Source organism: Streptomyces griseoruber (assembly GCF_001514205.1).
Classification (GTDB): domain Bacteria; phylum Actinomycetota; class Actinomycetes; order Streptomycetales; family Streptomycetaceae; genus Streptomyces; species Streptomyces griseoruber.
The window spans coordinates 1-52,319 of the sequence record NZ_KQ948783.1 but is presented as its reverse complement, the minus strand read 5'-3'; the positions used below and the strand labels follow the sequence as shown (position 1 = coordinate 52,319).

At 69.3% G+C, this 52,319-nt stretch carries 64 protein-coding genes and 1 pseudogene; 54 read left to right on the top strand and 11 right to left on the bottom strand.

Annotation, left to right across the window (positions count from 1 at the left end; all coding sequences use genetic code 11):
* The first annotated feature begins 548 nt into the window (after window positions 1-548).
* The 3 genes from AQJ64_RS38900 (at window position 549) to AQJ64_RS38890 (ending at window position 1,985) form a co-directional block, all read left to right on the top strand.
* Complete coding sequence (locus tag AQJ64_RS38900; protein WP_398687763.1) at window positions 549-1,151, top strand: hypothetical protein; 603 nt, start codon at window positions 549-551, stop codon at window positions 1,149-1,151.
* Window positions 1,148-1,372 (top strand): MerR family transcriptional regulator, encoded by a 225-nt coding sequence (locus tag AQJ64_RS38895; protein ID WP_055632338.1) that lies wholly within the window; start codon window positions 1,148-1,150, stop codon window positions 1,370-1,372. The genes AQJ64_RS38900 and AQJ64_RS38895 overlap by 4 nt, the downstream gene beginning before the upstream one ends.
* A gap of 127 nt (window positions 1,373-1,499) precedes the next feature.
* A complete protein-coding gene (locus tag AQJ64_RS38890) occupies window positions 1,500-1,985 on the top strand; it encodes a DUF1707 and DUF4190 domain-containing protein (RefSeq protein WP_055632372.1) in 486 nt (161 codons plus the stop codon).
* 61 nt (window positions 1,986-2,046) lie between these two features.
* On the opposite strand, the gene AQJ64_RS38885 is transcribed toward AQJ64_RS38890, so the two are convergent.
* Window positions 2,047-3,324, bottom strand: coding sequence for a glycosyltransferase family protein (locus AQJ64_RS38885; RefSeq protein WP_055632339.1), 1,278 nt, complete (start codon window positions 3,322-3,324; stop codon window positions 2,047-2,049).
* A gap of 184 nt (window positions 3,325-3,508) precedes the next feature.
* Between AQJ64_RS38885 and AQJ64_RS38880 the strand changes: the two genes are divergently transcribed.
* The 38 genes from AQJ64_RS38880 (at window position 3,509) to truA (ending at window position 29,157) form a co-directional block, all read left to right on the top strand.
* Entirely contained in the window at window positions 3,509-4,489 is a 981-nt protein-coding gene (locus AQJ64_RS38880) for a glycosyltransferase family 2 protein (RefSeq protein WP_240512498.1), read from the top strand.
* Window positions 4,490-4,742: 253 nt separating this feature from the next.
* A complete protein-coding gene (gene rpsL / locus AQJ64_RS38875) occupies window positions 4,743-5,114 on the top strand; it encodes a 30S ribosomal protein S12 (protein ID WP_003948652.1) in 372 nt (123 codons plus the stop codon).
* A gap of 3 nt (window positions 5,115-5,117) precedes the next feature.
* Entirely contained in the window at window positions 5,118-5,588 is a 471-nt protein-coding gene (gene rpsG, locus AQJ64_RS38870; protein ID WP_030788318.1) for a 30S ribosomal protein S7, read from the top strand.
* 39 nt (window positions 5,589-5,627) lie between these two features.
* Window positions 5,628-7,754 carry an elongation factor G gene (gene fusA / locus AQJ64_RS38865; protein WP_055632340.1) on the top strand — a complete coding sequence of 709 codons (2,127 nt, stop codon included), beginning with the start codon at window positions 5,628-5,630 and terminating at the stop codon, window positions 7,752-7,754.
* A gap of 169 nt (window positions 7,755-7,923) precedes the next feature.
* Window positions 7,924-9,117, top strand: coding sequence for an elongation factor Tu (gene tuf, locus AQJ64_RS38860; protein ID WP_055632341.1), 1,194 nt, complete (start codon window positions 7,924-7,926; stop codon window positions 9,115-9,117).
* Window positions 9,118-9,304: 187 nt separating this feature from the next.
* Window positions 9,305-10,441: an acyltransferase family protein gene (locus AQJ64_RS38855; RefSeq protein ID WP_055632342.1), complete on the top strand. Its 1,137-nt coding sequence runs from the start codon at window positions 9,305-9,307 to the stop codon at window positions 10,439-10,441.
* Window positions 10,442-10,493: 52 nt separating this feature from the next.
* Entirely contained in the window at window positions 10,494-11,321 is an 828-nt protein-coding gene (locus AQJ64_RS38850) for a hypothetical protein (protein ID WP_055632343.1), read from the top strand.
* Between the two features lie 462 nt (window positions 11,322-11,783).
* Window positions 11,784-12,092 (top strand): 30S ribosomal protein S10, encoded by a 309-nt coding sequence (gene rpsJ, locus AQJ64_RS38845; protein ID WP_003948644.1) that lies wholly within the window; start codon window positions 11,784-11,786, stop codon window positions 12,090-12,092.
* A 17-nt stretch (window positions 12,093-12,109) separates the two neighbouring features.
* Window positions 12,110-12,754, top strand: a complete 645-nt coding sequence (rplC, locus tag AQJ64_RS38840; protein WP_007384065.1) for a 50S ribosomal protein L3 — start codon at window positions 12,110-12,112, stop codon at window positions 12,752-12,754.
* An 8-nt stretch (window positions 12,755-12,762) separates the two neighbouring features.
* Entirely contained in the window at window positions 12,763-13,416 is a 654-nt protein-coding gene (gene rplD / locus AQJ64_RS38835) for a 50S ribosomal protein L4 (protein ID WP_055632344.1), read from the top strand.
* Window positions 13,416-13,835, top strand: a complete 420-nt coding sequence (gene rplW / locus AQJ64_RS38830; RefSeq protein ID WP_055632345.1) for a 50S ribosomal protein L23 — start codon at window positions 13,416-13,418, stop codon at window positions 13,833-13,835. The genes rplD and rplW overlap by 1 nt, the downstream gene beginning before the upstream one ends.
* A gap of 40 nt (window positions 13,836-13,875) precedes the next feature.
* Window positions 13,876-14,712, top strand: coding sequence for a 50S ribosomal protein L2 (gene rplB / locus AQJ64_RS38825; RefSeq protein ID WP_030788280.1), 837 nt, complete (start codon window positions 13,876-13,878; stop codon window positions 14,710-14,712).
* 12 nt (window positions 14,713-14,724) lie between these two features.
* Entirely contained in the window at window positions 14,725-15,006 is a 282-nt protein-coding gene (gene rpsS, locus AQJ64_RS38820; RefSeq protein ID WP_023547380.1) for a 30S ribosomal protein S19, read from the top strand.
* A gap of 45 nt (window positions 15,007-15,051) precedes the next feature.
* Window positions 15,052-15,399, top strand: coding sequence for a 50S ribosomal protein L22 (rplV, locus tag AQJ64_RS38815; protein ID WP_004571827.1), 348 nt, complete (start codon window positions 15,052-15,054; stop codon window positions 15,397-15,399).
* On the top strand, window positions 15,399-16,223 hold the full coding sequence (gene rpsC, locus AQJ64_RS38810; RefSeq protein ID WP_055632346.1) for a 30S ribosomal protein S3: 825 nt from the start codon (window positions 15,399-15,401) through the stop codon (window positions 16,221-16,223). The genes rplV and rpsC overlap by 1 nt, the downstream gene beginning before the upstream one ends.
* Before the next feature lie 5 nt (window positions 16,224-16,228).
* Window positions 16,229-16,648: a 50S ribosomal protein L16 gene (rplP, locus tag AQJ64_RS38805; RefSeq protein WP_030788270.1), complete on the top strand. Its 420-nt coding sequence runs from the start codon at window positions 16,229-16,231 to the stop codon at window positions 16,646-16,648.
* Window positions 16,648-16,872 carry a 50S ribosomal protein L29 gene (gene rpmC, locus AQJ64_RS38800; RefSeq protein WP_055632347.1) on the top strand — a complete coding sequence of 75 codons (225 nt, stop codon included), beginning with the start codon at window positions 16,648-16,650 and terminating at the stop codon, window positions 16,870-16,872. Before rplP ends, rpmC begins: the two co-directional genes overlap by 1 nt.
* The gene (gene rpsQ, locus AQJ64_RS38795; RefSeq protein WP_004984524.1) at window positions 16,872-17,156 is read left to right on the top strand and encodes a 30S ribosomal protein S17; all 285 of its coding nucleotides are present in this window, start codon (window positions 16,872-16,874) and stop codon (window positions 17,154-17,156) included. The genes rpmC and rpsQ overlap by 1 nt, the downstream gene beginning before the upstream one ends.
* Window positions 17,157-17,256: 100 nt before the next feature.
* Window positions 17,257-17,625 (top strand): 50S ribosomal protein L14, encoded by a 369-nt coding sequence (gene rplN / locus AQJ64_RS38790; RefSeq protein WP_003998823.1) that lies wholly within the window; start codon window positions 17,257-17,259, stop codon window positions 17,623-17,625.
* 2 nt (window positions 17,626-17,627) lie between these two features.
* Window positions 17,628-17,951, top strand: coding sequence for a 50S ribosomal protein L24 (rplX, locus tag AQJ64_RS38785; RefSeq protein WP_055632348.1), 324 nt, complete (start codon window positions 17,628-17,630; stop codon window positions 17,949-17,951).
* Window positions 17,951-18,508: a 50S ribosomal protein L5 gene (rplE, locus tag AQJ64_RS38780; protein ID WP_055632349.1), complete on the top strand. Its 558-nt coding sequence runs from the start codon at window positions 17,951-17,953 to the stop codon at window positions 18,506-18,508. Before rplX ends, rplE begins: the two co-directional genes overlap by 1 nt.
* 5 nt (window positions 18,509-18,513) lie before the next feature.
* Window positions 18,514-18,699 (top strand): type Z 30S ribosomal protein S14, encoded by a 186-nt coding sequence (locus AQJ64_RS38775; RefSeq protein ID WP_003956452.1) that lies wholly within the window; start codon window positions 18,514-18,516, stop codon window positions 18,697-18,699.
* A gap of 214 nt (window positions 18,700-18,913) precedes the next feature.
* The gene (gene rpsH, locus AQJ64_RS38770) at window positions 18,914-19,312 is read left to right on the top strand and encodes a 30S ribosomal protein S8 (protein WP_055632350.1); all 399 of its coding nucleotides are present in this window, start codon (window positions 18,914-18,916) and stop codon (window positions 19,310-19,312) included.
* 24 nt (window positions 19,313-19,336) lie between these two features.
* Window positions 19,337-19,876, top strand: coding sequence for a 50S ribosomal protein L6 (rplF, locus tag AQJ64_RS38765; protein ID WP_055632351.1), 540 nt, complete (start codon window positions 19,337-19,339; stop codon window positions 19,874-19,876).
* A gap of 3 nt (window positions 19,877-19,879) precedes the next feature.
* A complete protein-coding gene (gene rplR / locus AQJ64_RS38760; protein WP_055632352.1) occupies window positions 19,880-20,263 on the top strand; it encodes a 50S ribosomal protein L18 in 384 nt (127 codons plus the stop codon).
* Between the two features lie 39 nt (window positions 20,264-20,302).
* Entirely contained in the window at window positions 20,303-20,908 is a 606-nt protein-coding gene (gene rpsE / locus AQJ64_RS38755; protein ID WP_009190144.1) for a 30S ribosomal protein S5, read from the top strand.
* Window positions 20,908-21,090: a 50S ribosomal protein L30 gene (rpmD, locus tag AQJ64_RS38750; RefSeq protein WP_055632353.1), complete on the top strand. Its 183-nt coding sequence runs from the start codon at window positions 20,908-20,910 to the stop codon at window positions 21,088-21,090. The genes rpsE and rpmD overlap by 1 nt, the downstream gene beginning before the upstream one ends.
* A 2-nt stretch (window positions 21,091-21,092) precedes the next feature.
* Window positions 21,093-21,548 carry a 50S ribosomal protein L15 gene (gene rplO, locus AQJ64_RS38745; RefSeq protein WP_003974249.1) on the top strand — a complete coding sequence of 152 codons (456 nt, stop codon included), beginning with the start codon at window positions 21,093-21,095 and terminating at the stop codon, window positions 21,546-21,548.
* Between the two features lie 259 nt (window positions 21,549-21,807).
* Window positions 21,808-23,121 carry a preprotein translocase subunit SecY gene (gene secY, locus AQJ64_RS38740; protein WP_055632354.1) on the top strand — a complete coding sequence of 438 codons (1,314 nt, stop codon included), beginning with the start codon at window positions 21,808-21,810 and terminating at the stop codon, window positions 23,119-23,121.
* Entirely contained in the window at window positions 23,121-23,783 is a 663-nt protein-coding gene (locus tag AQJ64_RS38735) for an adenylate kinase (RefSeq protein WP_055632355.1), read from the top strand. Before secY ends, AQJ64_RS38735 begins: the two co-directional genes overlap by 1 nt.
* Before the next feature lie 103 nt (window positions 23,784-23,886).
* Window positions 23,887-24,723 (top strand): type I methionyl aminopeptidase, encoded by an 837-nt coding sequence (gene map, locus AQJ64_RS38730; protein WP_055632356.1) that lies wholly within the window; start codon window positions 23,887-23,889, stop codon window positions 24,721-24,723.
* Between the two features lie 208 nt (window positions 24,724-24,931).
* Entirely contained in the window at window positions 24,932-25,153 is a 222-nt protein-coding gene (gene infA / locus AQJ64_RS38725; RefSeq protein ID WP_003948620.1) for a translation initiation factor IF-1, read from the top strand.
* Window positions 25,154-25,228: 75 nt separating this feature from the next.
* Complete coding sequence (gene rpmJ, locus AQJ64_RS38720; protein ID WP_004984509.1) at window positions 25,229-25,342, top strand: 50S ribosomal protein L36; 114 nt, start codon at window positions 25,229-25,231, stop codon at window positions 25,340-25,342.
* 217 nt (window positions 25,343-25,559) lie between these two features.
* Window positions 25,560-25,940, top strand: a complete 381-nt coding sequence (rpsM, locus tag AQJ64_RS38715; protein WP_055632357.1) for a 30S ribosomal protein S13 — start codon at window positions 25,560-25,562, stop codon at window positions 25,938-25,940.
* A 66-nt stretch (window positions 25,941-26,006) separates the two neighbouring features.
* Window positions 26,007-26,411, top strand: a complete 405-nt coding sequence (gene rpsK / locus AQJ64_RS38710; RefSeq protein ID WP_010354218.1) for a 30S ribosomal protein S11 — start codon at window positions 26,007-26,009, stop codon at window positions 26,409-26,411.
* A 118-nt stretch (window positions 26,412-26,529) separates the two neighbouring features.
* Entirely contained in the window at window positions 26,530-27,552 is a 1,023-nt protein-coding gene (locus AQJ64_RS38705) for a DNA-directed RNA polymerase subunit alpha (RefSeq protein WP_003966937.1), read from the top strand.
* Between the two features lie 85 nt (window positions 27,553-27,637).
* Window positions 27,638-28,147 carry a 50S ribosomal protein L17 gene (gene rplQ, locus AQJ64_RS38700; RefSeq protein ID WP_055632358.1) on the top strand — a complete coding sequence of 170 codons (510 nt, stop codon included), beginning with the start codon at window positions 27,638-27,640 and terminating at the stop codon, window positions 28,145-28,147.
* 152 nt (window positions 28,148-28,299) lie between these two features.
* Window positions 28,300-29,157, top strand: a complete 858-nt coding sequence (gene truA / locus AQJ64_RS38695) for a tRNA pseudouridine(38-40) synthase TruA (RefSeq protein ID WP_055632359.1) — start codon at window positions 28,300-28,302, stop codon at window positions 29,155-29,157.
* Between the two features lie 6 nt (window positions 29,158-29,163).
* Here the strand turns inward: truA and AQJ64_RS51895 are convergent, their stop codons facing one another.
* Both AQJ64_RS51895 and AQJ64_RS38685 read right to left on the bottom strand, forming a co-directional pair.
* Window positions 29,164-31,161, bottom strand: a complete 1,998-nt coding sequence (locus AQJ64_RS51895) for a right-handed parallel beta-helix repeat-containing protein (RefSeq protein WP_055632360.1) — start codon at window positions 31,159-31,161, stop codon at window positions 29,164-29,166.
* A gap of 95 nt (window positions 31,162-31,256) precedes the next feature.
* Window positions 31,257-32,132, bottom strand: coding sequence for a hypothetical protein (locus AQJ64_RS38685; protein WP_055632361.1), 876 nt, complete (start codon window positions 32,130-32,132; stop codon window positions 31,257-31,259).
* Window positions 32,133-32,484: 352 nt separating this feature from the next.
* On the opposite strand from AQJ64_RS38685, the gene rplM reads away from it, so the two are divergent.
* The 3 genes from rplM to glmM all read left to right on the top strand — a co-directional run bounded on the left by rplM (window position 32,485) and on the right by glmM (window position 35,027).
* Window positions 32,485-32,928, top strand: a complete 444-nt coding sequence (gene rplM, locus AQJ64_RS38680; protein WP_055632362.1) for a 50S ribosomal protein L13 — start codon at window positions 32,485-32,487, stop codon at window positions 32,926-32,928.
* 45 nt (window positions 32,929-32,973) lie between these two features.
* Window positions 32,974-33,495: a 30S ribosomal protein S9 gene (gene rpsI, locus AQJ64_RS38675; RefSeq protein WP_055632363.1), complete on the top strand. Its 522-nt coding sequence runs from the start codon at window positions 32,974-32,976 to the stop codon at window positions 33,493-33,495.
* 173 nt (window positions 33,496-33,668) lie between these two features.
* A complete protein-coding gene (gene glmM / locus AQJ64_RS38670; protein ID WP_055632364.1) occupies window positions 33,669-35,027 on the top strand; it encodes a phosphoglucosamine mutase in 1,359 nt (452 codons plus the stop codon).
* Window positions 35,028-35,188: 161 nt separating this feature from the next.
* On the opposite strand, the gene AQJ64_RS38665 is transcribed toward glmM, so the two are convergent.
* Both AQJ64_RS38665 and AQJ64_RS38660 read right to left on the bottom strand, forming a co-directional pair.
* Window positions 35,189-35,971 (bottom strand): SAM-dependent methyltransferase, encoded by a 783-nt coding sequence (locus AQJ64_RS38665; RefSeq protein WP_055632365.1) that lies wholly within the window; start codon window positions 35,969-35,971, stop codon window positions 35,189-35,191.
* Window positions 35,972-36,089: 118 nt separating this feature from the next.
* Window positions 36,090-37,028, bottom strand: a complete 939-nt coding sequence (locus AQJ64_RS38660; protein ID WP_055632366.1) for a DUF389 domain-containing protein — start codon at window positions 37,026-37,028, stop codon at window positions 36,090-36,092.
* A 114-nt stretch (window positions 37,029-37,142) separates the two neighbouring features.
* On the opposite strand from AQJ64_RS38660, the gene AQJ64_RS38655 reads away from it, so the two are divergent.
* The 5 genes from AQJ64_RS38655 to AQJ64_RS38635 are packed head-to-tail and all read left to right on the top strand — an operon-like array spanning window position 37,143 to window position 41,338.
* Window positions 37,143-37,703, top strand: coding sequence for an RNA polymerase sigma factor (locus tag AQJ64_RS38655; protein WP_055632367.1), 561 nt, complete (start codon window positions 37,143-37,145; stop codon window positions 37,701-37,703).
* Window positions 37,700-38,545, top strand: coding sequence for a hypothetical protein (locus AQJ64_RS38650; protein WP_055632368.1), 846 nt, complete (start codon window positions 37,700-37,702; stop codon window positions 38,543-38,545). The genes AQJ64_RS38655 and AQJ64_RS38650 overlap by 4 nt, the downstream gene beginning before the upstream one ends.
* Before the next feature lie 20 nt (window positions 38,546-38,565).
* Complete coding sequence (locus AQJ64_RS38645) at window positions 38,566-39,375, top strand: ABC transporter ATP-binding protein (protein ID WP_397807418.1); 810 nt, start codon at window positions 38,566-38,568, stop codon at window positions 39,373-39,375.
* A complete protein-coding gene (locus AQJ64_RS38640; protein ID WP_055632370.1) occupies window positions 39,372-40,766 on the top strand; it encodes a hypothetical protein in 1,395 nt (464 codons plus the stop codon). Before AQJ64_RS38645 ends, AQJ64_RS38640 begins: the two co-directional genes overlap by 4 nt.
* Window positions 40,763-41,338, top strand: a complete 576-nt coding sequence (locus tag AQJ64_RS38635; protein ID WP_059203396.1) for a hypothetical protein — start codon at window positions 40,763-40,765, stop codon at window positions 41,336-41,338. The genes AQJ64_RS38640 and AQJ64_RS38635 overlap by 4 nt, the downstream gene beginning before the upstream one ends.
* Window positions 41,339-41,360: 22 nt before the next feature.
* Here the strand turns inward: AQJ64_RS38635 and coaA are convergent, their stop codons facing one another.
* Both coaA and AQJ64_RS38625 read right to left on the bottom strand, forming a co-directional pair.
* Window positions 41,361-42,329 carry a type I pantothenate kinase gene (coaA, locus tag AQJ64_RS38630; protein WP_169809757.1) on the bottom strand — a complete coding sequence of 323 codons (969 nt, stop codon included), beginning with the start codon at window positions 42,327-42,329 and terminating at the stop codon, window positions 41,361-41,363.
* Between the two features lie 92 nt (window positions 42,330-42,421).
* Window positions 42,422-44,383 (bottom strand): protein kinase domain-containing protein, encoded by a 1,962-nt coding sequence (locus tag AQJ64_RS38625; protein ID WP_059203394.1) that lies wholly within the window; start codon window positions 44,381-44,383, stop codon window positions 42,422-42,424.
* Window positions 44,384-44,549: 166 nt separating this feature from the next.
* Between AQJ64_RS38625 and glmS the strand changes: the two genes are divergently transcribed.
* Window positions 44,550-46,397: a glutamine--fructose-6-phosphate transaminase (isomerizing) gene (glmS, locus tag AQJ64_RS38620; RefSeq protein WP_059203393.1), complete on the top strand. Its 1,848-nt coding sequence runs from the start codon at window positions 44,550-44,552 to the stop codon at window positions 46,395-46,397.
* Window positions 46,398-46,442: 45 nt separating this feature from the next.
* On the opposite strand, the pseudogene AQJ64_RS52125 reads toward glmS, so the two are convergent.
* A pseudogene (locus AQJ64_RS52125) lies at window positions 46,443-46,607 on the bottom strand (hypothetical protein); the annotation flags it as partial.
* A gap of 73 nt (window positions 46,608-46,680) precedes the next feature.
* Between AQJ64_RS52125 and AQJ64_RS38615 the strand changes: the two are divergent.
* From AQJ64_RS38615 to AQJ64_RS38605, 3 genes are all read left to right on the top strand, one after another.
* Window positions 46,681-47,166 (top strand): DUF6232 family protein, encoded by a 486-nt coding sequence (locus AQJ64_RS38615; RefSeq protein WP_055632182.1) that lies wholly within the window; start codon window positions 46,681-46,683, stop codon window positions 47,164-47,166.
* On the top strand, window positions 47,163-47,468 hold the full coding sequence (locus tag AQJ64_RS38610) for a hypothetical protein (RefSeq protein WP_055632181.1): 306 nt from the start codon (window positions 47,163-47,165) through the stop codon (window positions 47,466-47,468). The genes AQJ64_RS38615 and AQJ64_RS38610 overlap by 4 nt, the downstream gene beginning before the upstream one ends.
* 156 nt (window positions 47,469-47,624) lie before the next feature.
* A complete protein-coding gene (locus AQJ64_RS38605) occupies window positions 47,625-48,320 on the top strand; it encodes a PH domain-containing protein (protein WP_059203392.1) in 696 nt (231 codons plus the stop codon).
* A 7-nt stretch (window positions 48,321-48,327) separates the two neighbouring features.
* Here AQJ64_RS38605 and AQJ64_RS38600 read toward each other — a convergent pair whose 3' ends face one another.
* A complete protein-coding gene (locus AQJ64_RS38600; RefSeq protein ID WP_059203391.1) occupies window positions 48,328-50,046 on the bottom strand; it encodes a M16 family metallopeptidase in 1,719 nt (572 codons plus the stop codon).
* A gap of 6 nt (window positions 50,047-50,052) precedes the next feature.
* Window positions 50,053-51,009 (bottom strand): hypothetical protein, encoded by a 957-nt coding sequence (locus AQJ64_RS38595; RefSeq protein ID WP_059203390.1) that lies wholly within the window; start codon window positions 51,007-51,009, stop codon window positions 50,053-50,055.
* A 93-nt stretch (window positions 51,010-51,102) separates the two neighbouring features.
* On the opposite strand from AQJ64_RS38595, the gene AQJ64_RS38590 reads away from it, so the two are divergent.
* Window positions 51,103-51,474 (top strand): holo-ACP synthase, encoded by a 372-nt coding sequence (locus AQJ64_RS38590; RefSeq protein ID WP_059203420.1) that lies wholly within the window; start codon window positions 51,103-51,105, stop codon window positions 51,472-51,474.
* A gap of 140 nt (window positions 51,475-51,614) precedes the next feature.
* Here the strand turns inward: AQJ64_RS38590 and AQJ64_RS38585 are convergent.
* The coding region (locus AQJ64_RS38585; RefSeq protein ID WP_059203389.1) for an ABC transporter permease at window positions 51,615-52,319 on the bottom strand (705 nt) is incomplete at its 5' end.

The following is a 52,319-nucleotide window of genomic DNA, read 5'->3' as shown; positions in this document are numbered from 1 at the left end:
GCCCCCCGGCACCGTCCGCGCGCCCCGCATCTCGGGCGGCTCGCCCGACCCCGGCCGCACCTGACGGTTGGCCCGCGTCCGACCGCCCCACCGCCCCGCCTGCCCGATCGACCCCCTTACCCCCGACTCACGCCCGCGTCCCGCAGCCGGCCTCACCTCAGGTCCGTCCCCTGGAGTCGGCCTCACATCAGGCCCGTTCCCCGCAGTCGGCCCCACCGCAAGCCCGCCCCCCGGAGCCGGTCCCTTCCCACGTCCGTCCCCCGGAGTCGAGCCCCTCCCGCTCCCGCACCCGCGCCCCGGAACCGCCCGCATCTCACACCCACCCTCCGGAACCGCCCCCCTCCCGCACCCGCTCCACCGGGCGAGCCCCCGCTCCCTCCACCGAGCCGACGCCGGCTCCCGCCCCCGCCCCCGCTCCCTCCACCGAGCCGCCGCCGCCCCCCGCTCCCGCCCACGCCCGTTCCGCCCCGGACACCCCGGACGGTGCCCGGCCGCGCGCCTCCGCCGTGTCGCGCCCCGTCGCCCAAGCCGCCCTCTGGATCGCCACCTTGCTCCAACAGTTCCCGGAGTTGGCCAGGGAGCTGGTGCCCGGGCGGGCCGCACCCGTCGGCCGGACCCGGGCCGCGCCGCCCCCCGCTCTCGCCGAGCGGTTGCGCGAGGAGCGGGAGGACGCGCTGCTGCTCCAGCAGCGGCACGGGCTCGTCGCCCCCGGACACAGCGCGGCCCCGCTGCGCCTGCACATCTCGGACACCATCCGGGACCTCACCGACGGCGTCGTGGAGCTGGAGGAGGCCGTACGGGAGCGGCTCGGTCTGCCCCGTGCCCGCCGCGCCCCCGTGCCCGAGCGGCTGCGCCGGATCGCCGCGCTGCTCGACGCCGTCGCCGCCGACCCGGTGCTGGCCGCGCACGTACGGGACGAGACCCGCCGGATGGCCCGGCGCTGCGCCCGTGCGCTGGGGGACACCGAGACCGTCGTACGGATCTCCGGCCGCTGCCCCTGGTGCGACTCGGTCTCCCTGCGCGCCTTCCCCGACCGCCACGCCGTCCTGTGCGTCAACCCGGCCTGCCGCTGCGCGGACCCCGACTGCGGCTGCCACGACGACCCGGCCTACCGGCACACCTGGGACGAAGGGGAGTGGAGGCGCACATGAGCCGAGCCGCGGGCCGGGGTGGGCGCCCCGAGCGGCCGACCCTCCTCCCGGGAACGCTCGCCGCCCAGGAGGTCGGTGTCGCCCCCGCCACCATCCGCAAGTGGGTCCAGCTAGGCCGGCTGAAACCGGCCGGCAAGGCGGGGCGGGCGCAGCTCTTCCGGCTGGAGGACGTCTTCGCGGCCGAGCGCGCGGCGCGTGGGCCGAACCGTGACCCGCGCTGAGCCGGGGAACCGTGGGCGGCCCGGGCGCGTTGAGGGATGATGGAGGCATTCAGCCGTCCGGGGGGAGGTGCCCGTGTCGTATCCGTCGCCATGGCAGCCGCAGGGACAGGTGCCGAACGGCGCTTCGATGCTCGCGTCGCACGCCGATCGCGAGCGCGCGGTGGACGTGCTCAGGGCGGGCTTCGGAGAAGGCCGTCTGCAGCAGGACGAGTTCGAGAAGCGGGTGCAGCGCGCCTACCAGGCCCGCACCGTCGGTGAGCTGCAACTCGTCATCTCCGACCTCCCGCAGGGACCGATGGCCGTCCCGCCGGCGCTCGCCGCGCCGACCGCCTTCGGCCCGCCCGTCCCGCGCACGTTCCTGCCCGCCCCGCCCCCGCCCACCAACGGCAAGGCGGTCGGCTCCCTGGTCTGCGGTGTCCTCACCACCATGTCCATGGGGCTCACCGGCATCCCCGCGGTGATCCTCGGTCACAAGGCCCGCGCCGAGATGCGCCGCTCCGGCGAGGGCGGCGAGGGGTTCGCCCTGGCCGGCCTGATCCTGGGCTACCTGTCGGTGGCCGGCTGGGCGTTCTTCATGATGATCATCATGATGGCGGCGGTCTCGTCCCCCTGACGGCGACCACCGCCCCGGGCGTCCGGGCGTCCGGGTGTCCGGGTGCCCGGGGCCGGACGCCCTACGGGATGCCCAACTCGAAGATCACATAGTGCGCGTACCACCCGGACGCCAGCGAAGCCGTCGCGAAGAACACCGCCAGGCTCGGCCACTTCAGCCGGCTCAGCGCCGCCGCCGGGGCCAGCAGCAGCGGGAACACGGGCAGCAGATACCTGCCCGTGTTGCCGAACATCTGCTGGGTGCCCAGGACCGTCACGATCGACGCCAGCGCGTAGGCGACCAGCACCAGCGGCGGCCTCTTCCGCAGCATCAGCGCGATCAGGAAGGGCAGCGCCAGCACGATCTGGACACCGAGCAGGTCGGGCACCGAGAAGGCGAACAGATAGGCGTTGTGCCCGACCGCGGTGTTGCCGAGGACGTCCAGGGTGTACTTGCCGAAGTCGAAGTAGTGCGCCCAGCCCTCGCGCTGGAGCGTGAAGTAGGCGGTCAGGTCGCCCATGCTCAGCCCGACCCAGGCGACATAGGTGAGCAGTCCGAGCGGCGCGGCGACCATCGCGTACACCGGACCGGCGATCCCCTGCTCGCGCCGGCTCTCCCGCCGCGCCAGCGTCACGATCGCGGCGAGGCCCACGGCCCCTATGAGCGCGGCGGACGTCGGCCGGTTCAGTCCGGCGAGGAAGGCCAGCAGTCCGGCCGCCACCCACCGCTTGCGCATCACGCAGTAGCAGCACCAGGCCGCGATCGCGACGAACACCGACTCCGAGTAGACCGCCCACTCCACGCCCGCGCCCGGCACCACGGCCCACAGCCCGGCCGCGATCGTGCCCGCCCGCACCCCCGCGAGCGCCGCGACCACGGCGTAGATCCCGGCCGCGGCCACGAAGGACGCCACGACGGACACGAGGATCGCGGAGCCGTACAGACCGAGGCCCGTGATCTCCGAGACGCCCCTGATCAGCCCGGGGTAGAGGGGGAAGAACGCCACCGAGTTCTGCTGGACGGTGAACAGCCCGCCCGGCGCGAGCGGTTGCAGCGGCCGGGGGTCGTACCCCTTCTCGGCGACCTGGAGGTACCACCAGCCGTCCCAGGTGGCCAGGACGTCCCACCAGTGGGCGCCGCCGCCGAAGCGCGGGTTCTTCTTCTGGTAGTCGCCGGCCCACTCCAGCAGCCAGGCGAAGACGGTCAGGCCGACCAGCTTCGTCACGCCGTACAGGAGGAGCGGCAGGAGGTACGGTCGGAGACCGTCCGGCAGGGCCGGGCGGCGGCGCCCCGGGGGTCGCTCCCGCCCTTCGTCGGGCGTGGCCGAGTCCGTCGCCGCGTCGCTGCGGGCCGTGCTCATGGCTGGGGTCCCCCCTGGGAGGATCGCGGGACGGCCGGGTCAGAGCCGTGGTCCGGACGATCGTGAAGCGTGGTCATAAGATCGCACCAGAGTCGCACATGTGCGTCACAGGTGAGGGAGAGGGCGCGTGACGGACGAGGTGGATTCCGTGAGCGGTGCGGCCGTGCTGTCGGTCGTCATACCCATGTACAACGAGGAAGAGGTCCTTCCGGCGCTGGTCAGCCGGTTGCGTCCGGTCCTCGCCGGTCTCGGCGAGGCCTACGAGGTCGTCGCGGTCGACGACGGGTCCACCGACCGCACCGCGGAACTCCTCGCCGCCTTCCGCCTCGGCTGGCCCGAACTGCGGATCATCGGCCTGCGCCGCAACTCCGGCCACCAGGCCGCCCTCACCGCCGGACTGGACCGCGCCCTCGGCGCCTACGTCGTCAGTATCGACGCCGACCTCCAGGACCCGCCGGAGAAGATCCCCGAGATGCTCGCCCTGGCCCGGGGCGAAGGGCTCGACATCGTCTACGGCATCCGCGCCGACCGGGCCAGCGACACCGGCTTCAAGCGCTGGACCGCGGGGCTGTACTACCAGCTGGTGCGGCGGCTGGCCGGGCCGTCCGTGCCCTCGCAGGCCGGGGACTTCCGGCTGCTCGGCCGGCCCGCCGTGGACGCCCTCAAGGCGCTGCCCGACCAGCAGCGCGTCTACCGGCTCCTGGTGCCCTGGCTCGGCTTCCCCAGCGGGCAGGTGACGTACGAGCGCGCCCCGCGCCCGGCCGGGCAGAGCAAATACCCGCTGGGCCGGATGATCCGGCTCGCCGTGGACAGCGTCACCGGGTTCTCCGCGGCCCCGCTGCGCATCGCCACCTGGCTCGGCGGCTTCGCCTTCCTGGTGTGCCTGGGGCTGATGGCGTACACCCTGAGCGCCCACTTCCTCGACCACACGGTCCCCGGCTGGACCTCCCTGTTCACCGGCGTCCTGTTCATCGGCGCGGTCCAGCTGCTCTGCGTGGGTCTCCTCGGCGAGTACGTGGGCCGCATCTATACGGCCGTACAGAACCGTCCGACGTATTTCGTCGGCAGCGACACCGCGCGGGACACGGTCGGGGAGGCGAAGGGCGGGGAGGCGAAGGGCGGGGAAACCCCACTACCACACCAGCGATCGGGTTCGCGAACGTAACCGCCGCGTGTCAGGCGTACGGCTTCTGTTTTGACCGGAGTGATTGCGCTGGGTACGCTCAGACCTTGTGCCTGGGGTGTGCCCTGGCTCTCGTGCGTGCCATCAGACCGCGCCGGGGCCGAGAGCGGCCACCGTAATCCGAGCTTTCCGTTGCCTCGCGGCGGAAGTCCGCGGGATTCGACACACCCGACCGCGTGGGTCGGAGAAGTTCCAGGTTAGCTGTACACATCGGCACACAGAAACCGGAGAAGTAGTGCCTACGATCCAGCAGCTGGTCCGCAAGGGCCGGCAGGACAAGGTCGAGAAGAACAAGACGCCCGCACTCGAGGGTTCCCCTCAGCGCCGCGGCGTCTGCACGCGTGTGTTCACGACCACCCCGAAGAAGCCGAACTCGGCCCTGCGTAAGGTCGCGCGTGTGCGTCTGACCAGCGGGATCGAGGTCACCGCTTACATTCCGGGTGAGGGACACAACCTGCAGGAGCACTCCATCGTGCTCGTGCGTGGTGGCCGTGTGAAGGACCTGCCGGGTGTTCGCTACAAGATCATCCGCGGTTCCCTCGACACCCAGGGTGTCAAGAACCGCAAGCAGGCCCGCAGCCGCTACGGCGCCAAGAAGGAGAAGTAAGAAATGCCTCGTAAGGGCCCCGCCCCGAAGCGCCCGGTCATCATCGACCCGGTCTACGGTTCTCCTCTTGTCACGTCGCTCATCAACAAGGTGCTGCTGAACGGCAAGCGCTCCACCGCCGAGCGCATCGTCTACGGCGCCATGGAGGGCCTGCGCGAGAAGACCGGCAACGACCCGGTCATCACGCTGAAGCGCGCTCTCGAGAACATCAAGCCGACCATCGAGGTCAAGTCCCGCCGTGTCGGTGGCGCGACCTACCAGGTCCCGGTCGAGGTCAAGCCCGGCCGCGCGAGCACCCTGGCGCTGCGCTGGCTCGTCGGCTACTCCCGCGCCCGTCGCGAGAAGACCATGACCGAGCGCCTGCTCAACGAGCTTCTCGACGCGTCCAACGGCCTTGGCGCCGCTGTGAAGAAGCGCGAGGACACCCACAAGATGGCCGAGTCCAACAAGGCCTTCGCGCACTACCGCTGGTAGTCGCTACCCACATCGAGACCGAGAGAAGACTGAAGCCTTATGGCTACCACTTCACTTGACCTGGCCAAGGTCCGCAACATCGGGATCATGGCCCACATCGACGCGGGCAAGACGACCACCACCGAGCGGATCCTGTTCTACACCGGCGTTTCGTACAAGATCGGTGAGGTCCACGACGGCGCTGCCACCATGGACTGGATGGAGCAGGAGCAGGAGCGTGGCATCACGATCACCTCTGCTGCCACCACCTGTCACTGGCCGCTCGAGGACGTCGACCACACCATCAACATCATCGACACGCCGGGCCACGTCGACTTCACCGTCGAGGTGGAGCGTTCGCTGCGCGTGCTCGACGGTGCCGTGACGGTGTTCGACGGCGTCGCCGGCGTCGAGCCGCAGTCCGAGACCGTGTGGCGTCAGGCCGACCGCTACGGCGTCCCGCGCATCTGCTTCGTCAACAAGCTCGACCGCACCGGTGCGGAGTTCCACCGCTGCGTCGACATGATCAGCGACCGCCTGGGCGCGCAGCCGCTCGTCATGCAGCTGCCGATCGGTGCCGAGGCCGACTTCAAGGGCGTCGTCGACCTGGTCACGATGAAGGCGTTCGTGTGGTCCGCCGAGGCCACCAAGGGCGAGATGTACGACATCGTCGACATCCCGGACACCCACGTCGAGGCTGCCGAGGAGTACCGCGGCAAGCTCGTCGAGGCCGTCGCCGAGAACGACGAAGAGATCATGGAGCTGTACCTGGAGGGCGAGGAGCCTTCCGTGGAGCAGCTGTACGCCGCGATCCGTCGTATCACCATCGCGTCCGGCAAGTCCAAGGACACCACGGTCACCCCGGTGTTCTGCGGTACCGCGTTCAAGAACAAGGGCGTTCAGCCCCTGCTCGACGCGGTCGTGCGCTACCTGCCCTCCCCGCTCGACGTCGAGGCCATCGAGGGCCACGCCGTGAACGACGCGGAAGAGGTCGTCAAGCGCAAGCCGTCCGAGGACGAGCCGCTGGCCGCCCTTGCGTTCAAGATCATGAGCGACCCGCACCTCGGCAAGCTCACCTTCGTCCGGGTCTACTCGGGCCGCCTGGAGTCCGGCACCGCCGTGCTGAACTCCGTCAAGGGCAAGAAGGAGCGCATCGGCAAGATCTACCGCATGCACGCGAACAAGCGTGAGGAGATCGCCGCGGTCGGCGCCGGCGACATCGTCGCCGTCATGGGCCTGAAGCAGACCACCACCGGTGAGACGCTGTGCGACGACAAGGCCCCGGTGATCCTGGAGTCCATGGACTTCCCGGCGCCGGTCATCCAGGTCGCCATCGAGCCCAAGTCGAAGGGCGACCAGGAGAAGCTGGGCATCGCGATCCAGCGCCTGGCCGAGGAGGACCCGTCGTTCCAGGTCCACTCGGACGAGGAGACCGGCCAGACCATCATCGGTGGCATGGGCGAGCTGCACCTCGAGGTGCTGGTCGACCGTATGCGCCGTGAGTTCAAGGTCGAGGCCAACGTCGGCAAGCCGCAGGTCGCCTACCGCGAGACCATCCGCAAGGCGGTCGACCGGGTCGACTACACGCACAAGAAGCAGACCGGTGGTACCGGCCAGTTCGCCAAGGTGCAGATCGCGATCGAGCCCATCGAGGGCGGCGACGCGTCGTACGAGTTCGTGAACAAGGTCACCGGTGGCCGTATCCCGAAGGAGTACATCCCTTCGGTGGACGCCGGTGCGCAGGAGGCCATGCAGTTCGGCATCCTCGCGGGCTACGAGATGACGGGCGTCCGCGTCACGCTTCTCGACGGTGGCTACCACGAGGTCGACTCCTCCGAGCTCGCCTTCAAGATCGCCGGCTCGCAGGCCTTCAAGGAGGCCGCACGCAAGGCCAGCCCCGTGCTGCTCGAGCCGATGATGGCCGTCGAGGTCACCACGCCCGAGGACTACATGGGTGAGGTCATCGGCGACATCAACTCCCGCCGTGGTCAGATCCAGGCCATGGAGGAGCGTGCGGGTGCCCGCGTCGTGAAGGGCCTGGTGCCCCTGTCGGAGATGTTCGGCTACGTCGGCGACCTCCGCAGCAAGACGTCGGGTCGCGCAAGCTACTCGATGCAGTTCGACTCCTACGCCGAGGTTCCGCGGAACGTCGCCGAGGAGATCATCGCGAAGGCCAAGGGCGAGTAACGCACCGCGTTTAACGCACCGCGCGCTCACGCTTTAGGCTTGACCCCGGAGCCTCGCGGGTCGTTCCTCCGCATTCGTGGCGGAATGACCCGGGGCCCGGGACTTAACAGCAAAGATCACCTGGCGCCGATGAACCAAGGCGTACAGCACACTCCACAGGAGGACCCCAGTGGCGAAGGCGAAGTTCGAGCGGACTAAGCCGCACGTCAACATCGGCACCATCGGTCACATCGACCACGGTAAGACGACCCTCACGGCCGCCATTACCAAGGTGCTGCACGACGCGTACCCGGACCTGAACGAGGCCACCGCGTTCGACAACATCGACAAGGCGCCCGAAGAGCGTCAGCGCGGTATCACCATCTCCATCGCGCACGTCGAGTACCAGACGGAGACCCGTCACTACGCCCACGTCGACTGCCCGGGTCACGCGGACTACATCAAGAACATGATCACCGGTGCCGCGCAGATGGACGGCGCGATCCTCGTGGTCGCCGCCACCGACGGCCCGATGCCGCAGACCAAGGAGCACGTGCTCCTGGCCCGCCAGGTCGGCGTTCCGTACATCGTGGTCGCCCTGAACAAGGCCGACATGGTGGACGACGAGGAGATCCTGGAGCTCGTCGAGCTCGAGGTCCGTGAGCTCCTCTCCGAGTACGAGTTCCCGGGCGACGACCTGCCGGTCGTCCGCGTCTCCGCGCTGAAGGCGCTCGAGGGCGACTCCGAGTGGACGAACTCCGTCCTCGACCTGATGAAGGCCGTCGACGAGTCCATCCCGCAGCCCGAGCGTGACGTCGACAAGGCGTTCCTCATGCCGATCGAGGACGTCTTCACGATCACCGGTCGCGGTACGGTCGTCACCGGCCGTATCGAGCGTGGTGTCCTGAAGGTCAACGAGACCGTCGACATCATCGGCATCAAGACCGAGAAGACCACCACCACGGTCACCGGTATCGAGATGTTCCGCAAGCTGCTCGACGAGGGCCAGGCCGGTGAGAACGTCGGTCTGCTGCTCCGCGGCATCAAGCGCGAGGACGTCGAGCGCGGCCAGGTCATCATCAAGCCGGGCTCGGTCACCCCGCACACCGAGTTCGAGGCCCAGGCCTACATCCTGTCGAAGGACGAGGGTGGCCGCCACACCCCGTTCTTCAACAACTACCGTCCGCAGTTCTACTTCCGTACGACGGACGTGACCGGCGTCGTGACCCTCCCCGAGGGCACCGAGATGGTCATGCCGGGTGACAACACCGAGATGAAGGTGGAGCTCATCCAGCCCGTCGCCATGGAGGAGGGCCTGAAGTTCGCCATCCGTGAGGGTGGCCGGACGGTCGGCGCCGGCCAGGTCACCAAGATCAACAAGTGATCTTGCGCCTGACCGGTGGCACAGCCTGAGCTGAGCCTCTGAAGGGGCCCGTACGACTCCGGTCGTACGGGCCCTTTCGCGTGGCCCGCCGCCTTGCCTGTCGCACGGGTGTGCGGTGGGTGAATCGTGGACGAACGTTGCCTTGTGGCACCCATGAGCCGTCTGTGAGCGGCCTAGCCTGACGGCGATGTCTGCCCTGCCTCTCATACGGCCCACGAAGCCGCAGCCCGCGCCCGTGGCGACACCCGCCTCGCCCGGCCGTCGGCGGCCACGCCTGTACGCCCTCGACGGCATCCGGCTCCTCGCCGCCCTGATGGTCGCGGTCCACCACTACGCGGGCACCCGCCGGGTGAACCAGCCCGGCAACCAGGTCTGGGACCGCCCGGTGTCCGACATCATGCCGACGGTGTTCCACTTCGCGGCCTACGGCTGGATCGGCGTCGAGATCTTCTTCGTGATCAGCGGCTTCGTGATCTGCATGTCCTGCTGGGGCCGCACACCACGCCAGTTCTTCGTCTCCCGCGTGATCCGCCTGTACCCGGCGTACTGGTTCGCGGTCCTGTTCACCACGGCCGTCCTGGCGGCCGTACCCGGCGTCTGGGAGCGCCTCACCCCGAGGGACGTCCTCCTCAACCTGACCATGCTCCAGTCCGGTTCGGGCGTGCGGAACGTGGACGGCGTGTACTGGACGCTCTGGTCCGAACTCCGCTTCTACCTCCTCTTCCTCACGGTGGTGTGGGCCGGACTCACCTACCGCCGGGTGGTGCTGTTCTGCTGCGTCTGGGGCGCGGCGGCGATGCTGGCCCCGGTCGCGCGTCTGCCCCTCCTGGAGCTGATCGCCGACCCGGAGGCCTCCTGGTACTTCATCGCGGGCCTCGCCCTCTACCTGATGCACCGCTTCGGCCAGGACCTGCTGCTGTGGGGCATCCTCGCGATGGCCTGGCTGATGGGCCAGAAGGAACTGGGCCAGCGGATCGACGAGGTCGAACACGTGGGCAGCTGGCGCGGAGCGGTCCTGGTCTTCACCGTGTTCCTGCTGCTCATGGTCGCCGTGGCGCTCGGTCGCACGGACCGGATCCGCTGGCGGTGGCTGGTGACGGCGGGCAGTCTGACGTACCCGCTCTACCTGATCCACTACGCGGCCGGCACCACCCTGATCAACCGCCTGCGCGACACGATGGACGCCCGGCTGCTGGTGGCGGCGGTCCTGGCGGGCTTCCTGCTCCTGAGCTGGGCGGTGCACCGGTGGGTGGAGCGGCCGGTGGCGGGGGTGGTGAAGAAGGGGCTGGACGCCGCGTTCCTGAGGGTGCGTGCGCAGGCGTGAGACCCGGCCGCTAGTCTGCCGATCTTCGTCTCTCCATCCCCGGAAGGTGTGAATGAGAACAAGCAGAACCGCCGCGGTTACCGTGCTCGCGGGCGCGCTGGGACTCTCGGTGCTGGGCGCGCCGGCGGCTCACGCGGCGGACACGGGCATCACCGTGTCGAACATCGTCGTCAACGACGGCAAGCCGATCGTGGTCGGTACGTCGAAGGTGGTGGAGCCGCCTCTGAGCTTCGACATCACCCTGCCCTCCGGGTACAGCACCGCCGACCCGTTCCGGTACGACGCGTTTCCGTTCCTCTACCGGGGCGACCTGAGGACGGCGGCCGACACGGGGGACAACTTCATCGGGCCGGGCGGCTACACCTGCTACGAGCAGAGCTCGAAGAGGGCCCACTGCGAGGGCGACCTCTACATCGACCCGCACCCGAGCCAGGAGCACGTCGACTCCAACGCCGACGCCACCACCTGGAAGGTCGCGGTGTCGCTCCGCCTGTTCAAGGCCGGTGGAGGCCTCAAGGCCGCCGAGCGCGAGACGAGGTCCCTGACCGTCCCGCTCAGGAGGGCGGCCAAGCTCACCACCGCCGACGCCTCGCCAGAGCCGGTGACCAAGGGCAAGGCGATCACCGTCACGGGCAAGCTGACCCGGGCGAACTGGAGCACCAAGAAGTACGACGGCTACAGCGGCCGGACCGTGAGTCTCCAGTTCCGCGCGGCGGGCACCGACACCTTCAAGACGGTCAAGAAGGTCACCTCCGGCAGCACCGGAGCCCTGAAGGCGACGGTCACCGCGTCCGTCGACGGCTCCTTCCGCTGGGTGTACAACGGCAACACCACGACCGGCACCGCGGCCGGCGCGGCCGACGCCGTCGACGTGCGCTGACGGGCTCCGCCCCCGCTCACACCGGGGTCGGCGCCGGCCCCGGTGGCCCGTTCGGTTTGACCTGCGTCACGTCCGGGGTATTCTCTCCGGCTCGATTGGCGGAGGCCCTGCCCCGTATGGCAGACTAGCGGGGTTGCTCGGTCGAGTGTTGATGCTGTGCGCCTCCCGCCGGGAGGACCGGAAGCGAGTCCCACAGTACTCGTCGCCCTAACTGCCTCACGGCAGCGCTGGGGCGGACGTACGGGAATCTTTCGGGAAGCGCGGTGCGGCACCGGCCAGGCGCCCGGTGGGCCTTCCGCCCCCGGCCTGCGGTACCGGAAGGGCCGTGTGCATTCCCGTAGGGATGTTCGAACAAGGGACATCTTTGTCAGTGGGAGCGCGACACGCCCGACCGCGTGGGTCGGAGGAAAAGGAAGCCGGCGGGCTCCAGAGCGTAAGAAACCAAAGGACTACTGAGTAGCCATGGCGGGACAGAAGATCCGCATCCGGCTCAAGGCCTACGACCACGAGGTCATCGACTCCTCGGCGAAGAAGATCGTCGAGACGGTGACTCGCACTGGTGCGTCGGTCGCGGGCCCGGTGCCGCTGCCCACTGAGAAGAACGTGTACTGCGTCATCAAGTCGCCGCACAAGTACAAGGACTCGCGCGAGCACTTCGAGATGCGCACGCACAAGCGCCTGATCGACATCCTCGACCCGACGCCCAAGACCGTTGACTCTCTGATGCGACTCGACCTCCCGGCCGGTGTCGACATCGAGATCAAGCTCTGAGGGTCGGTGATCTGAGAATGGCTAAGCAGATCAAGGGCATCCTGGGCGAGAAGCTCGGCATGACGCAGGTGTGGGACGAGAACAACCGTGTTGTTCCGGTCACCGTCGTCAAGGCCGGCCCGAACGTCGTGACCCAGGTCCGTACGAACGACGCGGACGGCTACGAGTCCGTCCAGATCGCCTTCGGCGAGATCGACCCGCGCAAGGTGAACAAGCCCCTCAAGGGCCACTTCGCCAAGGCCGACGTCACTCCCCGCCGCCACCTCGTCGAGATCCGTACCGCTGACGCCAGCGAGTACACCCTCGGCCAGGAGATCACCGCCGAGGTGTTCGAGGCCGGCATCAAGGTCGACGTGACCGGCAAGAGCAAGGGCAAGGGCTTCGCCGGTGTCATGAAGCGTCACAACTTCAAGGGCCTCGGCGCCGGTCACGGCACCCAGCGCAAGCACCGCTCGCCCGGTTCCATCGGTGGCTGCGCCACCCCGGGCCGCGTGTTCAAGGGCCTCCGCATGGCGGGTCGCATGGGCAACGAGCGTGTCACCACCCAGAACCTGACCGTCCACGCCGTTGACGCGGAGAAGGGTCTGCTGCTCATCAAGGGCGCTGTCCCCGGTCCGAACGGCGGCCTCGTCCTGGTCCGCACCGCGGCCAAGGGGGCCTGAGGTAACCGATGAGCACTGTTGACATCCTTTCGCCTGCCGGCGAGAAGACCGGTAGCGTCGAGCTCCCCGCGGAGATCTTCGGCGTGGAGAAGGTCAGCATCCCGCTGATCCACCAGGTCGTCGTCGCGCAGAACGCGGCTGCCCGCCAGGGCACGCACAAGACCAAGACCCGTGGCGAAGTCCGTGGTGGTGGCAAGAAGCCTTACCGCCAGAAGGGCACCGGCCGCGCCCGTCAGGGCTCGACCCGCGCGCCGCAGTTCGCCGGCGGTGGCGTCGTGCACGGCCCCCAGCCGCGCGACTACTCGCAGCGGACCCCCAAGAAGATGAAGGCTGCCGCCCTGCGTCACGCCCTCACCGACCGGGCCCGCCACAACCGCATCCACGTCGTCACCGGCGTGGTCGACGGCGACATCTCCACCAAGGCCGCGAAGACGCTGTTCGGCAAGATCAGCGAGCGCAAGAACCTGCTGCTCGTCGTCGAGCGCAGCGACGAGGCCGCGTGGCTGTCCGCCCGCAACCTGCCCCAGGTGCACATCCTGGAGCCGGGCCAGCTGAACACGTACGACGTGATCGTCTCGGACGACGTGGTCTTCACCCAGGCCGCTCTCGAGTCCTTCGTCGCCGGCCCGAAGGCCAACGACACCGAAGGGACTGAGGTCTGATGGCCACCCGTCACCCCTCCATCGCCTCGAAGGCCGCCAAGGCCGCCAAGGCCGCGCGCGTCGCCAAGGCGAAGCGCCACGCCACCGAGGGCAAGAACACCGTCGTCACCGCGCCCAGCAAGGCGTACACGGACCCCCGTGACGTGCTGCTGAAGCCGGTCGTGTCGGAGAAGAGCTACGCGCTCCTCGACGAGAACAAGTACACGTTCATCGTCGACCCGAACGCCAACAAGACCCAGATCAAGCAGGCCGTCCAGGCGGTCTTCTCGGTCAAGGTCACCGGGGTCAACACGATCAACCGCATCGGCAAGCGCAAGCGCACCAAGACCGGTTTCGGTCAGCGTGCCAGCACCAAGCGCGCGATCGTGACCCTTGCTGAGGGCGACCGTATCGACATCTTCGGCGGTCCGACCGCCTAAGGGCGGTCCGGATCGTCCGATATCGGACGAGGACTGAAAAATGGGAATCCGCAAGTACAAGCCGACTACGCCGGGCCGTCGTGGCTCCAGCGTCGCCGACTTCGTCGAGGTCACGCGGTCCACGCCGGAGAAGTCGCTGGTTCGCCCCCTGCACAGCAAGGGCGGCCGTAACAATTCCGGTCGTGTGACCGTTCGCCACCAGGGTGGCGGACACAAGCGCGCCTACCGAGTGATCGACTTCCGTCGTCACGACAAGGACGGCGTGCCGGCGAAGGTCGCGCACATCGAGTACGACCCCAACCGCACCGCGCGCATCGCGCTGCTGCACTACGCCGACGGCGAGAAGCGCTACATCCTCGCCCCGCGCAACCTGCAGCAGGGTGACCGCGTCGAGAACGGTCCCGGGGCCGACATCAAGCCGGGCAACAACCTGGCGCTCCGCAACATCCCGGTCGGTACCACGATCCACGCGATCGAGCTCCGTCCCGGTGGCGGTGCCAAGTTCGCCCGCTCCGCCGGTGCCTCCGTGCAGCTGCTCGCGAAGGAGGGCTCGATGGCCCACCTCCGCATGCCTTCCGGTGAGATCCGCCTGGTCGACCAGCGCTGCCGCGCCACGGTCGGCGAGGTCGGCAACGCCGAGCAGAGCAACATCAACTGGGGCAAGGCCGGCCGCAAGCGCTGGCTGGGCGTTCGCCCGACCGTCCGTGGTGTCGCGATGAACCCGGTCGACCACCCGCACGGTGGTGGTGAGGGCAAGACCTCCGGTGGTCGCCACCCGGTCTCCCCGTGGGGTCAGAAGGAGGGTCGTACTCGTTCGCCGAAGAAGGCTTCGAACAAGTACATCGTCCGCCGCCGCAAGACGAACAAGAAGCGCTAGGAGCGGGTTTAGATGCCGCGCAGTCTCAAGAAGGGGCCCTTCGTCGACGACCACCTGATCAAGAAGGTGGACGCCCAGAACGAAGCAGGCACCAAGAACGTCATCAAGACCTGGTCCCGTCGCTCCATGATCGTGCCGGCCATGCTCGGCCACACGCTCGCGGTGCACAACGGCAAGACCCACATCCCGGTGTTCGTCACCGAGTCGATGGTCGGTCACAAGCTCGGCGAGTTCTCGCCGACGCGCACCTTCCGGGGTCACGTCAAGGAAGACCGGAAGTCGAAGCGCCGCTAGTAGCGGATCGCATTCAGACACGTAAGTAACTCTGAAGGGACAACCATGGAAGCCAGGGCCCAGGCGCGGTACATCCGCGTCACGCCCATGAAGGCCCGCCGTGTGGTGGACCTCATCCGTGGCATGGACGCCACGGAGGCCCAGGCTGTTCTGCGATTCGCTCCGCAGGCAGCCTCCGTGCCCGTCGGCAAGGTGCTCGACAGCGCCATCGCCAACGCCGCGCACAACTACGACCACACGGACGCCTCCTCGCTGGTCATCAGCGAGGCATACGTCGACGAGGGCCCGACCCTGAAGCGGTTCCGGCCGCGCGCCCAGGGCCGCGCCTACCGGATCCGCAAGCGGACCAGCCACATCACCGTGGTCGTCAGCAGCAAGGAAGGGACCCGGTAATGGGCCAGAAGGTTAACCCGCATGGGTTCCGGCTCGGCATCACCACGGACTTCAAGTCCCGCTGGTACGCCGACAAGTCGTACAAGGACTACGTCAAGGAAGACGTCGCCATCCGTCGGATGATGACGTCCGGCATGGAGCGCGCCGGCATCTCGAAGGTGGAGATCGAGCGCACCCGTGACCGTGTCCGCGTGGACATCCACACCGCGCGTCCGGGCATCGTCATCGGCCGCCGCGGCGCCGAGGCCGACCGTATCCGCGGCGACCTGGAGAAGCTGACCAAGAAGCAGGTCCAGCTCAACATCCTCGAGGTCAAGAACCCGGAGACGGACGCTCAGCTGGTGGCCCAGGCCGTCGCCGAGCAGCTCTCCTCCCGCGTCTCCTTCCGTCGGGCCATGCGCAAGAGCATGCAGTCCGCCATGAAGGCCGGCGCCAAGGGCATCAAGATCCAGTGCGGTGGCCGTCTCGGCGGCGCCGAGATGTCCCGCTCGGAGTTCTACCGCGAGGGCCGTGTGCCCCTGCACACGCTCCGCGCGAACGTGGACTACGGCTTCTTCGAGGCCAAGACGACCTTCGGCCGTATCGGTGTGAAGGTCTGGATCTACAAGGGCGACGTCAAGAACATCGCCGAGGTCCGCGCCGAGAACGCCGCTGCCCGCGCCGGCAACCGCCCGGCCCGTGGCGGCGCCGACCGTCCCGCCGGCCGTGGTGGCCGCGGTGGCGAGCGTGGCGGTCGCGGTCGTAAGCCGCAGCAGGCTGCTGCCGAGGCCCCCAAGGCCGAGGCTCCCGCCGCTCCGGCTGAGAGCACCGGAACGGAGGCCTGACCGACATGCTGATCCCCCGTAGGGTCAAGCACCGCAAGCAGCACCACCCGAAGCGTCGTGGTGAGGCCAAGGGCGGTACGACGGTCGCGTTCGGCGAGTACGGCATCCAGGCCCTCACGCCGGCGTACGTGACCAACCGCCAGATCGAGGCGGCCCGTATCGCGATGACTCGCCACATCAAGCGTGGCGGCAAGGTCTGGATCAACATCTACCCGGACCGTCCCCTCACCAAGAAGCCTGCCGAGACCCGCATGGGTTCCGGTAAGGGTTCGCCGGAGTGGTGGATCGCGAACGTGCACCCGGGACGGGTCATGTTCGAGCTGTCCTACCCGAACGAGAAGATCGCCCGTGAGGCCCTCACCCGCGCAGCCCACAAGCTGCCGATGAAGTGCCGGATCGTCAAGCGCGAGGCAGGTGAAGCGTGATGTCGGTCGGTACCAAGGCGTCCGAGCTGCGCGAGCTGGGCAACGAGGAGCTTCTGGGGAAGCTCCGCGAGGCCAAGGAAGAGCTGTTCAACCTCCGCTTCCAGGCGGCGACGGGTCAGCTCGAGAACCACGGCCGTCTGAAGGCGGTCCGCAAGGACATCGCGCGGATCTACACCCTGATGCGCGAGCGTGAGCTGGGCATCGAAACGGTGGAGAACGCCTGATGAGCGAGAACAACGTGACTGAGAACACTGAGGCGCGCGGCTTCCGCAAGACCCGTGAGGGTCTCGTCGTCAGCGACAAGATGGACAAGACCGTCGTCGTCGCCGTCGAGGACCGCGTCAAGCACGCGCTGTACGGCAAGGTCATCCGCCGTACGAACAAGCTCAAGGCGCACGACGAGCAGAACGCCGCGGGTGTCGGCGACCGCGTCCTCCTGATGGAGACCCGGCCGCTGTCCGCGACGAAGCGCTGGCGCGTCGTCGAGATCCTCGAGAAGGCCAAGTAAGTCTCCTGCGGGGCATTCCTCGCAGGACAGTTCCGCCAGGCTCCGGGAGCCGCTCCGCTGAGCGGCTCCCGGGGAACCGGCAGACAAACAGGAGATAGACGTGATCCAGCAGGAGTCGCGACTGCGTGTCGCCGACAACACTGGTGCGAAGGAGATCCTTTGCATCCGTGTGCTCGGTGGCTCCGGTCGCCGCTACGCGGGCATCGGTGACGTCATCGTCGCCACCGTCAAGGACGCGATCCCCGGTGGCAACGTGAAGAAGGGTGACGTCGTCAAGGCGGTCATCGTTCGCACCGTCAAGGAGCGCCGCCGTCCGGACGGCTCGTACATCCGCTTCGACGAGAACGCCGCCGTCATTCTGAAGAACGACGGCGACCCTCGCGGCACCCGCATCTTCGGCCCGGTCGGCCGTGAGCTGCGCGAGAAGAAGTTCATGAAGATCATCTCGCTCGCGCCGGAGGTGCTGTAAGCATGAAGATCAAGAAGGGCGACCTGGTCCAGGTCATCACCGGTAAGGACAAGGGCAAGCAGGGCAAGGTCATCGCGGCCTTCCCCCGCGAGGACCGTGTCCTGGTCGAGGGTGTCAACCGGGTCAAGAAGCACACCAAGGCCGGCCCGACCGCCAAGGGCTCGCAGGCCGGTGGCATCGTCACGACCGAGGCCCCGATCCACGTCTCCAACGTCCAGCTGGTCGTGGAGAAGGACGGCCAGAAGGTCGTCACGCGTGTCGGTTACCGCTTCGACGACGAGGGCAACAAGATCCGCGTTGCCAAGCGGACGGGTGAGGACATCTGATGGCTACCACCACCACTCCGCGTCTCAAGACGAAGTACCGCGAGGAGATCGCGGGCAAGCTGCGTGACGAGTTCAAGTACGAGAACGTCATGCAGATCCCCGGCCTCGTCAAGATCGTGGTCAACATGGGTGTCGGCGACGCCGCCCGTGACTCGAAGCTGATCGAGGGCGCGATCCGCGACCTGACCCAGATCACCGGTCAGAAGCCGGCCGTCACCAAGGCCCGCAAGTCCATCGCGCAGTTCAAGCTGCGTGAGGGTCAGCCGATCGGTGCCCACGTCACGCTCCGTGGCGACCGCATGTGGGAGTTCCTGGACCGCACCCTGTCGCTCGCGCTGCCGCGCATCCGCGACTTCCGTGGTCTGTCCCCCAAGCAGTTCGACGGCCGTGGCAACTACACCTTCGGTCTCACGGAGCAGGTCATGTTCCACGAGATCGACCAGGACAAGATCGACCGTGTCCGGGGTATGGACATCACCGTGGTCACCACGGCGACCAACGACGCTGAGGGCCGCGCGCTCCTTCGTCACCTCGGCTTCCCCTTCAAGGAGGCGTGAGCGAGATGGCGAAGAAGGCTCTGATCGCTAAGGCTGCTCGCAAGCCCAAGTTCGGTGTGCGCGCGTACACCCGGTGCCAGCGCTGCGGCCGTCCGCACTCCGTGTACCGCAAGTTCGGCCTCTGCCGCGTGTGCCTTCGTGAGATGGCTCACCGTGGCGAGCTGCCGGGCGTGACCAAGAGCTCCTGGTAACACCCCTATTTAGGGGTTCCAGAGGCTCTCGGTAAGCAATGGGCGTGTCAGGCGCCCACCTCTTCATGGCTTAGGCTTGGAGGGTTGGGCGCCTGACGGTCGCCCGTACGACTTACTACGCCGTAGGTCCACCGCGCCGCACCCGTCCCGTCTCGGATCGGGGAGAGGGATGGCGCACCAGGAAACCCCGGCGAGAGAGGCCACAGGCCAATTCATGACCATGACTGATCCGATCGCAGACATGCTGACGCGTCTGCGGAACGCAAACTCGGCGTACCACGACTCCGTGACGATGCCGGCGTCCAAGATCAAGTCCCACATCGCGGAGATCCTCCAGCAGGAGGGCTTCATCACCGGCTGGCGCGTCGAGGACGCCGAGGTCGGCAAGAACCTCACTCTCGAGCTGAAGTTCGGCCCGAACCGTGAGCGCTCCATCGCGGGCATCAAGCGGATCTCCAAGCCCGGTCTCCGGGTGTACGCGAAGTCCACCTCCCTGCCGAAGGTGCTGGGCGGCCTCGGCGTGGCGATCATCTCCACGTCGCACGGGCTCCTCACCGACAAGCAGGCCGGCAAGAAGGGCGTGGGTGGGGAAGTCCTCGCCTACGTCTGGTAGCAGAAGGGAACGGAGGAAACAGCTATGTCGCGCATCGGCAAGCTCCCCATCGCGGTTCCCGCCGGCGTGGACGTCACCATCGACGGCCGGACCGTGTCGGTCAAGGGCCCCAAGGGCACGCTGACCCACACCGTCGTGGCACCGATCGACATCGCCAAGGGCGAGGACGGCACTCTCCAGGTGACCCGCCCCAACGACGAGCGTCAGAGCAAGGCCCTGCACGGCCTGTCCCGCACGCTGGTGGCGAACATGATCACCGGCGTGACCCAGGGTTACGTGAAGAAGCTCGAGATCAGCGGTGTCGGTTACCGCGTGACCGCCAAGGGCTCGAACCTCGAGTTCGCGCTCGGTTACAGCCACCCGATCCTGGTCGAGGCCCCCGAGGGCATCACCTTCAAGGTCGAGGCTCCGACCCGTTTCTCGGTCGAGGGTATCGACAAGCAGAAGGTCGGCGAGGTCGCGGCCAACATCCGCAAGCTGCGCAAGCCCGACCCGTACAAGGCCAAGGGCGTCAAGTACGAGGGCGAAGTCATCCGCCGCAAGGTCGGAAAGGCGGGTAAGTAAGCCATGGCATACGGGCAGAAGATCCTGAAGGGCGACGCCTACAAGCGCGCCGCGATCAAGCGCCGTCACATCCGGATCCGCAAGCGGATCTCCGGTACGGCGGAGCGTCCCCGTCTGGTCGTTACCCGCTCGAACCGCCACATCGTGGCCCAGGTGATCGACGACATCAAGGGTCACACCCTGGCGTCGGCGTCCACCCTGGACACGTCGGTCCGCGGTGGCGAGGGCGACAAGTCCGCGCAGGCCAAGCAGGTCGGCGCCCTGGTCGCCGAGCGCGCCAAGGCCGCCGGTGTCGAGGCTGTCGTATTCGACCGTGGTGGCAACCAGTACGCCGGGCGCATCGCCGCCCTGGCGGACGCCGCCCGCGAAGCCGGGCTCAAGTTCTGAGCCTGCCGTAGCTAGCGGAAACAGAGAGAGGTAATTCCAATGGCTGGACCCCAGCGCCGCGGTGGCGGTGCCGGTGGCGGCGAGCGGCGGGACCGGAAGGGCCGTGACGGCGGCGCTGCTGCCGCCGAGAAGACCGCGTACGTTGAGCGCGTCGTCGCGATCAACCGCGTCGCCAAGGTTGTGAAGGGTGGTCGTCGCTTCAGCTTCACCGCGCTGGTCGTGGTGGGCGACGGTGACGGCACCGTGGGTGTCGGTTACGGCAAGGCCAAGGAGGTGCCGGCCGCCATCGCCAAGGGTGTTGAGGAGGCCAAGAAGCACTTCTTCAAGGTCCCCCGTATCCAGGGCACCATCCCCCACCCGATCCAGGGTGAGAAGGCTGCCGGCGTCGTGCTGCTCAAGCCCGCGTCCCCCGGTACCGGCGTGATCGCCGGTGGCCCGGTGCGTGCGGTGCTCGAGTGCGCCGGTATCCACGACGTCCTGTCGAAGTCGCTCGGCTCCGACAACGCGATCAACATCGTGCACGCGACCGTGGAGGCCCTGAAGGGCCTGCAGCGTCCCGAGGAGATCGCGGCCCGCCGTGGTCTGCCGCTCGAGGACGTCGCTCCCGCGGCTCTGCTGCGTGCGCGTGCGGGGGCGGGTGCGTAATGGCTCGCCTCAAGATCACGCAGACGAAGTCGTACATCGGCAGCAAGCAGAACCACCGTGAGACCCTGCGCTCGCTCGGGCTGAAGCGCCTGAACGACGTGGTCGTCAAGGAGGACCGTCCCGAGTTCCGCGGGATGGTGCACACCGTCCGCCACCTCGTGACGGTTGAGGAGGTCGACTGATCATGGCGGAGAACAACCCGCTCAAGATCCACAACCTCCGTCCCGCCCCGGGCGCCAAGACCGCCAAGACCCGTGTCGGTCGTGGTGAGGCGTCGAAGGGTAAGACGGCCGGTCGTGGTACCAAGGGCACGAAGGCCCGTTACCAGGTTCCGGAGCGCTTCGAGGGTGGCCAGATGCCGCTCCACATGCGCCTTCCGAAGCTGAAGGGCTTCAAGAACCCGTTCAAGACCGAGTTCCAGGTCGTGAACCTCGACAAGCTGGCCGCGCTGTACCCCGAGGGTGGCGAGGTCACCGTCGAGGGTCTCGTCGCCAAGGGTGCCGTTCGCAAGAACAGCCTCGTCAAGGTGCTCGGCCAGGGCGAGATCTCCGTGGCGCTGCAGGTGACGGTCGACGCCGTCTCCGGCTCCGCCAAGGAGAAGATCACCGCTGCCGGCGGTACCGTCACCGAGCTCGTCTGACCACATCAGGCGTCTCGATGACTTGATCGATCCCGACCGGGGATACTCCACAAATGGGGTATCCCCGGTTGGTCGTTCCTAGGGAAGCTGTGTCGCGGGTAAGGTGACCAGCACTGCCCACTTTTCACAAGGTTCTCCCAAGGGGGCACCTTGAACGGCAGTCGGCCGTTACTCATGTCGTTGTCGTTTGTCGTTGTTCTTATTGGACCTTCAAGACCGTCACCCTTGACGCAGATGCGCGGGGGTCGCAGGAGGCACCGTGCTCACCGCGTTCGCCCGGGCGTTCAGGACGCCCGACCTGCGCAAGAAGCTGCTCTTCACGCTCGGCATCATCGTCGTGTACCGGGTCGGTACGCACATTCCGATCCCCGGCGTCGACTACACGTCCGTACAGCGCTGCGTCGACGAGGCGTCCGGCAACCAGGGCCTCTTCGGTCTGGTGAACATGTTCAGCGGTGGCGCGCTGCTGCAGATCACCATCTTCGCCCTCGGCATCATGCCGTACATCACGGCGAGCATCATTCTTCAGCTGCTGACCGTGGTCATCCCGCGTCTGGAAGCCCTCAAGAAGGAGGGCTCGGCCGGTACGGCGAAGATCACGCAGTACACGCGTTACCTGACCGTGGCGCTGGCCATCCTCCAGGGCACCGGCCTGGTGGCCACCGCCCGCAGCGGCGCCCTGTTCTCCGGCTGCACCGTCGCCAGCCAGATCGTTCCGGACCGCGCCATCTTCAGCACCATCGTGATGGTCATCTGCATGACCGCCGGTACGGCCGTCGTCATGTGGCTCGGTGAGCTGATCACCGACCGCGGCATCGGCAACGGCATGTCGATCCTGATGTTCATCTCGATCGCCGCGACCTTCCCGTCCGCGCTGTGGGCCATCAAGAAGTCGGGCACCCTGGCGGACGGCTGGATCGAGTTCGGCACGGTCGTCGCGGTCGGCCTGGTGATGGTCGCCCTGGTCGTCTTCGTCGAGCAGGCCCAGCGCCGGATCCCGGTGCAGTACGCCAAGCGCATGATCGGCCGCCGGTCCTACGGCGGTACCTCGACGTACATCCCGCTCAAGGTGAACCAGGCCGGTGTGATCCCGGTCATCTTCGCCTCGTCGCTGCTCTACATCCCGGCCCTCGTCGCCCAGTTCTCCAGCGGGACCTCCAGCTGGAAGACCTGGATCGAGACGAACCTGACCAAGGGCGACCACCCGATCTACATCAGCGCGTACTTCCTGCTGATCGTTTTCTTCGCCTTCTTCTACGTCGCCATCTCCTTCAACCCCGAGGAAGTGGCCGACAACATGAAGAAGTATGGTGGCTTCATCCCGGGCATCCGGGCTGGCCGACCGACCGCTGAGTACCTGTCGTACGTGCTCAACCGGATCACCTGGCCGGGTTCGCTGTACTTGGGTCTGATCGCTCTTGTGCCGACGATGGCGTTGGTTGGTTTCGGGGCAAACCAGAACTTCCCCTTCGGCGGGACCAGCATCCTGATCATCGTGGGTGTGGGCCTCGAGACGGTGAAGCAGATCGAGAGCCAGCTCCAGCAGCGCAATTACGAAGGGTTCCTCCGCTGATGCGAATCGTCCTCGTCGGGCCGCCGGGTGCCGGGAAGGGTACTCAGGCCACTCGCCTGGCCGAGACTCTGCGCGTTCCGCACATCTCCACGGGCGACCTGTTCCGCGCCAACATCAGCCGGCAGACCGACCTCGGGAAGCTCGCGAAGTCCTATATGGACAAGGGCGAACTGGTGCCGGACACGGTGACCATCGCCATGGCCAAGGACCGCATGGAGCAGCCGGACGCCGAGCGCGGCTTCCTGCTGGACGGTTTCCCGCGCAACGTCTCGCAGGCCGAGGCCCTGGACGAGCTGCTCACCACCGAGGGCATCAAGCTGGACGCGGTACTCGATCTGGAGGCCCCCGAGGAGGAGGTCGTCAAGCGGATCGCCGGCCGGCGCATCTGCCGGAAGGACTCCGCCCACGTCTTCCACGTGACGTACAAGAAGCCGCAGCAGGAGGGCGTCTGTGACGTCTGCGGCGGCGAGCTGTACCAGCGGGACGACGACTCCGAGGAGACCGTCCGGACGCGGCTGGAGGTCTACCACACGCAGACCGAGCCGATCATCGACTACTACAAGGCCCAGGGCCTGGTCGTGACCATCGATTCCATGGGCCCCGTGGAGCAGGTCACCGATCGCGCGCTGGCCGCGCTGAAGCGCGAGGGCGACGACGCGTAGTCGTCGGTCCCGTACGGCCGTGGAGTCCCCTGGACCCCACGGCCGTACTGTTGTGTAGGCAGTACCCGATCCCCCGACCGAGTGACGGAGAGCGCAGGACCTCATGGTGCAGATCAAGAGCCCCGAGCAGATCGCGAAAATGCGGGCGGCGGGGCTGGTCGTCGCCGCCATCCACGCGGCGACGCGGGAAGCGGCGGTGCCGGGGGCCACCACCAAGGACCTGGACGAGGTCGCGCGCAAGGTGCTCGCCGAGCACGGGGCGAAGTCGAACTTCCTCGGCTACGGCGGCTTCCCCGCGACGATCTGCACCTCGGCGAACGACGTGGTCGTGCACGGCATCCCGTCCGACGAGGTGGTCCTCAAGGACGGCGACATCATCTCCATCGACTGCGGCGCGATCGTGGACGGCTGGCACGGCGACGCGGCGTACACGGCGTTCGTGGGCTCCGGTCACGCCCCGGAGCTGATCGAGCTCTCCCGGGTGACGGAGGAGTCGATGTGGGCCGGCATCGCCGCGATGAAGCCCGGCAACCGGCTCGTCGACGTCTCGCGCGCCATCGAGACGTACATCCGCCGTCAGCCCAAGCCCGGCGGCGGCCGCTACGGCATCATCGAGGACTACGGCGGCCACGGCATCGGCACCGAGATGCACATGGACCCGCATCTGCTGAACTACGTCGACCGGCGCCGGGGCAAGGGCCCCAAGCTGGTGCCCGGCTTCTGCCTCGCGATCGAGCCGATGGTGTCGCTGGGGACGCCGCGGACCGAGGTCCTCGAGGACGACTGGACGGTCATCACGACCGACGGCACCTGGTCCTCGCACTGGGAGCACAGCGTGGCCCTCACGGAGGAGGGCCCGCTGGTGCTGACGGCCCCGGACGGCGGCAGGGCGAAGCTGGCGGAGCACGGGGTCGTGGCCGCGCCGGATCCGTTGGGCTGAGCGTGGTCGGGTGGCTGCGGGCCGGTGGGGGCCGGCCGCGCAGTTCTCCGCGCCCTTTGAAGCTTACGGATCTTCCGGGTGGGGCAGGCTCTCTCGATTCGTGTTTCTCGGGGCCCTGACGTAGACTGACTCGTCGGCTCTCGTGCACCCGCATGTCTGCATGCGCTCACACGGAGTCGATCAAGGTAGTCGATTCGAAGGGCGAAGCGTGGCCAAGAAGCAAGGTGCCATCGAGATCGAGGGCACTGTCGTCGAGTCTCTTCCGAACGCCATGTTCAAGGTCGAGCTCCAGAACGGCCACCAGGTCCTGGCACACATCAGCGGCAAGATGCGTATGCACTACATCCGCATCCTCCCTGACGACCGGGTCGTGGTGGAGCTGTCTCCGTACGACCTGACGCGTGGCCGGATCGTCTACCGGTACAAGTAGATCTTGCCCATGTCCCTGTGCGCCCTGGCGGGCGTGCGGGGTTGTCGGCAACTGACCCGGAGAACCTCACATCCCATGAAGGTCAAGCCGAGCGTCAAGAAGATCTGCGACAAGTGCAGGGTGATCCGCCGTCACGGTCGGGTCATGATCATTTGCGAGAACCCGCGCCACAAGCAGCGCCAGGGCTGATCGCAGCCGATCTCACCCTCTGCATCGATATCGCAGAGACTTCGCGCGACGCGAGCTGAATATGTTCATACGCAGGACCCAGGCGGGGGTTTCTTCTTGCCTGACACCCCCGGTTCGGAGGCCGGGGACCCAGTCGTACCAAGTCTTCGAAGAGAAGAGGCCGGCGGCTGGGATCCGGTTCTGCGGAAGACCTCCGAAGATCACCAGGAGCCATTGAATGGCACGCGTTTCCGGTGTTGACATCCCGCGCGACAAGCGCGTGGAGGTCGCCCTCACCTACGTGTTCGGCATCGGCCGGACCCTCTCGCAGGAGACGCTGGCTGCGACCGGCGTCGACCCGAACACCCGTGTTCGCGATCTGACCGAAGAGCAGCTGGTCGCCATCCGCGAGTACGTGGACAACAACATCAAGACCGAGGGTGACCTCCGTCGCGAGATCCAGGCCGACATCCGCCGCAAGGTCGAGATCGGCTGCTACCAGGGTCTCCGTCACCGTCGTGGTCTGCCCGTCCGCGGTCAGCGCACCAGCACGAACGCTCGTACCCGCAAGGGCCCGCGTCGCGCCATCGCCGGCAAGAAGAAGCCGGGCAAGAAGTAGTCCGCAGCGGACTCGCCGTCCAGCGGTCTTCGCTGTAGGACCGACCACCTCCCGTAGGAGTAATAGATGCCCCCCAAGGGTCGTCAGGGCGCTGCCAAGAAGGTGCGCCGCAAGGAAAAGAAGAACGTCGCCCACGGCCAGGCGCACATCAAGAGCACGTTCAACAACACGATCGTGTCCATCACGGACCCGGCCGGAAACGTGATCTCCTGGGCCTCCGCCGGCCACGTCGGCTTCAAGGGCTCGCGCAAGTCCACGCCGTTCGCCGCGCAGATGGCCGCCGAGTCGGCTGCCCGTCGCGCGCAGGAGCACGGCATGCGCAAGGTCGACGTCTTCGTCAAGGGCCCGGGCGCCGGTCGTGAGACCGCGATCCGTTCCCTCCAGGCCACGGGTCTCGAGGTCGGCTCCATCCAGGACGTCACCCCGACCCCGCACAACGGCTGCCGTCCGCCGAAGCGTCGCCGCGTCTGACGCACGGTTGTCTTGAGGTTGCGGGCGGTACGGCTCCATGAAGGGGCGTACCGCCCGTACCCTTGCAGTACCGAGTCGGGCGTCAAATAGCGGGCGCCCCTGACTGAAGGAACACAACATGCTGATCGCTCAGCGTCCCTCGTTGACCGAAGAGGTCGTCGACGAGTTCCGCTCCCGGTTCGTGATCGAGCCGCTGGAGCCGGGCTTCGGCTACACCCTCGGCAACTCCCTGCGCCGTACGCTCCTGTCGTCGATCCCGGGTGCGGCGGTCACGTCGATCCGTATCGACGGTGTCCTGCACGAGTTCACCACCGTGCCGGGCGTCAAGGAGGACGTCACCGACCTGATCCTCAACATCAAGCAGCTGGTCGTCTCCTCGGAGCACGACGAGCCGGTCGTGATGTACCTGCGCAAGCAGGGCCCGGGTCTGGTCACCGCCGCCGACATCGCGCCCCCGGCCGGTGTCGAGGTGCACAACCCCGACCTCGTCCTCGCCACGCTCAACGGCAAGGGCAAGCTGGAGATGGAGCTGACGGTCGAGCGCGGCCGCGGTTACGTCTCCGCCGTGCAGAACAAGCAGGTGGGCCAGGAGATCGGCCGGATCCCGGTCGACTCGATCTACTCGCCGGTTCTGAAGGTCACGTACAAGGTCGAGGCCACGCGTGTCGAGCAGCGCACCGACTTCGACAAGCTGATCGTGGACGTCGAGACCAAGCAGGCGATGCGTCCCCGTGACGCCATGGCCTCCGCCGGTAAGACCCTGGTCGAGCTGTTCGGTCTCGCCCGCGAGCTGAACATCGACGCCGAGGGCATCGACATGGGTCCGTCCCCGACGGACGCGGCGCTGGCGGCCGATCTCGCGCTTCCGATCGAGGAGCTCGAGCTCACCGTCCGTTCCTACAACTGCCTCAAGCGTGAGGGCATCCACTCCGTGGGTGAGCTCGTCGCCCGCTCCGAGGCGGACCTCCTCGACATTCGCAACTTCGGTGCGAAGTCGATCGACGAGGTCAAGGCGAAGCTGGCCGGCATGGGCCTGGCCCTGAAGGACAGCCCGCCCGGATTCGACCCCACGGCCGCCGCCGACGCCTTCGGCGCCGACGACGACGCGGACGCGGGTTTCGTGGAGACCGAGCAGTACTGATCGGTCGTTGCCGGTGAGCATCCGCTCATCGGGTTCCTGACCCCGGTACCTGACACGGCCGGGGCAGACACACAGGAGAGAAAAGATGCCGAAGCCCACCAAGGGTGCCCGTCTGGGCGGCAGTGCCGCGCACGAGAAGCTGCTGCTCGCGAACCTCGCGAAGAGCCTCTTCGAGCACGGCCGTATCACCACCACCGAGGCGAAGGCCCGCCGGCTCCGGCCGTACGCCGAGCGTCTGGTGACCAAGGCGAAGAAGGGCGACCTTCACAACCGCCGTCAGGTGCTCCAGGTCATCACGGACAAGAGCGTCGTCCACACGCTCTTCACCGAGATCGGCCCGCGCTACGAGAACCGTCCGGGTGGCTACACCCGGATCACCAAGATCGGTAACCGCCGTGGCGACAACGCGCCCATGGCTGTCATCGAGCTGGTCGAGGCGCTGACCGTGGCGCAGGCTGCGACGGGTGAGGCCGAGGCCGCGACCAAGCGTGCGGTCAAGGAGGCCGAGGAGGCCAAGGTCGAGGAGACCCAGGCCGACGAGGTCGTCGAGGACGCCGCGCCGGTCGAGGCCGACGAGGAGTCCAAGGACGCGTAAGGCCGTCCTTCGGCTGCCGGTCCGTTGTGGCTGGCCGCGCCCACGCGGCGGAGCCGCATATCGATGCAGCCCCGCGCCCCTCTGGGGCGCGTCAGCGGGCCCGTTCCTTTCGAGGAGCGGGCCCGCTTCTGTGGTCTTGAGAGGATCTCGGTGTGAGTGACGAAGTACAGCCCGGTTACGTCCGTGTCCGCCTCGATCTTTCCTATGACGGGACCGAGTTCTCCGGGTGGGCCAAGCAGGCCGGGGGGCGGCGGACCGTGCAGGGGGAGATCGAGGATGCCCTGCGGACCGTCACCCGGTCCCGGGAGACCTTCGAGCTGACCGTGGCGGGCAGAACCGACGCCGGGGTGCATGCGCGGGGGCAGGTGGCTCATGTCGATCTGCCGGAGGGCGTCTGGCGTGAGCACCACGAGAAGCTGCTGAAGCGGCTTGCCGGGCGGTTGCCGCGGGATGTGCGGGTGTGGGCGCTCAGGGAGGCGCCCAGTGGCTTCAACGCCCGGTTCTCGGCCGTCTGGCGGCGGTACGCGTACCGGGTGACGGACAACCCGGGGGGTGTGGATCCGCTGCTGCGCAACCATGTGCTCTGGCACGACTGGCCGCTCGATGTCGACGCCATGAACGAGGCGGCGCTGCGGCTGCTCGGGGAGCATGATTTCGCCGCCTACTGCAAGCGGCGGGAGGGGGCCACCACGATTCGGACCCTTCAGGAGCTGAGCCTGGTGAAGGGCGACGACGGGATCGTCACCGCCACGGTCCGGGCCGACGCCTTCTGCCACAACATGGTGCGCTCGCTCATCGGGGCGCTGTTGTTCGTGGGCGACGGGCACCGGGGCGCCGAGTGGCCGGGGAAGGTGCTGGCCGCGGGGGTGCGGGACTCCGCGGTGCATGTCGTACGGCCGCACGGGCTGACCCTGGAGGAGGTCGGGTACCCGGCCGACGAGCTCCTGGCCGCGCGGAACAAGGAGGCCAGGAACAGACGGACGCTGCCCGGTGCCGCCGGGTGCTGCTGAGCGTCCCTACGCCGGTTCCATGATCAGCCAGGCCACCGTCGACCTGTCCCCGGCCATGCCCTTCACCGTGAAGGACGTGCCGGGGGTGCGGGAGGCGACGTAGGCCACGCCGGAGGGGGTGCCGGCGGGGGACTGGACGGTGAGGAAGATGCGGCTGGCGGCGGTGACGGCGGTCGTGGGGACGGTGACCGGGGTGGTGCCGGTGAGGGTCACGGTGCCCATCTTGGCGTTGCTGCCCTCCTTGACCTTGATGCCCTTCCCGGCCAGTCCTACGACGATGTCGGCGTCGGCGCTGCCGATCTGGGCGGCGCCGAGGCGGCCCCAGCTGGTGTCCCGGCCGGTGCCGCCGCCGGGGCCGAAGGTCTGGGTGCCGTTGATCTCCATCGCGAAGCGGTCGACGGAGTCGCCGGTGGCCCGGGACTGGAAGGCGCGGGATGTCTTTCCGGCGCCGGTGACCGCGTAGCCGTGGGCGGCAGGCCGGTGCTGGACGAGGTGGACGCCGGGGCCGGCGCTCGCGGTGACCGTCAGGCCGGGGGTGGTGAGGGAGACCCGGCCGCTGGCGCGGCTGACGGTGAGGGGCGTGTCGAGGACGGTGCCGTCGTCGGCGTGCCGGACAAGCGCGAAGTCGGAGCCGTCGCCGGCGCCGGACTCGGCGGCGTCGGTGGTCCGCAGGGCCCAGCGGCGGGCCTTGCCGCGGGACCAGAACTCCAGGTCACGGCGGGTGCCGGCGGCTCCGGAGATCATGTGGACGTCATGCTGGTCCCACTCGATGCCGGTGTCCCGGTGGGTGCCGGAGATCACGCCGCTGTGGCGGACGACGACCGCTCCGAGGTCCTGGAAGGGGGCCGTCGTCCCGAGGTACTCGCCGCCGACCACCGAGACGTTGCTCACGGAGTTCAGCGCGGAGGTGGTGAGGCCGTAGGCGGGGGAGTGGTCGCCGCTCTCGTCGTCGCGGCCGGTGGAGGTGGAGCAGCCGGTGAGGACGACCCCCTCGGCGGCCTCGCCGGTGACGGTGAAGCCGGAGTAGGGGATGAGGGAGGTCGCGGTCTCCCTGCCGTCCCGCCCGGCGAGGCAGCCGAGGAGCTGGAGGAAGCGGCCGCCGGGGGAGGTGGCGAGGTGGAAGCCGTCCCGGCCGTTGCGGTCGGTGGTGCAGCCGATCAGCACCATCGAGTGGTTGACGCCGGTGATGCGGTAGCCGTGATGAGCGTTCGACTCCGAGCGGCAGTCGACCATGGTGACCGCGTCGGGGTTGAGGATGTCGTAGCCGTGTCCCTTGTTGCCCTGGGCGTGGCACTGGAACAGGTCGGCGTCGACCAGGCCGCCGCCGGTGCCCGTCGCGTCGCCCCAGGTGAAGCCGTGGCCTTCGTTGTCGACGGCGTGGACCTGGGTGAGCTGGAAGGCGGTGGCGTTCTGGGCGTTCAGGCCGTGGCCGGTGAAGCGCCAGACGGTCACCTTGTCCAGGCCGAGGTCCTGGACGCCGGGGGTGACACGGATGCCGTCGATCGCGGTGCCGGTGGTGGCCCGCTGGTCGCGGCCGTCGAGCGCCAGGCCGTACAGGCGGGGGCCGCCGCCGTACGCCGAGTCGGTGGACGTTCCCCGTGCCGGGGCCGGGTCGACGACGATCAGGGCCTCGCCGGTGAAGGTGCCGATGCCGGGGCGCAGGTAGGAGGCGGTCATGTCGGTGCGGACCGGGGAGCGCGGGTGCCAGTCGCCGCGCAGGGTGACGCCGAGCCGGAGGCGGAGCGGGGAGGCGAGCCGGTACGCGCCGGGCGGGAGGTAGACGGTGTCTCCCTGGCCGGCCGCGTCGATCGCCTTCTGGATGGCGGGCGCGTCGTCGGTCCTGTCGTCGCCGAGGGCCCCGTACGGCGTGTCCTTCACGTTCAGCCAGCCCGCGCCGGTGCCGGCGGCCGAGGCCGTCTGGGCGATGACGATCGAGGTCGCGAGGGCGGCGCCGGTGAGACCGGCGGCGCCGGCGAGGAGGCTGCGTCGGGTCGTGGCGCTCATGGCGTGGTCCCCCCAGGGATCCGTGACCGGATGATCAGATGATCACTTGGGGGGAGTGTCGCACGTCCGATTGGCCCGTTTGACGGCCGGCCGGTTCAGCCCTCGGCCGCCGCCGACGCCTGGGCCTGGCCACGGCGGTTGATCTGCTGGAAGGCGAAGTCGGCGAGGTCGTCACCCATGGTGAAGACCGCGGTGTCCTTCGTGGTCACGTCCTTGCCGTCGGTGAAGCCCGTGATCGTGAAGTAGGCGTAGCGGCCGTAGGAGTTGGTCGTCGAGCGGCAGATCGCGGCGTTGCAGAAGGCCTTCACGCCCTTGCCGCTCAGCGCCTTGACGATGCTCTTGCTGTCGGCCTGGCTCTTGACCTTCAGGGCCTGCGCCTCGGTGTCGAACACGGCCACACCGACCGTGACCGCGGTGTCGCCCTTGGTGTACGTCACCCGCATCAGCCGGGTGCAGCCGGCCGCGGCGAGGACCTTGGGCAGGGTGCCCTGGACGCCCGTGGCGCAGTCGGTGCTGTCCGCCGTCGGGCCCTTCTTGTAGACGTTGGAGCCCATGGTGAGCTGGGTTCCGGGGAACATCAGCTCCGGGCTGTTCTCCGCCTTGTCCTTGGCCTTGCTGGAGATGAACTCCTTGGGGTTCAGCGCCGGCGGCGCGCTGGTCGGCGCGAAGGACGGGGTGCCGGACGCGCTCGGCAGGCCGGTGGTGGCGGGCACCGAGGACGTGGGCCGGTTGGCCTCGTCGCTCCCGCCGCTGTTGACCACGGCCATGGTCACGGCGGCGCCCACGCCGACCGTGGCCAGCGCGCCCCCGACTATGAAGAGCAGCTTGCGGCGCCTGTTGCGTTTCTCGGACGCGTCCGCGAGTGCGGCCCAGTCCGGGGACGGGCCGTCACTGCCACCGGTCCACGGCTGCTGGGAGTTCGGTTTCCACGGATCCCACTGGGACTGAGGTCCCCCCTGCCCATAGCTCATGGGCCGCATCTTAGACGGCGGGACACGCCGCCGTTCCGCTCCAACTGCCTTTGAAACCTTCTCACCCGGAGATGTCGTGTTTGCCGTGCCGCGCCCTCGCTCCGGCCCTGTCCCGGCCCCGTTCCGGCCCCGTTCCGGCCCCGTTTTGACCCCACCCGCGCGACACGGGTATCCTGCATCTTCGTTGTGTATTGGCTTGCTCATTCTCACGGGACGGGCCCTTACACCGGTCCACCGGGCCGATGACCAGCGACCAGCACGCGGTTTGCGTCACCGCAGTGCGGTCAGGGCTGTCGTGATCGTCTTCGGTGACCTTGTCAGGACCACTCACTCGAAGCGAAGGCTACGAACCGTGCGTACGTACAGCCCCAAGCCCGGCGATGTGACGCGCCAGTGGCACGTCATCGACGCTCAGGACGTTGTCCTGGGCCGTCTCGCCAGCACCGCCGCCTCCATCCTGCGCGGCAAGCACAAGCCGATCTACGCCCCTCACGTCGACACCGGTGACTTCGTCATCATCATCAACGCCGACAAGGTGCACCTGTCCGGCAACAAGCGGACCCAGAAGATGGCGTACCGCCACTCCGGCTACCCGGGTGGTCTGCGCTCCGTCCGCTACGACGAGCTGCTGGACAAGAACCCGGAGAAGGCCATCGAGAAGGCCGTCAAGGGCATGCTCCCGAAGAACACGCTGGGCCGTCAGATGCTCTCGAAGCTGAAGGTCTACAAGGGTGACCAGCACCCGCACGGCGCGCAGCAGCCGCAGCCGTTCGAGATCACCCAGGTCGCGCAGTAACACCGGCCTAGACCAACCCAAGCCAAGAGAATCTGAGGAATCACCGTGGCCGAGACCACTGCCGAGCAGCCGCTCGAAGAGACTGAGCTCGTCGACATCGACAGCTACACCACCGAGTCCGAGGTGCCCGTCGAGGGCGAGTACACCTCGGAGTCCCTCGCCTCCCGCTTCGGCGACCCGCAGCCGGCCGCCGGCCTGGGCCGTCGCAAGAACGCCATCGCCCGCGTCCGGATCGTCCCGGGCTCCGGCAAGTGGAAGATCAACGGTCGCACCCTCGAGGACTACTTCCCGAACAAGGTGCACCAGCAGGAAGTCAACGAGCCGTTCAAGGTGCTCGAGCTCGAGGGCCGTTACGACGTCATCGCCCGGATCGCCGGTGGCGGCGTCTCCGGCCAGGCCGGTGCGCTCCGTCTCGGTGTCGCCCGTGCGCTGAACGAGGCGGACGTCGACAACAACCGCGGCGCGCTCAAGAAGGCCGGCTTCCTGCGCCGCGACGACCGCGCGGTCGAGCGGAAGAAGGCCGGTCTGAAGAAGGCCCGCAAGGCTCCGCAGTACAGCAAGCGTTAATCGCTCGCTGCCTGCACCGAACGCCCCGGCGGCACGCCACAGTGCTGTCGGGGCGTTCGTTTTATCACTTCCAGGGGCGTATAACGGCACAAGATGCTCAAAGGCTTGTGTGACGGATGCCGCTATCCGGTGTAATTGCCCCTTCGGTCATGGACGCTTCCTCAGGAGGACAAGTGGGACGACTCTTCGGCACGGACGGCGTGCGCGGTGTCGCCAACGCGGATCTGACGGCCGAGATGGCGCTCGGTCTGTCCGTCGCGGCGGCTCATGTGCTGGCCGAGGCGGGCACCTTCGAGGGCCACCGGCCGGTGGCTGTCGTGGGGCGCGACCCGCGTGCGTCCGGGGAGTTCCTGGAGGCCGCCGTGGTGGCGGGTCTCGCGAGTGCCGGCGTGGACGTGCTGAAGGTCGGCGTGCTGCCGACGCCCGCCGTCGCCTACCTCACCGGTGTGCTCGGCGCCGACCTGGGCGTGATGCTCTCCGCCAGCCACAACGCCATGCCCGACAACGGCGTCAAGTTCTTCGCGCGCGGTGGCCACAAACTCCCCGACGACCTCGAGGACCGGATCGAGGCCGTGTACGAGTCCCACACGCACGGTGAGCCGTGGGAGCGGCCCACGGGCGGGGGCGTCGGACGGGTGCGGTCCTACGGCGAGGGCTTCGACCGGTACGTCGCCCACCTCATCGCGGTCCTCCCCAACCGGCTCGACGGGCTGAAGATCGTCCTCGACGAGGCGCACGGCGCGGCGGCGCGGGTGTCGCCGGAGGCGTTCACCCGGGCCGGGGCCGAGATCGTGACGATCGGGGCCGAGCCGGACGGGCTCAACATCAACGACGGGTGCGGATCGACGCACCTGGACAAGCTGAAGGCCGCGGTCGTCGAGCACGGGGCCGACTTCGGCATCGCGCACGACGGCGACGCGGACCGGTGCCTCGCCGTGGACCACACGGGCGAGGAGGTCGACGGCGACCAGATCCTCTCCGTCCTGGCGCTCGCCATGCGGGAGCGGGGCGTGCTGCGGTCGGACACCGTCGTCGCCACCGTCATGTCCAACCTCGGGTTCAAGCTCGCCATGGAGCGGGAGGGGATCCGCCTCGTCCAGGCGGCGGTCGGCGACCGGTACGTCCTGGAGGAGATGAAGGAGCACGGCTACGCCCTCGGCGGCGAGCAGTCCGGGCATGTGATCATCCTCGACCACGCGACGACCGGGGACGGCACGCTGACCGGGCTCATGCTCGCGGCGCGGCTCGCCGAGACCGGGAAGCCGCTGCGTGAGCTGGCCTCCGTGATGGAGCGGCTGCCGCAGGTGCTGGTCAATGTGCCGGACGTGGACCGGTCCCGGGTCTCCTCCTCGGCGGAGCTGTCGGCCGCCGTCGCCGAGGCCGAGCGGGAGCTGGGCTCCACCGGCCGGGTGCTGCTGCGCCCCTCCGGGACCGAGCCGCTGGTCCGGGTGATGGTCGAGGCGGCGGACATCGAGCAGGCTCGGTCGGTCGCCGGCCGGCTGGCCGATGTGGTGAAGTCCGCGCTGGGGTAGTGGCCGGGCCGGGTCCGGGGTGGGGGGCTCGGCCCCCTTGCGGTCTGCGGGTGCGGGGTGGCTGGTCGCGCCCACGCGACGGAGTCGCACATCGACACCGCCCCGCGCCCCTTCAGGTGGCCTGCACGGGCGCGTACGTCGACGTACGCGCCCCGCTGCTTTTACGGCTTGCGGCCCACCGCGCCGTACGCGTCCACCCGCGGGCCCGCCGGAGCGTCCGGCTCCGGGCGCCACTCGGTGACCTGGACGACTCCCGGGTCCACCAGGTCCAGTCCCTCGAAGAAGCCGGCGATCTCGGCGACGGGGCGGACGTGGTACGGGACCGCGCCGCTCTTGTTGTAGGCCTCGGACGCGGCGATCATGCCCTCGCTGGTGGCGGTGGAGTCGCTGATCACCAGATAGCTGCCCGAGGGGAGACCGGCCATGAGCCGGCCCACCAGCTCGCGCGCCCGGGCGTACTCGGCGACATGGCCCAGCGTGTTGAGGATCATCAGGGCGATCGGGCGGGAGAAGTCCAGGGTGCCCTTGGCGGCCTCCAGGACGGCCTCGGGGTCGTACAGGTCGGCGTCCAGGTAGGCGGTGGCGCCCTCGGGGGTGCTGCTCAGCAGGGCGTGGGCGTGCGCCAGGACGGTGGGGTCGTTGTCGACGTACACGATCCGGGCGTCCGGCGCGGTGCGCTGGGCCACCTCGTGGGTGTTGTCGGCGGTCGGCAGTCCGGTACCGATGTCCAGGAACTGCCGTACGCCCTGCTCGCCGGCGAGGTGGCGGACGGCGCGGCCGAGGAAGTGCCGGCTGGTCACGGCGACGTCCACCAGCCCCGGGAAGATCTCCTTGATGTGGTCGCCGATCTCCCGGTCGACCTCGTAGTTGTCCTTGCCGCCGACGAAGTAGTTCCAGAACCGGGCGGAGTGCGGCTTGGACGTGTCGATACGGGTGTGTGGCATGACGGTCTCCTGGCGGCACGGATAGGTGATCGCAGACTTGATTGCAGAGTCAACCTATGTGAACTGCCAGGCATCACAAGGAAGTTGAAACTCTCCCGCCCCTGCCTGCCGTGAGGTTTCAGCCAGTCCGCGCCGACCGGCGGTGCCCCTCCCACCACGCCCGCTGGGCCGCCAGGGTCAGGGTCCCCGCGAGGACGATGCCCAGGAGGTTCAGCAGGAGTTGTTCCGTCGAACCCCACGTCTGGTGCGTGTCGCCGTAGCTGAGGGCGACCGCCGCGTTGGCCGCCGCCGGGACCGTGGTGACGGAGATGGCCACGCCGACCAGGGCGCCGGACTTGGCCGAGGTGAGGGAGAGGGTGCCGGCCGCTCCGGCCAGCACGGCGACGATGAAGGAGAAGGCGTCGGGGGCGTAGACGAAGCCGGTCTGGGGGCGGTCGGCGTCCAGCTGGGCCCGGCTGAAGAGGTCCAGGGCGTCCATGAAGAGGCTGAAGAGGACCGTGGCGGCCATGGCGACCGCGAAGCCCACGAGCAGGGCGTTCAGGGAACGCAGGGCGAGCCGGGGGCGGCGGCGCACGATCGAGGTGGAGATCCCGGCGAGCGGGCCGAACTCCGGTCCCACGGCCATGGCCCCGACGATCAGTACCGCGTTGTCCAGGACCACACCGCAGGCCGCGATCATCGTGGCCAGCGTGATGAAGGCGAGATAGGTGACGGAGAGGGTCGACTCCTCGTGGGTGGCGTCGGTGAGGTGCTCCCAGAGCACCGCGTCCGCACCCTCGCCCGGCGCCTCGGCCTCGGCCTTGTCGGCGCGCAGCGACAGGGACAGGTCGATGTTCTCGACGGCGATCGAGCCGGTCCGGTCCAGGCCCAGCTCCTGGAGCCCGGTGAGGAGTTCGTCGCCGGCCTCGCGGGCCACGTCGCAGGTGACGACGTCCCCCGCGGGATTGCGGGCGGCGCCCTGGAGCACCACGAGGTGCGTGGTGCCGACGGTTTTCTCGATCAGGCGGAGCACGTCGTCGGTCTTCTCCGGCGGGGTGATCAGACGCAGATGCAGCACGGAGGCAGGCTAGGCCCTGTCGCCACCGGGAGCCCTGCCCGCCCGCCCCGGCCTTGTGTGACGGGCATCACGCCAGGAGGAAAACCCGCGGCCCGGCGGCGGCGTCTAGCGGGTGTGAGATCAGTCAGGGCAGCGCTGCACGAGGTGGACGAGGAACGTCTCCTCCGGCTGGTGGCCAAGGGCGACCGGGCCGCGTTCGAGGAGCTGTACCGGCGTACGTCGCCGTGGATGGCGGTGCGGTTGCGCCGCCGCTGCGGGGACGAGCAGATCGTCGCCGAGGTCATGCAGGAGACGTATCTGGCGGTGTGGCGCGCGGCGGGGGCGTTCACCGGGGCCGCGGTCGGCGGGTCGGCCACCGGCTGGCTGTGGACGATCGCCGCGCGCCGCCTGGTCGACGCGTTCCGGCGCCGGGCCCACCACGCGGAGCCGCCGCCGGCCGCGGCGCCGCCCGGCGTGGCGCCCGCCGCCGAGGAGGAGGCGCTCGCGGCGAGCGTCGGCGGTGACGTCGGGGACGCGCTGCGCCGCCTCGCGCCGGAACTGAGACAGGTACTGCAGGCCCTGGTGCTCGACGGACTGTCCGTCCGGGAGACCGCGGTCCTGCTCGGGCTGCCCGAGGGCACGGTCAAGACCCGTGCCCGCCGGGCCCGGATCCAGATGCGGAGGGCGCTGGCATGAGTGCGGAACACGCGTCGGCACGGATCATCGCGGGGTACGCGCGCGGCGACACGGACCTCGCCGCCGACGAGGTGTGGGCCGTGGAGGCCCATCTGGAGGCGTGCCGGGTGTGCCGCGACCGGCTGGCGGCCGCGGTCGCCACCGGGGTGCCCGCCGTGGCGTCGCTGGTCGACTCCGTGTGGTCCGGCCTCGCACCCGAACTGGCGGTCACCGCCCCGGTGCCGCGCCGACGGCACCGGCCGGCCTGGCTGTCGGGGTGGATGACGCCCGCGATGGTGCCCTGGCTGGCCATGGTCGTCGGCGTGACGCTGCTGGCCCTGCTGCTCGACCGGGCCGGTTCCGGTTCCGGCTTCGGCCTCGGCTCCGGCTCCGACGGGGTGTCGCTGGTGCTGCTGTTCGCGCCGGTCCTGCCCGTGCTCGGGGTCGCGGCGTCCTGGTCGCGCGGTCTGGACCCGGCGTACGAACTGACGGCCTCGGCGCCCCGGGCCGGGCTCCCCCTGGTGCTGCGGCGCACCGCGTCCGTGCTCGGCGTGGTCGTCCCCGCGCTGCTGGTGGGCGGCTGGGCGACGGGGGTGATGGTGGCTCAGTGGCTGCTGCCCTGCCTGGCGTTCACGGCGGCGACGCTGGCGCTCGGCGGTGTCGTCGGGGTGACCCGCGCCGCCGTCGCGCTGGCCGCCGTGTGGGCCGCCGTGATCGTGGCGCCGACCCTGGCCGCCGGCGGCCGTACGGCCGCCGCCCTGCGGGCGGGCGGTCTGCCCGTGTGGGGGCTGCTCCTCGCTCTCGGCATCGGTGTCGTGATCGCCCGCAGGGGCGCGTACGCCGCACTGGGAGCCCATCGATGACCACCGGAAGGGAACACCCCATGACGTCCGCGGTAAGCGCGGCCGACCTCGCACCGACGCCCTACGCCCAGGAGATCCGGGCCACCGGGCTGAAGGTCAGGGTCGGCCGGAAACGGATGGCCGTCGACGGCCTCGACCTGTCGCTGGGCACCGGCGTGCACGGCCTCCTCGGCCCCAACGGGGCGGGCAAGACCACCCTCATCCGGACGCTGGCCACCGTGCTGCGCCCCACCGAGGGCGCCCTGGAGCTGCTCGGCGAGTCCGCGGGCGGTACGGGCGAACTGCGTGCGCTGCGCCGCCGGATCGGCTATCTGCCGCAGGAGTTCGGCTACTACAAGCGGTTCACGGTACGTGAGTTCGTCGAGTACATGGCGTGGCTGAAGGAGGTGCCCGGGGCGGACATCCCCGCGGCGGTGCAGCGCGCCGTGGAACGGGTCGGCCTGGCGGACCGCGCCGACGACAGGATGAAGACCCTCTCGGGAGGCATGGTGCGCCGGGTCGGCATCGCCCAGGCCATCGTCAACGACCCGGCGATCCTGCTGCTGGACGAGCCGACGGTCGGCCTGGACCCGGCGCAGCGGCTGCGCTTCCGCGAGCTGCTCCAGGAGCTGGGCACGGACACCTGTGTGCTCGTCTCGACCCATCTGGTGGAGGACGTGGCCGCCGCCTGCACCGACGTGGTGCTCTTCGCCGAGGGCCGCCTGGTCTTCCAGGGCACCCCGGACGACCTGGCGGCCGCGGGCGGCACCGAGGACGTGGGCGACAGCCCCCTGGAGCGCGGCTACTCGGCGCTGCTCCAGGGCCCCGGGCAGGGAAGGGGCGCCTGGTGAACCCGCGTGTCCTGCGCATCGAACTGAGGCGCTCCGTCGCCCCGTGGGCCGGTGCCGTGATCCTGACGACGGCACTCGCGTTCCTCTTCCTGCTGAAGGGGACGCTCGGCACAGGCACCACCGCCTGGACGGCCCAGTGGACGACCATGGCCCTGTGGATCCGCGCCCTGCTGTTCTACCTGTGGCCGCTCGCCGTCGGGCTCGGCGCCCTCCAGGGCCTGCGCGACCACCGCTCGAAGATGTCCGAGCTGCTGTCGAGCACGCCGCGGCCCGCCCGGCACCGCGCGGCCGCGCTGGCGGGCACCACGGCGGCCGCACTGACCTCGGCCTTCGCGCTGCTCGTCCTCGTGGGCGGGGTCCAGGTGCTCGCCCACACCGCGTACACGCACCTCGGATGGCTGCCGATCTCGCTGGTGGGGGCGCTCTCCCTGGTCGCGGGGTCCGTGCTGGGCATGGGGGCCGCGCGGGCCCTGCCGTCCGCGCTCACCCCGCCCCTGCTGACCGTGGGCGCCTTCGCGTTCACGGTCCTCATGCAGCTGTCCCTGGGCCGGACGCAGACGGACACGGGCGCGGGCATCCCGGTCACGGAGCCGAACCGGCTCTCACTGCTGTCCCCGGCGGTGCAGGACGTGCGCACCGCGCTCACCACCCTCTCCGCCGCCGTGCACCTCGGGCAGACGATCTGGCTGCTCGGCATGGCCGTGACCGGCTTCGCGCTGCTGGTCGCCGCGCGGCGGCGCACCCGGCTGCTCGCCCTGACCCCCGTCCTGGCGGGCGCGGCGGTCGCCCTGCTCGTCCTGCCCGCCGACCCGGACCGGATCTTCGTCGTCGACAGGGCCGCCGCGGAGCCGGTGTGCGACGGCCCGGTGTGCGTGACGCGGACCCAGCAGGGACGCCTCGCCGACATCGCGGGTCCCGGCAAGAAGGCCCTGAGCCTGCTGCACACCGCGCTGGGCGACCGGGCGCCGGTCTCGGTCCGTGAGAACACCGCCGTACTGCCGGAGGGCAGCACGCCGAAGTGGTCCGGCAGGACCGTGCCCCTCGACTTCGACGACGCCGGCCTCGTCGCCGCACGGGGCGAGGAGCTGACCTGGGCCCTGATCGGCAAGGGCCTGGTGCCGGGGTGCTCCCCCGTCGGCTGGAGCGGCACGGGGGGCGAGGACGTCGCGCGGGCCGTCGCGGTCGGCTGGGTCCTCGGCGACCTCAGGTCGCTGCCCCACGCGTCGGCGAACGTGCGCGACTACGCCGACACCGAGGCCCGCCCGGTGTGGAAGAAGTTCAGGACGCTGCCGAAGGCCGAGCAGCGCGCACGGATCGACGCCATGCGCACCGCCGCGCTCTCCTGCGAGGGGGACGCGCTCGAAGCGCTCACCGGTGGTGCGTCCCGGTGAGATGGCTGACGCTGTACGCCCGCTCGCGTCAGGTGCCCGCCGCGCTCGCCGCGCTGCTGATCGGCGCGCTGGCGGTGTGGGCACTGGCCCGGGACGGCGGCACAGGGCCCGCCGATCCGCGGCTGCCCGTGCTCGTCCTCGCCGTGGGCGCGATGGCGGCCTCCACCGGCTTCGGCGGGCAGGACCTCGCGCTGGACCGGACGGCCGCGATCCGCTGGGCGCCGCGCCGGGCGGCCCATGTGCTGCTCGCCGGCGCGGTCGCCGCCGCGGTGCCGCTGACCGTGCAGGCCCTGGGCGCGGACCTGGCCCCCGCCGCCTTCGTCGTCCGGGACGGTGCGGGCCTGATGGGGCTGGGCGCCCTGGGCGCGGCGCTGTGGGGCGGCCCGTACGCGTGGACGCTGCCGTTCGCCTGGCTGTCGTACGCGTTCTTCGCCCCGCCCCCGACGGGGGTGCCGACGCGGGTGGCGGGCTGGCTGCTGCTGCCCGCCGGCACACCGGCGGCCACCTGGACGGCCCTGGCCCTCACGGTCACCGGCACCGCGGCCTACGCCGTCGCGGGACCGAGACGCTGACCGGACCGGTGCCGGCCACGGGTCACAGCTTGCGCAGGCTCAGCCGCTGGACCTTGTGGTCGGAGCCCTTGCGTACGACCAGGGTGGCGCGGCCCCGGGTGGGGGCGATGTTCTCGACCAGGTTGGGCTTGTTGATGGTGCGCCAGAGGGTACGGGCGTAGTCGAGGGCCTCCTCCTCGGAGACCTGGGTGTACTTCCTGAAGTACGAGTCCGGGTTCTGGAAGGCGGTCGCGCGCAGCTTGCGGAACCGGTTGAGGTACCAGCGCTCGATGTCCTCGGCGCTCGCGTCGACGTACACGCTGAAGTCGAAGTAGTCGGCGAGACCGACGCGGGTGCGGCCGTCCTTGCCGGGGAGGGCGGGCTGGAGGACGTTGAGGCCCTCGACGATGAGGATGTCGGGGCGGCGGACGGTCAGCCGCCGGTCGGGGACGATGTCGTAGATCAGGTGGGAGTAGACGGGGGCGGTCACCTCGTCCTTGCCCGCCTTGATGTCGGCGACGAACCGGGTCAGCGCACGGCGGTCGTACGACTCCGGGAAGCCCTTGCGCGACATCAGGCCGCGGGCCTCCAGCTCCCGGGTGGGCAGGAGGAAACCGTCGGTGGTGACCAGCTCCACGCGCGGGTGTTCGGGCCAGCGGGAGAGCAGGGCCTGGAGGAGCCGGGCGACGGTCGACTTGCCGACCGCGACCGAGCCCGCGACGCCTATGACGAACGGGGTGCCGGACTGGGAGCCCTGCTCACCGAGGAAGGTGTTCAGGGCGCCGCGCAGCCCGTCGGTGGCGCCGATGTACAGATTGAGCAGCCGGGACAGCGGCAGATAGATGTCCCGCACCTCGTCGAGGTCGATGACATCGCCGAGGCCACGCAGTTTCTCGACCTCCTCGGCGCTCAGCGGCAGCGGCGTCTTGTCGCGCAGCGCGCTCCACTCGCGGCGGGTGAGATCGACGTAGGGAGTCGCCTCCGGCCTGTGCCGGTGGGCGCTCCGGGGCATCGCGGAGACCGGTGAGATCACAGTCCATTGTTAACGGAGTTTGAACGGGACGGCGGGGTGGGGTGTGTCACGCCGCCGTGCCCCTGTCCGGGTCACCGGGGAAGGCCGACCGAGAAGAGCTGGTCGTCGCCGGTGATGGCGTAAGCACGCCCGTCCGCCACCATGGGGCTCGGGAGAGAGACGTCCTGGACCGCTGACGCGCTCGGGTGGTCCGAGGAGGTCCACAGCCGGGCACCGGATGCGGCGGCGAACACGAGGAGGCGCCCCTCGTCGTCCAGGAGATAGAGCCGTCCGTCGGCAACGGTGAGACCGCTGGAGAAGTACTCCTCGTGCTCCGTCCGCCACCTCTGCTCACCCGTCGGACAGTTCACCGCGAGCAGGGACCCGGAGGGGGTCGCGACATAGAACGTGTCCCCGGATGCGGTGATCGAGGCACCGGCGACAGGCTCGCGAAGCCTGGCGGTCGTCCACCCGGTGTCGTGTCGGAACTGCGCCACGGCCACGGTGTCACCAGAGTTCGTGTCCTGCACTGTGAAATTCAGTGTTCCCTTCGGGGTCACGCCGATCGGCACCGCATTGGGTTTCGAATCGCTGTGCCGCTGCCACAGGACGTCGCCCGTGCCCGCGTTCTGAGCGGTGAATGTCACTCCGCTGTCGGTCACTTCACGGGAGTAGAACGCGCTCGACGTGGAACCGATGATTTCGATTCCGTTCGGCGTCGTCTTTTTCCGGGTCCACAGCTCCTTTCCGTCCAGAGCCCTGAATCCGCGCGTGACACCGTTCTGGTCCGTGGTCACCACCACCTGGCCGGCAAGTGTGTGAGTGCCGTACAACGGCTTCTTCCACAACTGCTTTCCGCTGCCCTTGTCGAATCCGAGGAGTGCCGATTCCTGCTGAGGGATGCCGGTCTCCACGACGACGGCGGTCGACACCTCGATGGTTAGCGACCTCTGTGCCGTGACGGACCTGTCGTACCACACGGCGTGCCCCGAGTCCGGCGCCACTCGCATCACCTGCCGTCCCGGCACGGCACAGAACAGGGCGTCCTTCGCGGGAGCGCACGACGCCGCTCCGGCGCCGGCGGACGGGGGCCGCAGTCGCCGCGTCCATTCCGTGTCCCCGGAAGGCTGCCACGACGAGAAGGTGGCCACGACGGCCATGACCGCCGCACCCGCCCTTGCGAGCCTCACGAGTCCGTGTCGCGACGGTCGGGGCGGCTCTTCCCTCGGCGGCGTCACCGCGGGCGGTGCGGAGCCGGCGAGGTCGACCAGTTCCGAGAGCTGTGCCACCAGACTGTCGGCGGTGGGACGAGCCGCGGGATCCGCCACCAGGCACTGGGCGACGATGTTCCGCAGTGGCTCCGGCACCTCGCTGAGATCAGGCGCGCATTCCTGAATGGTCATCAACACCACACTGATATGGGCGCCCGTCATCTCGAAAGGCGCACGCCCCGTCGCGGCGAAGACGACGATCGACGCCCAGGCGAAGATGTCCACCGCAAAGGTGGCCTCCGGCACCCGCGTGGTTCCTCGAGGCGGGATCTGCTCGGGTGCCAGGTAGGCGGGCGTGCCGATGAAGTCTTCGGTGCGGGTCAGTCGGCTCAGCTCGGGTGTCCAGGAAATCCCGAAGTCGATGACACGCGGACCGTTGTCGGTCAGCAGCACGTTCTCCGGTTTCAAGTCCCGGTGTACCAGGCCGACCTGGTGAATGTCCTGCAGTGCCCCCGCTGTCCCCAGAGCCACCTTCAACAGGCTCTCTCCCGTGAGGGGTTTCCTTCGGGCCACCTCCGTGAGGGAGGACGCCGAAAAATACTCGGTGACCATCCAGGGGCGCTCGGCCTCCGCGTCGGCGTCCAGAACCCGAGGTATGAAGGGGCTGTTGATCCGCCGAGTCAGTTCGATCTCACGTGCGAACCGTCGGCGGTAATGGGGCTCGTGTGCGCGATCGGCGTGCAGGAATTTGATGACCACGGACACTCCCGCAAGGGTGCGTGCCTCGTGGACGACGCCCATGCCTCCCCGTCCGAGCTCCCGCACCAAGAAGTATTTGCCCATGAGTGAGGAATCGTCTCGGCTGCTCACCACGCCAGGTTAGCGGCTGGACACCATCGGTGATGAGCGCCCTTGCGGGTCGGCCAGGGCCTCGTACCCCCGGTGGAATATCCGGAATCGGGCACGCGGAGGCGTGTTTGGCGAGGACTTCGACTCTAGGCTGCCGCGCATGTGCGGAATCGTGGGATACGTGGGGTCGCAGTCGGCGCTCGAGGTCGTGATGGCCGGGCTGAAGCGGCTGGAGTACCGGGGCTATGACTCGGCGGGCGTCGCGGTGCTCGCCGACGGAGGGCTGGCCGCCGCGAAGAAGGCGGGCAAGCTCGTGAACCTGGAGAAGGAACTCGGGGCCCGGCCGCTGCCGACCGGCCCGACCGGCATCGGGCACACCCGCTGGGCCACGCACGGCGGGCCCACCGACGCCAACGCCCATCCGCATCTCGACAACGCCGGACGCGTCGCCGTCGTGCACAACGGGATCATCGAGAACTTCGCCGTCCTGCGCGCCGAACTCGCCGAGCGCGGCCACGAGCTGTCCTCCGAGACGGACACCGAGGTCGTCGCCCATCTGCTCGCCGAGGAGTTCTCCGGCACCGCCGACCTCGCCGAGGCCATGCGGCTGGTGTGCCGCCGTCTGGAGGGGGCGTTCACCCTCGTCGCCGTGCACGCGGACGAGCCGGACGTCGTCGTCGGGGCCCGCCGGAACTCGCCCCTGGTCGTCGGGATCGGGGAGGGCGAGGCCTTCCTCGCCTCCGATGTCGCCGCCTTCATCGCCCACACCCGCTCGGCCGTCGAACTCGGCCAGGACCAGGTCGTCGAGCTGCGCCGGGACGGCGTCACGGTCACCGGCTTCGACGGCCGGCCGGCGGAGGTCCGGTCGTACCACGTCGACTGGGACGCCTCGGCCGCCGAGAAGGCGGGCTACGACTACTTCATGCTCAAGGAGATCGCCGAGCAGCCGAAGGCCGTCGCCGACACCCTGCTCGGCCGGATCGACGCCGCCGGCTCCCTGACCCTCGACGAGGTCCGCATCGGCGCCGCCGAGCTGCGCGAGGCCGACAAGGTCGTCATCGTCGCCTGCGGTACGGCCTTCCACGCCGGCCTCATCGCCAAGTACGCCATCGAGCACTGGACCCGTATCCCCTGCGAGGTCGAACTGGCCAGCGAGTTCCGCTACCGGGACCCGATCCTCGGCCCCCGCTCCCTCGTCATCGCCATCTCCCAGTCCGGCGAGACGATGGACACCCTCATGGCGCTACGGCATGCGAGGGAACAGGGTTCCAAGGTGCTGGCCATCTGCAACACCAACGGCTCGACCATCCCTCGCGAGTCCGACGCGGTGCTCTACACCCACGCCGGGCCCGAGGTCGCCGTCGCTTCGACGAAGGCGTTCCTGACGCAGTTGGTCGCCTGTTATCTCGTCGCCCTGTATCTGGGCCAGGTCCGCGGGACCAAATGGGCCGACGAGATCCGCGCCGTCATCCGTGACCTCGCCCAGATCTCCGGCCAGGTCGAACGCGTCCTGGAGACCATGGAGCCGGTACGGGCGCTCGCCCGCTCCCTCGCCGACAAGAAGACCGTGCTGTTCCTGGGGCGGCACGTGGGGTATCCGGTCGCCCTCGAAGGGGCGTTGAAGCTCAAGGAACTCGCCTACATGCACGCCGAGGGCTTCGCCGCCGGTGAGCTGAAGCACGGGCCGATCGCCCTCGTCGAGGAGGACCTGCCCGTCGTCGTGGTCGTCCCCTCGCCCCGCGGCCGGTCCGTCCTGCACGACAAGATCGTCTCCAACATCCAGGAGATCCGGGCGAGGGGTGCGCGGACGATCGTGATCGCGGAGGAGGGCGACGAGGCGGTCGCCCCGTACGCCGACCATCTCGTACGGATCCCCGCGACGCCGGTCCTGCTTCAGCCGCTCGTGGCCACGGTGCCGTTGCAGGTGTTCGCCTGTGAGCTGGCGACGGCGCGGGGCAACGAGGTGGATCAGCCGCGCAACCTGGCGAAGTCGGTCACGGTCGAGTAGGCCGGTCAGGAACGTGTCGAAAGCCTCGGCCGGGAAGGTGAGGGTGCCTCCGGCCGGGGCTTTTGTGTCGCGTACGGAGGTATGGGTGGGGGTGGTGGCCCAACCGGGGCAAGTACGTGTGGTGCGAACTCGCCGCCGCCCGAGGGAATGGGCGCCCTCGAAAAATATGACAAGCTTCCTTCGTGCATCTGTGAGCCCCTGACGGGCCATTGTCGGCCGCCCGTCCCTCCTGCGACCATCGGCACGCCATCCGATGCGCTTATGACCCGGGGGAGGGGGGGAGTTGTCCGGCACGGTCACCATTCAGGTCAGCAAAAGAATTCTCTCCATGGGCGACTCCTCCATTCCGCTGCACAATATTGCGCATACGCGGATCGTGAGGCCTGAATTCAACCTCCCCATGGCGTCGCAGATTTCCCTCGGACTCATCGTGATGGGCGCGTTCCTCACGGCCGGAGCACCTCCTCGGTTCGACGGCGACATCATCTGGGTGGGCGCCGTCGCGGTCCTCCCTTTCGGGTTCGTGCAACTCTGCCGCGAGCTGTACATCCGGTACAGGGTGCGCATTCTCGTCATCGGAACAAGCGGGGGATCGGCAGCCGCGCTCTCCTCCACGGATCTGAGCCTCCTCCGCAGGATCGCGCAGGACATCACGCAGGCGATCGACAACCCGCATGCGGAGTTCCAGTTCACCGTCAGGGAATTCCACATCGGGGATCGGATCAACCAGTACGGACCGAACGCCACGGCGACGAGGTATGAGCGATGAACGAAAGCGGCTTTCACGTCGGAGACACGATCAACCAAACCGGGCCGAACGCCACGGGGAAGGTGGTCCACAATTATCGGCCCCACGGCGTAGAACTCCAGCAGCTGATCCGTGCCGCCGAGGATTTGCGGGACCACCTCCCCGAACCGGAACGTCAAGTCGTCAACGATTCACTTGAGGCACTTCGCCACGACGCGGCCGATCAGGGCGCTCTCCGCAGACTCAACAGGGTGGCGACGATGGCGGGTACGGTCGGTGCTCCACTGCTCAGCCTCCTCTTGCAGGTATGCGGCAACGGCTGATGCGCCCCGGTCGCCCTGCCCTGGTCGCACACGACACCGCGGGCGTCCTCTACCGTCTACCCGGCAACCTCAAGGGGCCCTTCGGCAGCCACGTGAAGACCAGCGGCGGCTGGCAGGGCTACAGGGGATCTTCTGGTCGGGAGTGCGGGGTTCGGGATGGGCGAGGGGATCGAGCGGGAGTACCGCAGACGGCGGGTCATGCCGGTGGTGTACCTCAGCATGGTGGCCGTGACGGTGGTCGTCGGCGTGAGCCTGCTGCGGATGACGACGCTGGGCACGACGGGCTGGGACCTGGTGACCCCGGCGATCTGGGTCGCCGTCGGCGCCCGGATGGCGCTGGAGCACTGGCGGGCGCGGACGTCCGTCACCGCCCAGGGCGTCACCGCGCGCGGGCCGCTGCGGACCCGCACCCGCGCCTGGTCCGAGATCTACGGCATCCGGGTCGAGGGCGGCAAGCGGGGCGGCAGCCCGCGCCGGCCGACGTACCTGTACGACACCGACGGGCACCGCATCCGCCTCTTCCAGGTCGACGAGCAGCAACTGGCCGACCCGATCGGCGAGATGGCCGACCTGAGCGCCACCGCCGTACGGCTCGGGCTGATGTCCTCCGCGACGCGGCCCGAGCTGGAGGGGCTCATCGGGCGCAGGGCGCGGCGGCGCACGGCGTTCGGGCGGGCGGTCGTCGGTTGTCTGATCGTCGCGGTCGCCGCGTTCGTCGTCTTCACCTGGCTGGTCCTGACCGACCGGCCGACCTACACGTTCCCGCTCCTCCTGGGCGTTCCGCTGCTCTGTCTCCCCGTCCTCTTCCTCGTCCTGGACCGCCTGGGCGAGACCCTCGCCGCCCGGCGGTGAGGCGGGTTCAGCCCCGTCTGCGGCGGCGGGCCCGGTACAGGGCCGCTGTCACCGCCGCCAGGGGCAGCCACATGATCCAGACGCCCACCACCGCGTCCCACTCCGGGTTCGCGGCGGAGGCCTCGTCCGCCGTGATGACGGCGCAGAGCAGGCCCCAGACGGCGGCCAGGAGGCCCACCGCCCACAGTCCGAGGGTCCAGAGCCAGGTGGACCTGCCCGAGGCGGCGGGGGCGGCCGCGCGCTTGCGGGGCTGCGGGATGCGGTCCGGTTCCCGCGCGGGCATCGGGACGGCCGCCGTGGGCGGCACCGCCGCGTCCAGGGCCGCTATGCGTTCCGGTGTGACGCCCTTGTAGAGGGTCGGTTCGACCGTCACCGAGAAGCCGTCGTGGCCGGTGAGGGCACGGGCGCCGTCGGGGCGGACGGTCATCGCGGACATCGCGTCGTAGCGGACGGTCACCGGGCCGCGCGGGGTGAGGAGGCTGACGCCCTCCGCGCCGATGACCAGCGTGACCTTGTCGTCCTCCAGGGACGGGTGGCGGGTGCCGGTGACCGCCTCCTGCGAGTACTGCGGGGCCAGGGTCAGGCCCGCCCAGTCCACGCCCCGGCCGGGGACCTGGAGGAGGGCGTCGGCCCAGGCCTGGCGGGCCACCTCGCGCAGATCGGCCACGGTGACCGCGTCCAGCTCGGCCCGCCGCTGCTCGGGGGAGAGGATGCGGTGGCCGAGCAGGAGGCTCAGCGCGTACGAGGGGAGGGACGCGGCGCCGAAGTCCGGGACGTCGTACATCTTGAGGAGCTTGGCGCGCACGGAGTCCAGTTCGGACTGCTCGATGCGGCCGGCGCGCAGGCGCGCGAGGGTGTCGACGAACCCGCCGACCACCGCGTCCTGCTTCTGCGGCAGCGAGTCGGCGTACGCGGTGAGGGTGGCGTACTCGGCGTCGCGCGGGGTGTAGTCGGCCTCCGCCGAGTAGGAGTAGCCGCCCTCCTGGCGCAGGTCCTGGAAGAGGGCCCGGCCGAGGACGTCCGCGAAGACGGTGGCGGCCGTGGAGCGGCGGACGACCGAGGTGAGCACGACATGGCCGTCGTCGCCGTGGATGTAGGCGGGGGTGACGGGCAGCGCGCTGGTGGCGGCGGGGGCCGGGAGGCGGGTGCCGTGGGGGAGGGTGAGGTCGAGGCCCTCCGGGACCTGCCCGCTGGTGATCCACAGGACCGCGTTGTCGCGGGTGAAGCGGGTCTCGGCCCAGTGCCGGACATGGCCCGCCGTCAGGCTCCAGGTGCCCAGCTCGTTGTAGCTGGTCAGGCCGTAGTTCTGGGCGCCGTAACGCCACAGCGGCATCTGGTGGTTCGGGCCGCCGCCCCGGCCGGCCGCCTCGGTGCGGAGGATCTCCTTCTCCGTCTCCAGACGGTCCATCGGCAGGTCGCGCAGCGCCGCGCACACGCTGTTGAGGTACCTGACGACCTCCTCCTCGCTGCCGGTGACGTGGAAGAGGGTGTACGTGTTCGCCGTCGCGCCGTTGTAGTGCAGGTCGGACAGGCCGAGGCGGTGCAGCGCGAGATGCTCGACGAGGTGGGTGATCCCGGCGGTGGCCAGCGTCTCGTCGGCGCGGCCCACCCGGAAGAACAGGCCCGCCGTGATCTCGCTCGCGGAGGTCGGGGCGTACAGGGTGGGGATGCCGTCGGTCGTGGTGTGGGAGAGCACGCCGTCGAGGAGGTCCAGTTCGGTGGTCATCGGTGGTCAGGCCCCCAACGCGGACTTGCGGTACTTCAGGAAGGTCGTTCTCGGGTCGCTCGTGTAGTCCCACGGGTCCTCCGAGGCGCGGTCGCCGAGGAACGCGAAGTGGGGAGCCGCGTCCTGGAAGTGGCCGCCGATCGAGAAGGCGAACGCGAACGCGTTGTGCGCGCCGACCGAGTTCCAGTCGGGGCGGTGGTCCGGGTGCAGGACGGAGATCTGCGCGGCGTTGCGGAGGTCGTCGCGGACCGGTATCCCGCGCAGGTAGGCGGTGGCCTCCGGGCCGTCCAGTTCGAGCCAGTGCTCGATGTGGGCGAGCGCGACCAGCGCGCCGGAGTTCGAGCCGTCGGGGGAGGCGGTCGCGCACTCCCGGGCGAAGCCGTGCGCCGCCTCCCAGGAGCCGCTCCACTTGGGGCACACCTGCTGGAGGAGCTGGACCTGCGCGCGGTAGTGGTGCGGGTGGTGGGCGGAGAGGCGGTCGTAGCGGCGGCGGGCCTCGGCCTGGCCCAGTTGCAGGCCGCGCGCGGTCATCAGACGGGCCGTCCAGGCGGGGGCGTACGCCGGCTGTTCGGCGCAGAGCTCGATCAGGAGCTGCTCGGCCTTGCGCAGCCAGGTGTGGAATCGGTCGAACTGGTCGGCGGAGACGTACTGGGCGCGGGCACTGCTGCGGATCGCCCACCCGATGCGGACGTACCGCTCGGCGAGGGCGGCGCGGGGCAGCGGGTCACCGGGGTGGTCGGCGACCGCCCGCTCCAGGAGGAACTCGGTCCCGTCGATACCGGCGAGTACCGCGACGGCGGAGGAGACCTTGTCGACCGAGTCCAGACCCGAGAAAAACGCCCGCACGGCGTTCCAGTCCTCGGACCGGGCGGCGGTGCGCAGGGGGATCAACTCGGGTGTGTTGTCGAACAGATCGAAGGTCGGCCCGTTCGAGGACCTGGCTCTGCCGCTGGTACCGCTCATCTCTCCGCCCCCTGGTGGTGATCAAGTCGCCGCAGGCTAGCAGCAGGCTGCGACAACGGGGAGAGCGGTGCGCCCCGCCTTAGAGTGCTCGGCATGAGCATCATCGGGGTCGGTATCGACGTGGCCGAGATCGAACGGTTCGAGGCGTCGCTGGAGCGGACACCGGCGCTCGCCCAACGGCTTTTCGTCGAGCGCGAGTTGCTGCTGCCGAGCGGGGAGCGGCGGGGGGTCGCCTCGCTGGCGGCGCGGTTCGCGGCGAAGGAGGCGCTGGCCAAGGCGCTGGGGGCGCCGCCGGGGCTGCTGTGGACCGACGTGGAGGTGTTCGTGGAGGCGAGCGGGCAGCCTCGGCTGCGGGTGCGGGGGAGTGTGGCGGCCCGGGCGGCGGAGCTGGGGGTGCGGGGCTGGCATGTGTCGTTGAGCCATGACGCCGGGGTGGCTTCGGCCGTGGTGATCGCGGAGGGGTAGCGCGGCGGACCGCCATGGCGGTCCTTCGCCATGACGGTCACTTGGGGCGTCATACGGGCACCTCGCGCGTCATACGGGCACCTCGCGCGTCATGACGGTCACTTCGCGCGTCATGACGGTCGCTTCGGGCGTCAAGGCGGTCACTTCGGGTCGGCGTCGAACTTCGAGGCGGACCAGAAGTAGCCGAGTACCGCGAGGCCCAGGCACCAGGCGACGGCGATCCACCCGTTGTCGCCGATCCCGGTGCCGAGCAGGAGGCCGCGCAGGGTCTCGATGGCGGGGGTGAAGGGCTGGTACTCGGCGATGGGCCGGAACCAGCCGGGCATGGTGTCGGGCGGGATGAAGGCGCTGGAGACGAGGGGCAGGAGGATCAGCGGCTGGGCGCTGTTGCCGGCGGCCTCGGCGTTCGGGCTGGCCATGCCCATCCCGACCGCGATCCAGGTGAGCGCCAGGGCGAACAGCGCGATCAGCCCGAACGCCGCGAGCCACTCCAGGGCGGTGGCGTCGGTGGAGCGGAAGCCGATGGCCACGGCGACGGCGCCGACGAGGAGCACGCCGGCGATGCACTGGAGCACGCTGCCGACCACGTGTCCGACGAGGACGGAGCCCCGGTGGATGGCCATGGTGCGGAAGCGGGCGACGATGCCCTCGTTCATGTCGGTGGCGACGGAGACCGCGGTGCCGATGACGGTGCCGCCGATGGTCATCATCAGGATGCCCGGGACGAGGTAGGCGATGTACTCGGAGCGGTCGCTGCCGCCGATGCCCGCGCTCATCACGTCGCCGAAGACGTAGACGAAGAGCAGCAGGAGCATGATCGGGGTGAGGAGCAGGTTCAGGGTCAA

Bases quoted from the DNA above. Each gene is read 5' to 3' on its own strand.
- rpmD (WP_055632353.1), top strand. From the start codon at position 20,908: ATGGCTCGCCTCAAGATCACGCAGACGAAGTCGTACATCGGCAGCAAG.
- coaA (WP_169809757.1), bottom strand. From the start codon at position 42,329: ATGCCCCGGAGCGCCCACCGGCACAGGCCGGAGGCGACTCCCTACGTC.
- rpsG (WP_030788318.1), top strand. From the start codon at position 5,118: ATGCCTCGTAAGGGCCCCGCCCCGAAGCGCCCGGTCATCATCGACCCG.
- map (WP_055632356.1), top strand. From the start codon at position 23,887: ATGGTGCAGATCAAGAGCCCCGAGCAGATCGCGAAAATGCGGGCGGCG.
- AQJ64_RS38850 (WP_055632343.1), top strand. From the start codon at position 10,494: ATGAGAACAAGCAGAACCGCCGCGGTTACCGTGCTCGCGGGCGCGCTG.
- AQJ64_RS38885 (WP_055632339.1), bottom strand. From the start codon at position 3,324: ATGAGCACGGCCCGCAGCGACGCGGCGACGGACTCGGCCACGCCCGAC.
- AQJ64_RS38625 (WP_059203394.1), bottom strand. From the start codon at position 44,383: ATGGGCAAATACTTCTTGGTGCGGGAGCTCGGACGGGGAGGCATGGGC.
- rpsE (WP_009190144.1), top strand. From the start codon at position 20,303: ATGGCTGGACCCCAGCGCCGCGGTGGCGGTGCCGGTGGCGGCGAGCGG.
- AQJ64_RS38650 (WP_055632368.1), top strand. From the start codon at position 37,700: ATGAGTGCGGAACACGCGTCGGCACGGATCATCGCGGGGTACGCGCGC.
- rplD (WP_055632344.1), top strand. From the start codon at position 12,763: ATGAGCACTGTTGACATCCTTTCGCCTGCCGGCGAGAAGACCGGTAGC.
- rpsM (WP_055632357.1), top strand. From the start codon at position 25,560: ATGGCACGCGTTTCCGGTGTTGACATCCCGCGCGACAAGCGCGTGGAG.
- fusA (WP_055632340.1), top strand. From the start codon at position 5,628: ATGGCTACCACTTCACTTGACCTGGCCAAGGTCCGCAACATCGGGATC.
- rplF (WP_055632351.1), top strand. From the start codon at position 19,337: ATGTCGCGCATCGGCAAGCTCCCCATCGCGGTTCCCGCCGGCGTGGAC.
- AQJ64_RS38895 (WP_055632338.1), top strand. From the start codon at position 1,148: ATGAGCCGAGCCGCGGGCCGGGGTGGGCGCCCCGAGCGGCCGACCCTC.
- rpsK (WP_010354218.1), top strand. From the start codon at position 26,007: ATGCCCCCCAAGGGTCGTCAGGGCGCTGCCAAGAAGGTGCGCCGCAAG.
- AQJ64_RS38600 (WP_059203391.1), bottom strand. From the start codon at position 50,046: ATGACCACCGAACTGGACCTCCTCGACGGCGTGCTCTCCCACACCACG.
- rpmC (WP_055632347.1), top strand. From the start codon at position 16,648: ATGTCGGTCGGTACCAAGGCGTCCGAGCTGCGCGAGCTGGGCAACGAG.
- AQJ64_RS38590 (WP_059203420.1), top strand. From the start codon at position 51,103: ATGAGCATCATCGGGGTCGGTATCGACGTGGCCGAGATCGAACGGTTC.
- AQJ64_RS38595 (WP_059203390.1), bottom strand. From the start codon at position 51,009: ATGAGCGGTACCAGCGGCAGAGCCAGGTCCTCGAACGGGCCGACCTTC.
- rplP (WP_030788270.1), top strand. From the start codon at position 16,229: ATGCTGATCCCCCGTAGGGTCAAGCACCGCAAGCAGCACCACCCGAAG.
- rpsJ (WP_003948644.1), top strand. From the start codon at position 11,784: ATGGCGGGACAGAAGATCCGCATCCGGCTCAAGGCCTACGACCACGAG.
- glmS (WP_059203393.1), top strand. From the start codon at position 44,550: ATGTGCGGAATCGTGGGATACGTGGGGTCGCAGTCGGCGCTCGAGGTC.
- rplW (WP_055632345.1), top strand. From the start codon at position 13,416: ATGGCCACCCGTCACCCCTCCATCGCCTCGAAGGCCGCCAAGGCCGCC.
- rplX (WP_055632348.1), top strand. From the start codon at position 17,628: ATGAAGATCAAGAAGGGCGACCTGGTCCAGGTCATCACCGGTAAGGAC.
- rpsH (WP_055632350.1), top strand. From the start codon at position 18,914: ATGACCATGACTGATCCGATCGCAGACATGCTGACGCGTCTGCGGAAC.
- AQJ64_RS38665 (WP_055632365.1), bottom strand. From the start codon at position 35,971: ATGCCACACACCCGTATCGACACGTCCAAGCCGCACTCCGCCCGGTTC.
- rpsQ (WP_004984524.1), top strand. From the start codon at position 16,872: ATGAGCGAGAACAACGTGACTGAGAACACTGAGGCGCGCGGCTTCCGC.
- rplV (WP_004571827.1), top strand. From the start codon at position 15,052: ATGGAAGCCAGGGCCCAGGCGCGGTACATCCGCGTCACGCCCATGAAG.
- AQJ64_RS38855 (WP_055632342.1), top strand. From the start codon at position 9,305: ATGTCTGCCCTGCCTCTCATACGGCCCACGAAGCCGCAGCCCGCGCCC.
- AQJ64_RS38645 (WP_397807418.1), top strand. From the start codon at position 38,566: ATGACGTCCGCGGTAAGCGCGGCCGACCTCGCACCGACGCCCTACGCC.
- rplB (WP_030788280.1), top strand. From the start codon at position 13,876: ATGGGAATCCGCAAGTACAAGCCGACTACGCCGGGCCGTCGTGGCTCC.
- AQJ64_RS38605 (WP_059203392.1), top strand. From the start codon at position 47,625: ATGGGCGAGGGGATCGAGCGGGAGTACCGCAGACGGCGGGTCATGCCG.
- rplC (WP_007384065.1), top strand. From the start codon at position 12,110: ATGGCTAAGCAGATCAAGGGCATCCTGGGCGAGAAGCTCGGCATGACG.
- rpsC (WP_055632346.1), top strand. From the start codon at position 15,399: ATGGGCCAGAAGGTTAACCCGCATGGGTTCCGGCTCGGCATCACCACG.
- rplR (WP_055632352.1), top strand. From the start codon at position 19,880: ATGGCATACGGGCAGAAGATCCTGAAGGGCGACGCCTACAAGCGCGCC.
- rpsS (WP_023547380.1), top strand. From the start codon at position 14,725: ATGCCGCGCAGTCTCAAGAAGGGGCCCTTCGTCGACGACCACCTGATC.
- AQJ64_RS38685 (WP_055632361.1), bottom strand. From the start codon at position 32,132: ATGAGCTATGGGCAGGGGGGACCTCAGTCCCAGTGGGATCCGTGGAAA.
- rplQ (WP_055632358.1), top strand. From the start codon at position 27,638: ATGCCGAAGCCCACCAAGGGTGCCCGTCTGGGCGGCAGTGCCGCGCAC.
- AQJ64_RS38735 (WP_055632355.1), top strand. From the start codon at position 23,121: ATGCGAATCGTCCTCGTCGGGCCGCCGGGTGCCGGGAAGGGTACTCAG.
- rplO (WP_003974249.1), top strand. From the start codon at position 21,093: ATGGCGGAGAACAACCCGCTCAAGATCCACAACCTCCGTCCCGCCCCG.
- AQJ64_RS38890 (WP_055632372.1), top strand. From the start codon at position 1,500: ATGCTCGCGTCGCACGCCGATCGCGAGCGCGCGGTGGACGTGCTCAGG.
- rpmJ (WP_004984509.1), top strand. From the start codon at position 25,229: ATGAAGGTCAAGCCGAGCGTCAAGAAGATCTGCGACAAGTGCAGGGTG.
- AQJ64_RS38880 (WP_240512498.1), top strand. From the start codon at position 3,509: ATGTACAACGAGGAAGAGGTCCTTCCGGCGCTGGTCAGCCGGTTGCGT.
- rplE (WP_055632349.1), top strand. From the start codon at position 17,951: ATGGCTACCACCACCACTCCGCGTCTCAAGACGAAGTACCGCGAGGAG.
- AQJ64_RS51895 (WP_055632360.1), bottom strand. From the start codon at position 31,161: ATGAGCGCCACGACCCGACGCAGCCTCCTCGCCGGCGCCGCCGGTCTC.
- AQJ64_RS38705 (WP_003966937.1), top strand. From the start codon at position 26,530: ATGCTGATCGCTCAGCGTCCCTCGTTGACCGAAGAGGTCGTCGACGAG.
- AQJ64_RS38610 (WP_055632181.1), top strand. From the start codon at position 47,163: ATGAACGAAAGCGGCTTTCACGTCGGAGACACGATCAACCAAACCGGG.
- AQJ64_RS38775 (WP_003956452.1), top strand. From the start codon at position 18,514: ATGGCGAAGAAGGCTCTGATCGCTAAGGCTGCTCGCAAGCCCAAGTTC.